This window comes from Stenotrophomonas sp. YJH_SMC_27 (genome assembly GCF_059369815.1).
This window is the reverse complement of record NZ_JCAFTA010000003.1, coordinates 339,273-395,916: the sequence shown is the minus strand read 5'-3', so window position 1 is coordinate 395,916 and position 56,644 is coordinate 339,273. Positions and strand designations below refer to the sequence as shown.

47 protein-coding genes (1 of these 47 running past the window's edge) are annotated in these 56,644 nt (G+C 68.0%); 22 read left to right on the top strand and 25 right to left on the bottom strand.

Annotation, left to right across the window (positions count from 1 at the left end; all coding sequences use genetic code 11):
• Positions 1-27: 27 nt before the first annotated feature.
• Positions 28-282 carry a hypothetical protein gene (locus AC5P7R_RS07740; protein WP_125437961.1) on the bottom strand — a complete coding sequence of 85 codons (255 nt, stop codon included), beginning with the start codon at positions 280-282 and terminating at the stop codon, positions 28-30.
• Between AC5P7R_RS07740 and AC5P7R_RS07735 the strand changes: the two genes are divergently transcribed.
• Positions 275-1,462, top strand: a complete 1,188-nt coding sequence (locus tag AC5P7R_RS07735; RefSeq protein ID WP_478405557.1) for a benzoate/H(+) symporter BenE family transporter — start codon at positions 275-277, stop codon at positions 1,460-1,462. The genes AC5P7R_RS07740 and AC5P7R_RS07735 overlap by 8 nt on opposite strands.
• 6 nt (positions 1,463-1,468) lie before the next feature.
• Here AC5P7R_RS07735 and AC5P7R_RS07730 read toward each other — a convergent pair whose 3' ends face one another.
• The 4 genes from AC5P7R_RS07730 to egtB form a co-directional block, all read right to left on the bottom strand.
• Positions 1,469-2,242, bottom strand: a complete 774-nt coding sequence (locus AC5P7R_RS07730; protein WP_478436114.1) for a DUF2628 domain-containing protein — start codon at positions 2,240-2,242, stop codon at positions 1,469-1,471.
• Positions 2,243-2,268: 26 nt separating this feature from the next.
• Positions 2,269-4,455: a lytic murein transglycosylase gene (locus AC5P7R_RS07725; protein WP_100477410.1), complete on the bottom strand. Its 2,187-nt coding sequence runs from the start codon at positions 4,453-4,455 to the stop codon at positions 2,269-2,271.
• Positions 4,456-4,538: 83 nt separating this feature from the next.
• Positions 4,539-5,513 (bottom strand): L-histidine N(alpha)-methyltransferase, encoded by a 975-nt coding sequence (gene egtD / locus AC5P7R_RS07720; RefSeq protein WP_134709587.1) that lies wholly within the window; start codon positions 5,511-5,513, stop codon positions 4,539-4,541.
• Positions 5,510-6,781 (bottom strand): ergothioneine biosynthesis protein EgtB, encoded by a 1,272-nt coding sequence (egtB, locus tag AC5P7R_RS07715; RefSeq protein WP_478436115.1) that lies wholly within the window; start codon positions 6,779-6,781, stop codon positions 5,510-5,512. Before egtB ends, egtD begins: the two co-directional genes overlap by 4 nt.
• A 150-nt stretch (positions 6,782-6,931) precedes the next feature.
• Between egtB and AC5P7R_RS07710 the strand changes: the two genes are divergently transcribed.
• A complete protein-coding gene (locus AC5P7R_RS07710; protein ID WP_031269293.1) occupies positions 6,932-8,215 on the top strand; it encodes a GGDEF domain-containing protein in 1,284 nt (427 codons plus the stop codon).
• On the opposite strand, the gene AC5P7R_RS07705 is transcribed toward AC5P7R_RS07710, so the two are convergent.
• Complete coding sequence (locus AC5P7R_RS07705; RefSeq protein WP_026346891.1) at positions 8,197-8,589, bottom strand: YchJ family protein; 393 nt, start codon at positions 8,587-8,589, stop codon at positions 8,197-8,199. The two genes, AC5P7R_RS07710 and AC5P7R_RS07705, sit on opposite strands and share 19 nt — an antisense overlap.
• 81 nt (positions 8,590-8,670) lie before the next feature.
• On the opposite strand from AC5P7R_RS07705, the gene AC5P7R_RS07700 reads away from it, so the two are divergent.
• Positions 8,671-9,450: a sulfite exporter TauE/SafE family protein gene (locus AC5P7R_RS07700; RefSeq protein WP_019658763.1), complete on the top strand. Its 780-nt coding sequence runs from the start codon at positions 8,671-8,673 to the stop codon at positions 9,448-9,450.
• Positions 9,451-9,555: 105 nt separating this feature from the next.
• Here AC5P7R_RS07700 and AC5P7R_RS07695 read toward each other — a convergent pair whose 3' ends face one another.
• The 4 genes from AC5P7R_RS07695 to folE form a co-directional block, all read right to left on the bottom strand.
• On the bottom strand, positions 9,556-12,936 hold the full coding sequence (locus tag AC5P7R_RS07695; RefSeq protein ID WP_134732511.1) for an ATP-binding protein: 3,381 nt from the start codon (positions 12,934-12,936) through the stop codon (positions 9,556-9,558).
• 16 nt (positions 12,937-12,952) lie between these two features.
• Positions 12,953-13,654, bottom strand: coding sequence for a DUF4194 domain-containing protein (locus tag AC5P7R_RS07690; protein WP_019658765.1), 702 nt, complete (start codon positions 13,652-13,654; stop codon positions 12,953-12,955).
• The gene (locus AC5P7R_RS07685; RefSeq protein WP_019658766.1) at positions 13,641-15,110 is read right to left on the bottom strand and encodes a DUF3375 domain-containing protein; all 1,470 of its coding nucleotides are present in this window, start codon (positions 15,108-15,110) and stop codon (positions 13,641-13,643) included. The genes AC5P7R_RS07690 and AC5P7R_RS07685 overlap by 14 nt, the downstream gene beginning before the upstream one ends.
• Before the next feature lie 112 nt (positions 15,111-15,222).
• A complete protein-coding gene (gene folE / locus AC5P7R_RS07680; protein ID WP_288042052.1) occupies positions 15,223-15,834 on the bottom strand; it encodes a GTP cyclohydrolase I FolE in 612 nt (203 codons plus the stop codon).
• 587 nt (positions 15,835-16,421) lie between these two features.
• Here folE and AC5P7R_RS07675 point away from each other — a divergent pair.
• From AC5P7R_RS07675 to AC5P7R_RS07650, 6 genes are all read left to right on the top strand, one after another.
• On the top strand, positions 16,422-16,877 hold the full coding sequence (locus tag AC5P7R_RS07675; RefSeq protein ID WP_012481667.1) for a MarR family winged helix-turn-helix transcriptional regulator: 456 nt from the start codon (positions 16,422-16,424) through the stop codon (positions 16,875-16,877).
• Positions 16,878-16,985: 108 nt separating this feature from the next.
• Positions 16,986-17,195 carry a DUF1656 domain-containing protein gene (locus tag AC5P7R_RS07670; RefSeq protein ID WP_010487502.1) on the top strand — a complete coding sequence of 70 codons (210 nt, stop codon included), beginning with the start codon at positions 16,986-16,988 and terminating at the stop codon, positions 17,193-17,195.
• A complete protein-coding gene (locus AC5P7R_RS07665; RefSeq protein WP_180833052.1) occupies positions 17,192-18,109 on the top strand; it encodes an efflux RND transporter periplasmic adaptor subunit in 918 nt (305 codons plus the stop codon). Before AC5P7R_RS07670 ends, AC5P7R_RS07665 begins: the two co-directional genes overlap by 4 nt.
• Positions 18,106-19,566 (top strand): efflux transporter outer membrane subunit, encoded by a 1,461-nt coding sequence (locus tag AC5P7R_RS07660; protein ID WP_495213818.1) that lies wholly within the window; start codon positions 18,106-18,108, stop codon positions 19,564-19,566. Before AC5P7R_RS07665 ends, AC5P7R_RS07660 begins: the two co-directional genes overlap by 4 nt.
• 3 nt (positions 19,567-19,569) lie before the next feature.
• Entirely contained in the window at positions 19,570-21,609 is a 2,040-nt protein-coding gene (locus tag AC5P7R_RS07655) for an FUSC family protein (protein ID WP_495213817.1), read from the top strand.
• A gap of 94 nt (positions 21,610-21,703) precedes the next feature.
• Positions 21,704-22,102, top strand: coding sequence for a hypothetical protein (locus AC5P7R_RS07650; protein WP_134735988.1), 399 nt, complete (start codon positions 21,704-21,706; stop codon positions 22,100-22,102).
• A 311-nt stretch (positions 22,103-22,413) separates the two neighbouring features.
• Here AC5P7R_RS07650 and recD read toward each other — a convergent pair whose 3' ends face one another.
• From recD to recC, 3 genes are read right to left on the bottom strand one after another with little or no spacing between them, the layout of a single operon-like run.
• Positions 22,414-24,297 carry an exodeoxyribonuclease V subunit alpha gene (gene recD / locus AC5P7R_RS07645; protein WP_495213816.1) on the bottom strand — a complete coding sequence of 628 codons (1,884 nt, stop codon included), beginning with the start codon at positions 24,295-24,297 and terminating at the stop codon, positions 22,414-22,416.
• A complete protein-coding gene (gene recB, locus AC5P7R_RS07640; RefSeq protein ID WP_495213815.1) occupies positions 24,294-27,974 on the bottom strand; it encodes an exodeoxyribonuclease V subunit beta in 3,681 nt (1,226 codons plus the stop codon). Before recB ends, recD begins: the two co-directional genes overlap by 4 nt.
• On the bottom strand, positions 27,971-31,318 hold the full coding sequence (gene recC / locus AC5P7R_RS07635) for an exodeoxyribonuclease V subunit gamma (RefSeq protein ID WP_478436122.1): 3,348 nt from the start codon (positions 31,316-31,318) through the stop codon (positions 27,971-27,973). Before recC ends, recB begins: the two co-directional genes overlap by 4 nt.
• A 189-nt stretch (positions 31,319-31,507) precedes the next feature.
• On the opposite strand from recC, the gene AC5P7R_RS07630 reads away from it, so the two are divergent.
• From AC5P7R_RS07630 to AC5P7R_RS07605, 6 genes are read left to right on the top strand one after another with little or no spacing between them, the layout of a single operon-like run.
• Positions 31,508-32,296: an ABC transporter ATP-binding protein gene (locus AC5P7R_RS07630; protein WP_014039019.1), complete on the top strand. Its 789-nt coding sequence runs from the start codon at positions 31,508-31,510 to the stop codon at positions 32,294-32,296.
• Complete coding sequence (locus AC5P7R_RS07625; RefSeq protein WP_005414955.1) at positions 32,296-33,045, top strand: MlaE family lipid ABC transporter permease subunit; 750 nt, start codon at positions 32,296-32,298, stop codon at positions 33,043-33,045. The genes AC5P7R_RS07630 and AC5P7R_RS07625 overlap by 1 nt, the downstream gene beginning before the upstream one ends.
• A 59-nt stretch (positions 33,046-33,104) precedes the next feature.
• Positions 33,105-33,629: an outer membrane lipid asymmetry maintenance protein MlaD gene (gene mlaD, locus AC5P7R_RS07620; protein WP_021203289.1), complete on the top strand. Its 525-nt coding sequence runs from the start codon at positions 33,105-33,107 to the stop codon at positions 33,627-33,629.
• A complete protein-coding gene (locus tag AC5P7R_RS07615) occupies positions 33,626-34,288 on the top strand; it encodes an MlaC/ttg2D family ABC transporter substrate-binding protein (RefSeq protein WP_021203288.1) in 663 nt (220 codons plus the stop codon). Before mlaD ends, AC5P7R_RS07615 begins: the two co-directional genes overlap by 4 nt.
• Positions 34,278-34,589, top strand: coding sequence for an STAS domain-containing protein (locus AC5P7R_RS07610; RefSeq protein ID WP_021203287.1), 312 nt, complete (start codon positions 34,278-34,280; stop codon positions 34,587-34,589). Before AC5P7R_RS07615 ends, AC5P7R_RS07610 begins: the two co-directional genes overlap by 11 nt.
• Position 34,590: 1 nt before the next feature.
• The gene (locus AC5P7R_RS07605; RefSeq protein ID WP_111104078.1) at positions 34,591-35,604 is read left to right on the top strand and encodes an MlaA family lipoprotein; all 1,014 of its coding nucleotides are present in this window, start codon (positions 34,591-34,593) and stop codon (positions 35,602-35,604) included.
• An 83-nt stretch (positions 35,605-35,687) separates the two neighbouring features.
• Here AC5P7R_RS07605 and AC5P7R_RS07600 read toward each other — a convergent pair whose 3' ends face one another.
• From AC5P7R_RS07600 to AC5P7R_RS07590, 3 genes are all read right to left on the bottom strand, one after another.
• Positions 35,688-36,233, bottom strand: coding sequence for a glutathione peroxidase (locus tag AC5P7R_RS07600; RefSeq protein ID WP_031270126.1), 546 nt, complete (start codon positions 36,231-36,233; stop codon positions 35,688-35,690).
• 125 nt (positions 36,234-36,358) lie between these two features.
• Positions 36,359-36,754, bottom strand: a complete 396-nt coding sequence (locus tag AC5P7R_RS07595; protein ID WP_021203284.1) for a hypothetical protein — start codon at positions 36,752-36,754, stop codon at positions 36,359-36,361.
• A gap of 71 nt (positions 36,755-36,825) precedes the next feature.
• Positions 36,826-38,382, bottom strand: coding sequence for a DNA recombination protein RmuC (locus tag AC5P7R_RS07590; protein ID WP_329847852.1), 1,557 nt, complete (start codon positions 38,380-38,382; stop codon positions 36,826-36,828).
• Between the two features lie 45 nt (positions 38,383-38,427).
• On the opposite strand from AC5P7R_RS07590, the gene AC5P7R_RS07585 reads away from it, so the two are divergent.
• Positions 38,428-39,033 carry a glutathione S-transferase family protein gene (locus AC5P7R_RS07585; protein ID WP_021203283.1) on the top strand — a complete coding sequence of 202 codons (606 nt, stop codon included), beginning with the start codon at positions 38,428-38,430 and terminating at the stop codon, positions 39,031-39,033.
• Positions 39,034-39,186: 153 nt separating this feature from the next.
• Here AC5P7R_RS07585 and AC5P7R_RS07580 read toward each other — a convergent pair whose 3' ends face one another.
• Positions 39,187-40,194 carry a zinc-binding alcohol dehydrogenase family protein gene (locus tag AC5P7R_RS07580; RefSeq protein ID WP_111099193.1) on the bottom strand — a complete coding sequence of 336 codons (1,008 nt, stop codon included), beginning with the start codon at positions 40,192-40,194 and terminating at the stop codon, positions 39,187-39,189.
• Between the two features lie 91 nt (positions 40,195-40,285).
• On the opposite strand from AC5P7R_RS07580, the gene AC5P7R_RS07575 reads away from it, so the two are divergent.
• The 3 genes from AC5P7R_RS07575 (at position 40,286) to AC5P7R_RS07565 (ending at position 43,533) form a co-directional block, all read left to right on the top strand.
• Positions 40,286-41,257: a LysR family transcriptional regulator gene (locus AC5P7R_RS07575; RefSeq protein WP_111099192.1), complete on the top strand. Its 972-nt coding sequence runs from the start codon at positions 40,286-40,288 to the stop codon at positions 41,255-41,257.
• Positions 41,258-41,271: 14 nt separating this feature from the next.
• The gene (gene leuE, locus AC5P7R_RS07570) at positions 41,272-41,901 is read left to right on the top strand and encodes a leucine efflux protein LeuE (RefSeq protein ID WP_005411716.1); all 630 of its coding nucleotides are present in this window, start codon (positions 41,272-41,274) and stop codon (positions 41,899-41,901) included.
• A 204-nt stretch (positions 41,902-42,105) separates the two neighbouring features.
• Positions 42,106-43,533, top strand: a complete 1,428-nt coding sequence (locus tag AC5P7R_RS07565; RefSeq protein WP_495213814.1) for an amino acid permease — start codon at positions 42,106-42,108, stop codon at positions 43,531-43,533.
• Between the two features lie 49 nt (positions 43,534-43,582).
• Here AC5P7R_RS07565 and AC5P7R_RS07560 read toward each other — a convergent pair whose 3' ends face one another.
• A complete protein-coding gene (locus tag AC5P7R_RS07560; RefSeq protein ID WP_019658788.1) occupies positions 43,583-44,824 on the bottom strand; it encodes a dipeptidase in 1,242 nt (413 codons plus the stop codon).
• A 135-nt stretch (positions 44,825-44,959) separates the two neighbouring features.
• Positions 44,960-46,129: a class I SAM-dependent rRNA methyltransferase gene (locus AC5P7R_RS07555; RefSeq protein ID WP_019658789.1), complete on the bottom strand. Its 1,170-nt coding sequence runs from the start codon at positions 46,127-46,129 to the stop codon at positions 44,960-44,962.
• A gap of 293 nt (positions 46,130-46,422) precedes the next feature.
• On the opposite strand from AC5P7R_RS07555, the gene AC5P7R_RS07550 reads away from it, so the two are divergent.
• Positions 46,423-47,385, top strand: coding sequence for a TerC family protein (locus AC5P7R_RS07550; RefSeq protein ID WP_019658790.1), 963 nt, complete (start codon positions 46,423-46,425; stop codon positions 47,383-47,385).
• A 93-nt stretch (positions 47,386-47,478) separates the two neighbouring features.
• The gene (locus AC5P7R_RS07545) at positions 47,479-48,249 is read left to right on the top strand and encodes a rhomboid family intramembrane serine protease (RefSeq protein ID WP_494539887.1); all 771 of its coding nucleotides are present in this window, start codon (positions 47,479-47,481) and stop codon (positions 48,247-48,249) included.
• Positions 48,250-48,333: 84 nt separating this feature from the next.
• Here the strand turns inward: AC5P7R_RS07545 and AC5P7R_RS07540 are convergent, their stop codons facing one another.
• The 6 genes from AC5P7R_RS07540 to rpmH form a co-directional block, all read right to left on the bottom strand.
• Complete coding sequence (locus AC5P7R_RS07540) at positions 48,334-49,440, bottom strand: glycerophosphodiester phosphodiesterase (RefSeq protein WP_155030389.1); 1,107 nt, start codon at positions 49,438-49,440, stop codon at positions 48,334-48,336.
• A gap of 137 nt (positions 49,441-49,577) precedes the next feature.
• On the bottom strand, positions 49,578-50,927 hold the full coding sequence (gene mnmE / locus AC5P7R_RS07535) for a tRNA uridine-5-carboxymethylaminomethyl(34) synthesis GTPase MnmE (RefSeq protein WP_155030390.1): 1,350 nt from the start codon (positions 50,925-50,927) through the stop codon (positions 49,578-49,580).
• A gap of 3 nt (positions 50,928-50,930) precedes the next feature.
• The gene (locus tag AC5P7R_RS07530; RefSeq protein WP_495213813.1) at positions 50,931-53,603 is read right to left on the bottom strand and encodes a polysaccharide deacetylase family protein; all 2,673 of its coding nucleotides are present in this window, start codon (positions 53,601-53,603) and stop codon (positions 50,931-50,933) included.
• Between the two features lie 177 nt (positions 53,604-53,780).
• On the bottom strand, positions 53,781-55,496 hold the full coding sequence (gene yidC / locus AC5P7R_RS07525; RefSeq protein WP_021203276.1) for a membrane protein insertase YidC: 1,716 nt from the start codon (positions 55,494-55,496) through the stop codon (positions 53,781-53,783).
• Entirely contained in the window at positions 55,496-55,990 is a 495-nt protein-coding gene (rnpA, locus tag AC5P7R_RS07520; RefSeq protein ID WP_021203275.1) for a ribonuclease P protein component, read from the bottom strand. The genes yidC and rnpA overlap by 1 nt, the downstream gene beginning before the upstream one ends.
• 5 nt (positions 55,991-55,995) lie before the next feature.
• Positions 55,996-56,136, bottom strand: coding sequence for a 50S ribosomal protein L34 (gene rpmH, locus AC5P7R_RS07515; protein ID WP_005411729.1), 141 nt, complete (start codon positions 56,134-56,136; stop codon positions 55,996-55,998).
• A gap of 255 nt (positions 56,137-56,391) precedes the next feature.
• Between rpmH and dnaA the strand changes: the two genes are divergently transcribed.
• On the top strand, positions 56,392-56,644 hold the 5' portion of the coding sequence (gene dnaA, locus AC5P7R_RS07510) for a chromosomal replication initiator protein DnaA (RefSeq protein WP_019658797.1). The gene runs 1,079 nt beyond the window's last position; 253 of the gene's 1,332 nt are visible here — the first part of the coding sequence; it begins with the start codon at positions 56,392-56,394; its stop codon lies beyond the right edge, outside the window.

Below are 56,644 nucleotides of genomic sequence, written 5' to 3'. Positions count from 1 at the left end.
TCCGAGTCCGTCAACACCTTCGTTCGATCAACTCGTTCGCCGGTGATGGCGTTGCTGATCGCGTGCCGTTTCCGAGGAAGCGATGCGTTGCAGCAAGGGGGCGAATTCTAGAGATCCTGCAGATTTCGTCAAGGCTTTTTTTTCATGGTGATGACAGAAGCGCCGCGACTTCAGGCATGACGTACGCTCGAAGATCACTGCGGCGTTGCCCGCGCGTTGCGCGGTCAACGCCGCAACGGCTATCAATGCACGGATGCAACAAGGAGAGACGGCAATGAACATGCAGGTGCGGCAAGCATGGTGGCGCGACCTTTCAGTGCCGGCCGTGGTCGCCGGCTTCATCACCGTGCTGGTCGGCTTCGCCAGTTCCGCAGTGATCGTGTTCCAGGCCGCCCAGGCTGTCGGTGCCGACCAGGCACAGATCGCCTCATGGATGTGGGCACTGGGACTGGGCATGGGTGTCACCTGCATCGGGCTGTCGCTGCGCTATCGCGTGCCGGTGGTGACCGCATGGTCGACACCGGGCGCGGCGATGCTGGTGGTCGGTGCTGGTGGCGACTCGCTCGCTGAAGCCACCGGCGCATTCCTGCTCGCTGCGGTGCTTGGCATGCTGGCAGGCTTCTCCGGGGTGTTCGCGCGATTGATGCAGCGGGTGCCGATGGCGCTGGCCGCCGGCATGCTGGCCGGCGTGCTGCTGCGCTTCGGTCTGGACGTGTTCGTGGCCATGAATTCCCAACTGGTACTGGCACTGGCAATGTTCGCCACCTGGCTGGCGGGACGCCGCTTGTTCCCGCGCTATGCGGTCATCGCCACACTACTGGTCGGCATCGCGGTCGCAGCCAGCCGTGACCTGCTGCACGCACAGCAGGTGCAGCTGCAGCTGGCGGTGCCGCAATGGGTGACCCCGTCCCTGTCCTGGACTGCGGTAGCCGGCATCGCCCTGCCCCTGTTCGTGGTCACCATGGCCTCGCAGAACATCCCCGGTGTGGCAGTGATGCGTGCCTCCGGCTATGACGCGTCGGTGTCGCCGCTGATCGGCTGGATCGGCGTGGTCAATACATTGCTGGCGCCGTTCGGTGCCTACGCACTGAACCTGGCCGCGATCACGGCCGCGATCTGCATGGGCCGTGATGCGCACGAGGATCCGGCACGGCGCTACACCGCCGCCATGGCCGCTGGGGCTTTCTATATTGTCATCGGGCTGTTCGGTGCCACCGTCGCCGCCCTGTTCGCGGCTTTCCCAAAGGAGCTGGTGGCCTGCGTGGCCGGTATCGCGTTGTTCGGCACCATCGCCAACAGCCTGGCCAGTGCGCTGGCAGTAGAGCAGGACCGCGAGGCGGCACTGGTCACCTTCCTGGTCACCGCCTCCGGCGTCTCACTGGCCGGCATCGGTTCGGCGTTCTGGGGCCTGGTGGCCGGTGCGCTGTGCCTGCTGGTGCTGCGGCCGCGTCAGGGCCGCTGACCTGTCCTACCCCGCCAGTGCGGCGCCGACGGTGCTCAACACCACCGAGATGACGATGGCGGCCAGTGTGGCGACCACGCTGGTGCCGCCGCGTGCGGTCAGTTCGCTGCGCAGCCGTGCGTCATCGCCGCCGCTGACGGCACGGGCCTGGGCGATCAGGCGCTGGCAGTGTGCCAGGTACCAGGTGTTGCCAAAGGTGCCGGTAGTGACGCTGAGCGCGATGGTGATGACCAGCGACACGCCTTCGGGCACATCCAGCAAGGTTTCCACCACGCTGATCAGCAGTAGCAGGCCGACCCACATTGCCGCCAGGCGGTACATCCTGCGGTACATCATCCAGATCGGGCCGAGCAGGAAGGCCGGCCAGTGCCAGGTGCCACTGGCCGTGGCAATGCCCTGATCCAGCCGCCAGCGCTGGCGATAGATCGGGAAGTTGCCGCCGACCACGCTGGCGTACAAGGCCATCTCGCCCTCCAGCCCCGCGGCGGCAGCGGTATCCGGTGCAGCGGCGGGCACTCGATACGGATCGGACGGATCGCCGACACTTGGCGCAACGACCTCAACCGGTGGGGCTGTGTCGATATCCGGAGCCGGCGCCATCTCGATGGGCGTTGAATCCTGTTCCAGCTCCGCCAATGGGCGCCACGAGGGCATGCCCTCGCGCCACAGCAGCGTGCGTGCCGTCACCGTGCCGTCCTGCTGCAGGCGACGCAGGGCGGCCAGGTCCACCGGTCCTTCGCTCTGCCTGCTGTTGGCGTACCACCACTGTGCTTCCTGCATGAAAACGTCCTTGCTGCGTTGATTCGTTACCGGGTGACCGGTGTCCACGGTGCCGCTGACAATGTCTGAGACAGCACATGGCTGCCACCCGGCGGCAGGGTCACCACGTCGGGCCCGGCGTTGGCCGCTTCCAGGCAGACGTAGTCGCGCCAGCCCTCACCCACATCTGCCATCTTCGCTGCAGCCTCGGCACCGGGATTCCACGCCACCAGCGAGCGGCTTCCTTCCGTACGGATGTCGATGCGGCGTTTCAGCACCGGATCGCGCAGGACATAGTGACCCTTGGCCTGCGTGTAGATGCGATCGCTGCGCCCGGGATCACGGGGATCGCGCAACGTCCAGGCGCCCTGCTGCCGACGCGGCGTCGCATAGTTCTCGAACTTGTCCAGATAGTCCAGCCCGTCCACGCCGTCCACCTCCACCGCGCTGGCATCACCCACGCGGAAATAGTTGTGCAGCGCCTGGGTGATGCTGGCATGGGAACTGCCGACGTTCTCGGTGATCAGTCGCTGGGTCAACTGGCGGCCTACGCGCACAGTCATCCGCAGCCGCAGGTCCAGGCTCTGCAGCACCGGGGGTGCCAGCGTGAGCTCGATGCTGCCGTCGTCCAGGCGACGGGCCTGTTGCAGTTCCCACGGCACGGTACGCACGAAACCGTGGGCGGGCACGTCGTTGCCCTGGCCCTGGCGGCCGAAGTACGGCCAGCAGACGGGGCTGCCTCCGCGGATCGGCGTGGGCAGTTCGGCGCGCCGGGGGGACAGCCACATCAGATCCGGCTGGCCCTTGGGCACGAAGGAAAGCAGCTGGCCGCCAAACACACTGACGGCCGCGCTGGCGTCGGCGGTTTCCACCAGCCAGGCATCGAGCCCTTGGTACTGCCCGCTGCGTACACCCTGGATCTGCTGCACGTGGGATCGACTCCGTATGGCCGGCGATTGCACGGCACTGTAGTTGCTGGGAAGCATGAAACGCGTGGGCACCGGCGCAGTGCGCGGCGCGTTCTGCAGAGTGCGAAGGATACGCTGTCCCGCGCGCCCATCTGCGTTGGCCCAGCCCAGGCGCTGCTGCTCGGCCTGGATCGCGCGGCGCGTGGCGGTACCGATCATGCCGTCGGCAGCACCGATGTCGTGGCCGCGGGCCAGCAGCAGGGTCTGCAGCTGGCGGCGCTCATCGCGGCCCAGGCCTGGATCGTCGGTCGGCCAGGCGGTAGCCAACCCGTTGCCGCCCCGCAACTCGTCGGCCAGCGTCGCGATCGCCAGCGCATAGCTTTCGGCAGCGTTGTAGCTGTAGATCGCGTCGTAGTTGCGGAACACCAGCAGCGCCGGGCCCTTGTTGCCGGCCGGCAGCAGCAGGGCGGCGCGCGCATCCGCCGGCAGGTTGGCCGGAGCCAACGCGCTGCCATCCAGCGCGGTCACGCCCTGCGCGCGCCAATCGGCCAGGGCGCGACGCTGGGTGCGGCCGGCCTGGCTGGCGTTGAAGCCGGCGGGCACACGCACCTCCATGCCCCATGGTTCACCACTGCGCCAACCGGCACGCTTGAGGTAGTTGGCGGTGGAGGCCAGTGCATCGGGAATGCTGCCGACCAGATCGCGGCGGCCATCGCCATCACCATCCACGGCGATGCGTGCATAGGTGCTGGGCATGAACTGGGTGTGCCCGAAGGCACCGGCCCAGGAGCCGGTGAGCCCCTGTGCCTGCAGGTCGCCGCGGTCGATCAGCTTGAGCAGCGCCAGCAGCTCACCGCGGAAGAAAGGTTGGCGGCGGCCGGCGCACGACAGCGTGGCCAATGACTGCAGCAGCGGGCGCTTGCCGAACACGCGGCCGTAGTCGCTCTCCACGCCCCAGACCGCGACGATTGTGGCCGGATCGACGCCATACTGGGCCGACACGCGATCGAGCAGGTCGCGGTGCTGCTGCAGCAGGGCGCGACCATCAGCCACACGCTGGCGATCAACCAGCGCGGCCAGATAGTCCCAGATCGGCGTGGTGAATTCGGGCTGTGCATCGAGCAGGCCGAGCACGCTGGGGTCCGGGGTGAGCCCGGCGGTGATCTCGTTGAAGCGGTCGGCGCCGATGCCCTGGGTCGCGGCGGTGGCCTGCAGGCCCGCCAAGCAGCGGCTGAACGCCGGATCGGTGCTGGTGGCGGAAGCCGCAGGCAGCGCCGGGGTCGACGCAAGGGCGGCCGCCAGGCCGAGCGTGGTCAGAACAGGCATGGCGTCCTCCGTGTTGCCGTTGCACGGCCATCTTAGGGGCAGCGGTGCCGCCGAACCTGAAGGGCCACCGGCTGGCCACCACCTCAGGCGCGGCGCAGCAAGCGCAGGCCATAGGCGGGGCTTTCGGCATCCCATCGCTGCGCCACCTGCAGGCCCGACTGCCGCAACAGCGCGTCGAAGCTGTCATCGGTGTACTTGTGGCTGTACTCGACGCGGATGGGTTCACCGGCGGCGAAGTGGAAAATGTGGCCATCCAGGTGGACGTCCTGTGCCCGCTGGCTGACCAGATCGGTCTCGATGCGCAACCGCGCAGTGCTGTAGCGTGCACGATGACGGAAGCCATCGAGATCGAAGTCGCTGCCGATCTCGCGGTTTAGGCGGGCCAGCAGGTTGAGGGTGAATGCGGCGGTGACGCCCTGCGCATCGTTGTAGGCCGCTTCGATCAACGCCGGGTCCTTGTGCAGGTCGATGCCGACCAGGGCCAGGCCATCATGCCCCATGGTCTGGCGCATCGCGCGCAGCAGCGCGACCGCGTCTTCTCCTTCAAAGTTGCCCAGCGTGGAACCAGGGAAGAACAGCAGCCGTCGCGCGGGTCCGCGTTCGGCCATGGGTACGGCGACGGGACGGGTAAAGTCGGCACAGACCGGCAGCATCTCCACCTCGGGCAGCGCCGGGGCCAGATGGTCGATGCTGGACAGCAGCGCGGCACGCGAGATTTCTATCGGCGTGTAGGCCACCGGCTCGTGCAGGGCGGTCAGCAGCAACGCGGTCTTGCGGCCACTGCCGCTGCCCAGTTCCACCACGTGCAGGTGCGGCCCGACGCTTCGGGCGATGTCCGGCAGTACCCGTGAAAGCAGGGCCAGCTCGGTGCGCGTGGGGTAGTACTCGGGAGTATGCGTGATCTGCTCGAACAGGCGCGAGCCGCGTGCATCGTAAAAGTACTTGGACGGCAGCTGGCGGGGCGTGCGCAACAACCCGGCCATCACGTCGGTAAGGATCTGCTGGCGGCCGGGAGTGAGATCGGTCAGCGCCTGCAGCGCGTCCTGCACCGTACTCATGCGAGATCCCTGGCCAGGCGCAGCCCGGAGAACTGCCAACGCGCCGGGGGCATGAAGAAGTTGCGGTAGCTGGCTCGCACGTGGCCACGCGGCGTGGCGCAGCTGCCACCGCGCAGCACCCATTGCCCGCACATGAACTTGCCGTTGTACTCACCGAGGTTGCCGGCGAAAGGGCGAAAGCCCGGATAGGCGCCATACGCGCTGTGGGTCCATTCCCATACATCGCCGAACAGCTGCCGCAGCCCACTGCCCTGCCCCGCCCGAGGGTGCAGCTGATCGTCGTCGGCAAAATGGCCACGCAGGGGCTGCGACGCAGCGGCGGCTTCCCACTCGAACTCGCTGGGCAGGCGCGCACCAGCCCAGCGGGCGCAGGCATCGGCCTCGTAATAGCTGAGGTGGCAGACCGGCGCATGCGGGTCCAGCTCTCGCCAACCGCCGAGGGTGTACTCGCGCTGCAGGGCATCGTCCCAGTACAGCGGGTGCTGCCAGCCCTCGGCTTCGCGCAACGCCCAGCCTTCGCTGAGCCACCAGCGCGGCTCGCGGTAGCCGCCAGCCTCGATGAAGGCGAGGTACTCGCCATTGCTGACGGGACGCTCTGCCAGTGCGTGTGCGGGGAGCAGCACGCGATGCGCCGGCGATTCGTTGTCGTAGGCGAAGGCGGCGTGCTGCGGCCAGGCTGCGGCGCCAATGGTGACGATGCGTTCGGGTGATTCGATCCAGCCCTGCGCACTGGCAGCGCTGGTGGCAGGCTGCAGGTCCTCACGGTAGGCCGGCTGCAATGGATTGCACCAGAACGCATGCTTGATGTCGGTCAACAGCAGTTCCTGGTGCTGCTGTTCGTGCTGCAGGCCCAACTGCAGGTGGTGCAGCGCCTGCGCGTCGAGGTCACCCGCCGCCAGCCGTGACTGCACCTGCATGTCGACCTGCTGGCGGTAGTCGCGCACCTGCTGCAGCGATGGCCGCGACAACTGACCGCGTTGCGGCCGCGCGTGCGCCGGACCGATACTTTTGTAGTAGCTGTTGAAAAGATAGTCCCAGGCTGGATCATGCGCCGGCGCGCTGGCGAATCCTGCCAGCACGAAGCGTTCGAAGAACCAGGTGGTGTGGGCCAGGTGCCACTTGCTGGGGCTGGCATCGGCCATGCTCTGCAGCATGGCGTCCTCGGCGCTGAGCGGGCCGGCCAGTTGCATGCTGCGCGCACGCACGCGTGCGAACTGGTGGGCGAGATCGTGCTGCGGGGCAGCGACGGCGGCGGGTACGCTGTCCATGCCGACAGCATCGGTGCCGGCGGGTGAGTGCGATGTCATGGTCCGGCGTCACTTCGTTCACATGGATGGGCCTGCCGCATTCAAGAAGCCGCCCCGAACGCCGCTAACGGCAATGCTGCGGCCGCGTCGTCACCGCGCTGGAATTCCTGATTGCCCCTGCATCCGCTCCGCCAGCCTGCGCACTACCTGTTCGTGCTGCCCGCCGTGCTGGTTGCCGTGGTGCTGTGGGCGGCGTTGGGCAACGAAGACGTGGCCAGTCCGGCCCAACGCGTTCTGCCCTGGCTGCTGGCCTGCCTCAGTGCCGGCCTGGCCCTTCTCTACCACCAGGTGCGTGCGCTCTGCCTGCTGTTGGTGGTGGCAGTCATGTTCGCGCTGCTGCACCAGGATGTCGGCGGCTACCTGCGCAGCGGCCATGTCAGCGCGCTGACACCGCTGCGCTTCCATGCCATCTCGGCGTGGCTGCCATTGCTGTTCGCCGGCCTGTCGTTGTGGCCGGAGCGTGGGCGGCGCAGGCACGACCTGCTGTTGCGCTCCGTCGCCAGCAGTACGGCATTGCTGATCTTCCTGCTGCTGGCCGCGCAGCAGCCGCGCGGCATGCATGATCTGCTGTCGAACCGTCATTGGGCGTGGATCCCGGCCGACTGGAACGCGCTGGCGCAGCTGCCGGCGCTGCTGTTCCTGCTGGCCACGGCGGCGCTGGGTTGGCAGGCATGGCGCCTTCCGCGGCCGCTGCACACGGCTATGTTGCTGGCGCTGCTGTGCCTGTGGTGGATGCTGCCGAGGGTCTTCCTGCAGCCGGTGCTGCTGCCTGCGCTGGCCAGTGCGGCCCTGCTGCTGATGCTGGGCGCGATGCTGCAGGAGTCGTTCCACATGGCGTTCCGCGACGAACTGACCGGCTTGCCGGGGCGCCGCGCCTTCAATGAGACCCTGCAACGGGCGCGCGGCACCTACAGCATCGCGATGGTGGACGTGGACCACTTCAAATCGTTCAACGACACCCACGGCCACGACACCGGCGACGACGTGCTGCGCCTGGTGGCCTCGCGGCTGGCGCGGGTGGGTGATGGTGGCCGTGCGTTCCGCTACGGCGGCGAGGAGTTCGCGGTGGTGTTCCTGGGCCAGCCGGCCGACGCCTGCATGGATGCCGTGGAAGCCTTGCGGCAGAGCATCGAGGACACCCGCATGCAGCTGCGCGACCGCAGCACCCGCAGCCGCGACGATGACGCCGGGCGTCAGCAACGCGGGCGCGGCGGCAGCGGCCCGGTGGTGCAGGTGACGGTGAGCATCGGCCTGGCCGACAGCCTTGTGGACCCGCGCCCGGCAGCGGTGGTCAAGGCCGCCGACCGGGCGCTGTACGCAGCCAAGGACGGCGGCCGCAACCAGATCCGGGCGAACGCCGGACAGCGGGCTGAGGCTCAGACTGCGTCGAGGTAGTACCAGCGACCGTCGATGCGCAGGAAGCGGCTGTGTTCGGTCATCTTCACCGCGCTGCCGCCGCCTACCCGGTAGCGGGCGGTGAACCTCACCTCGGCGCTGTCAGCGCCGGTGACGGTGTGCTCATGGACGGTCAGGCCCAGCCAGTGCGTACGCTGCCCGGGCGCGTCATCCAGCGACAACTCGACCGGACGCGTGTCCGGGTGCCAGCTCTGGCGCAGGTAGCCTGCCAGGCCCCGCACGTACGCGCTGTAGCGCGAACGCATGAGGCGTTCGGCGTCGGGGACGGTGTCGCCGGCATGGAAACGGCCACAGCAGGCGGCGTACTCCGCGGGTAGCCCGCAGGGACAGGGATCGGCAGGTTTTCGGCTCATGCGCGCATTGTCGCGCGGAGCGCCGCCAGCATCCATCGGCGAAGGGCGTATGCTGTCGCGCCCCCACCTTGATTGATCGCCGTGCTGGAACTGGTTCCCCCCGAGTTGTGGTGGCTGGTGGTGATCGCCTTCATCGCCGGTCTTGTGGATGCCGCCGTCGGTGGCGGTGGCCTGGTGCAGCTGCCGGGACTGTTCACGGTGCTGCCGCAGCAGACACCGGCGATGCTGTTCGGCACCAACAAGTTCAGTTCGATGTTCGGTACCGGTGCGGCTGCCTGGCGTTACGCGCGCAACGTGCGTTTCCCGTGGAAGCCGGTACTGTTCGCGGCCGGTACCGCCTTCATCTTCTCCTTCGCCGGGGCCACTGCGGTAAGCCTGCTGCCCAAGGACGCGGTGCGCCCGCTGGTGCTGGTCCTGCTGATCGCGATGCTGGCCTACACGCTGTGGAAGAAGGACTTCGGCGCGTTGCACCGGCCACAGGAGATCGGCCGCCGCGAGCTGGTGATCGCACTGGCGATCGGTGCGGCGATCGGCTTCTACGATGGATTCTTCGGGCCGGGTACCGGCAGCTTCCTGATCTTCCTGTTCGTACGCTTCTTCGGGCTGGATTTCCTGCGCGCGTCAGCGGCATCGAAGGTCGTGAACCTGGCGACCAACGTGGCAGCGATCTCGTTCTTCGTACCAACCGGCAACATCCTGTGGCTGTTCGCGCTGCCGATGGCCGCAGCCAACATCATCGGTTCGGTGGTGGGCACGCGCCTGGCGTTGAAGGGCGGCACGCCGTTCATCCGCAAGCTGTTCGTGGGGCTGGTGGTGGTGCTGATCGCGCGGATGGCGTGGGACACGTTCCGCGGTTCGTGAGGAACGTTATGAAATGGTAGGTGCCAACCTTGGTTGGCACGTTGTTTCAGGTCGCGAAGAGCAGCCGAGCATGGCTCGGCTCTACAGGTAGATGGACCGAGGCGCTCAGGCCTCGGCTTCTTCCGGTTCGTTGGCCTGCTGGCGACTGCGCTCGGGCAGCTTCAGGCGCTTGCCTTCTTCGTCGTACTCGATCAGCAACACCCCGGAGTCGTGTCGGCCGCTGATTTCGACGAAGCAGGCGCCGCCGATGAACGGTTCAAGCGTCATCACCGACTTCAGCGGGGTGGCGACCACCATCTGGAAGCCGAAGTTGTCGAAGATGTTCATCGCCAGCGCGGTGAACTCGTTGTCGGCCTTGTCGAAGGCCTCGTCGAGCACGACCGCCGCGTAGCTGGGCAGCTGGCTGTCGGCGCCGCCGAGCTGGTAGCGCAGCGCTGCCGCCAGGCAGGTGGTGGCCAGTTTCTGGCGCTGGCCACCGGACTTGCCCGCGCCACTACGGTAGATCTCGACCTGCTGGCGCGTTTCCGCATCCAGCTCGACGCCGATGAACTCCACGTGCATGCGCACGTCCAGCACCAGCTCGCGCCAGCGCTTGTCCTCGCCTTCCTGCGAGCCCAGTCGGTTGACCAGCTGGCGCAGCACGGTGAACTGCGATTCGGCCAGTTCACGCTGCTCGGTCTGTTGCTGCGACAGCACCTCGCGCAGCTGCAGGTGGAACTCGGCGACTTCCGGCAGGCGGCGGTCGCTCAGTTCGATGGTCAGCAGCGTGCCACGGTTGAACGGCACCTGCTCCAGGCTGGCATTCACTTCATCCAGGCGCTGTCCGATCGACTTCCGGGCTTCGGCGCTGTGGCGCTGCAGGGCCAGCAGGTTGTTCTTGCTCTGGTTCTGCAGCAGATCGAAGAAGCGCTCTTCGTGCTGCGGCAGGCCATCGCGTTCCAGGCGTTCGAGGCGGGCGAGGAAGTCCTCGGCCGAGGCCACCGAGACGGTGAAGTCACCCGACTCCTCCGGCCACTGCTGGATGAAGCGGCGGAAGCAGCCGGTCAGCTGGTTCTCGATGCGGTTGAGGTCCTGCTGCGAGGACGACAGCTGCTCGTTCAGCGCGTTGCTGACCTGGCGCATGTGCGCTTCGAGCGTTTCCAGGCTGAGCGGACCCTGCTCCTGCAGGCGCTCGGCAAGCCCGGCCTCCTGCTCCTGGGCCAGGGTCGGCAGCACCAGTGCACGGCTCTGCTGGCGGGCGCGATCGAGACGGTCGCGCTCCTTGACCAGCTGGCCGCGTTCGACGCGAACGTCCTCATAGGTGCGGCGTGCCTGTTCGATATCCGCACGCACGGCGTCGATCTGCTTGGCCAGCCTGGCGAGATCGGCGTTGCCTTCGCGCAGGTCGCGCAGGGTGGCTTCGATATCGCTCAGGCGCTGCTGCGGAGCGGCGATGTCGATCTCGTTCCAGCTGATGCTGACCAGCTCGTGGCAGGCCAGGCGGCGTTCGTTGTCGCGGTCACGTTGCCCGCGCAGGCGCGCGATGTCGGTCTCGCAGCTGGCGATGCGCTTGGCCAGTTCCTGGGCTTCGCGCTCGAAGGCACCGACCTTGTCGTGGTTGTTGAAGCCGAGGATCCAGCGGCGGCGGTCGCCCACTGCACTGCGGTCGTCCTTCTCGAAACGGTCACCTGGATGCTTGACCTGGCCTTCGCGGGTGATGCCGCGGTCGACGTTGCGCAGTTGCTTGGCATCCACGCATTCGTAGTCGAAGCGCTTGCCCAGCTCCCGGCGCAGCCAGCTTTCGAACACATGCTCGCGCAGTTCAAGCTTGTGCAGCAGCGATTTCGCCGAGGGTTCGCGCGCGAACGCATCATCGTTGCGGCGCACGCGGTAGTAGGTGAAGCGCATGCCCAGGTGAGTGCGGTTCACCCACTCGGCAACATCGTTGTAGTGCTTGTCGTCGACCAGCAGCGACAGCGCGAAACCGCCCAGCACGCGCTCGATGGCACCCTGCCAGCCCTGCTCTTCCGCGCGGACCTGGATCAGTTCACCTACGAACGGCAACGCTGCCTCGGCGATGCCGGTCTCTTCGGCCAGGCGCGCACGCAGCTTCTGCATCGGCGCCGGGATGTTGGACGGTGTGCGCTGCATCGCTTCGAGTTCGGCACGGACTTCGCCGAAACGGCGCTCGTCATCGCGCTTGCCACCGAGGCGATCACTGATCGCATCGTCCAGTGCCGAGGAGGCACGCTGGCGATCCTGCAGCTCGTTCTGCGCGCGCTCGACCAGTTCGGCGAAACCGTGCGCGTCGTCCGGCAGTTCGGCCCCCAGCTGCTGTGCCGCCTGGCGTGCCTGCTCGCGCTTGGCCTGGCGCCGGTCGCGCTCAGCTTCGGCACGACCCTGCTCGCGTTCCAGTTCCTCGATGCGCTCACCGCCCTGCTGGCGGCGCTGCAGCTCCAGTTCGGCCAGGCGCTCGGTGTGATTGTCCAGTGCAGCACGGCGCTGGGCTTCTTCGCCAAGCAGGCCGCGGTCACGCACGTCCATCTCGCGCAGGCGCGCTTCGATCAGCGCCTGGCGGCGGCTCTCGCGGAAGCTGTCGACGCCAAGTTTCAAGGCTTCGTCGTCACCGCGCCGGCGGTGCATTTCCTTCAGGTCGTTGTAGTAGGCGCGCGCCGGCAGCAGGGTTTCCACCTGGCGGCGGGCGGTGACCACCGCCTGGTGTGCGCCATCAAGCTCGGCGAAATCGCTGACCAGGCGCTCGGCGGCGTCGAAGGTCTTCGGCGTGTCGAGCATGAAGTCGCGCAGGAAGACGTTGAGGTCTCCCAGGTTCTTCGCCGACTGCGTCTTGTGCAGCAGGCGCAGCGCCATCTCGTTGTCGATGCCGAGCAGGTCGCGGAAGCGCTCGGCGTAGCCGGAGAAGGTGTCGAAGTGGTGCAGGTCGGACAGCTTCTGCTTGAGCTTGCGCAGGTCCAGGTCGAAGCCGCCGAGATCCTTGGCGATGTCGAACGGGCGCTCGGCGATCATGTAGTGCTTGCGCACATCGCCGGCCGAGGTGCCGTTGCCGGAGATCCAGAGCAGGCGCACCAGGCTGACCACGCGGCCATCGCCGGCGCGGTATTCCAGCACCAGTGCGGTCCAGGTGGCGCCTTTGCGCAGGTACTGGGTGGCGATTTCGCCGGTGCCGCTGTCCTGCTGGTCAGCCCACGCGCCACGCACGTAGGACACCAGGTTGCGGTCGCGGCCGCTGCGCTCGGCTTCACGCGCAGCGGCGTTGAAGTCGACGATGGCCGGCGGCGTCAGCAGCGCGGACATGGCATCGAGCAGGGTCGACTTGCCCGAGCCGGAGCGGCCGACAAACAGGAAGCCGCGCTCGGCGATCGGCACTTCGGTCAGGCCGTTGAAGGTGCCCCAGTTGTGCACCTGCAGGCGGCGCATGCGGAACTGCTGCAGGCGCGGGTCCGGCAGGCCTTCGTTGAACAGTGCGGGAGTGTGCTTGGAGATAGCCATGCGATGGTCGGGTCTCTCAGGCCTCGGCGGCCGGGGTTTCGCGCAGCTGGCGGTACACCGCCGAAAGCTGGGACACGTCTTCGGCGGAGAACAGCAGCTTCAGCGCCGGCGAGACTTCGTGGCGGTCATCCTGGCCGCTGAGGCGGGTCAGGATGTGGTTGTCCTTCATCTTCTGCACCGCCGAGGCAACGCGGCGGTTGAAGCCGGCGCGGTCGGTGGACAGGTTCTTTTCATAGATGGCCAGCGCTTCGGCCATCTCGGCGTCGGCGACCACCGCGCGGTTGCCGCGTGCATCGGCCTCGGCCAGCTGCTGGCGCAGGTACAGCAGCAGCACCGAGTCGATGAAGGTCAGCGGCGAGGTGCGCAGCAGCACCGGCGCATCAACGTCTTCGGTATCGGCCTGGCGGGTGAACGCCACGCCGCTGTCGCGGTCGAGCACCAGTTCCAGGAACAGGTCCGCCAGCGATGAGCGGATGGCCGCTTCGCTGCGGATCAGCGCGGGCCACAGCTTGGCGTGGCGCAGCTGGTCGATGCTGGGGCCGATCAGCAGCTGGCACAGCGCGCGGCGCGCATCCAGCGGCAGGCGCCCGGTGTCGCCGAGGTAGTACACGTCGTTGCCACGGCGGGGCTGCGCCATGGTCGCCGCCGGCTCGGCCTCGTAGGCGTCTTCCGCCACGTCGGCCTGCGGTGCTTCGATGGGATCTTCATGCCAGCTCATGGCGTCTCTCCTGGGTGAACCAAACCAGCGGGATGCGGGCGCGGCGGATCTGGCCGTCGCCACCGCGCCATTGCGCAAGCTCCTGCTCGCCGGCGACCACGTTGCCGAAACGCGTGCCCAGCGACAGGTAGCCGATGACGCTGCCGAGGCCCTGCGGCGCTTCGCGCTGCGACAGGGCCTGGGCGATGCTGAGCCGCGGCTGTGCATCGAGCAGGTCGTGCAGGTCGCGGCGCAGGGTGCGGAAGTCGATTTCGGACGAAGCGACCAGATCGCCGACGCTTTCCAGACTGATCGCGGCCGCGTCGTTGTACTCGACGTTGCCATCGACCTGGGCACTGCGCGGATCGTGCAGCTTCCATTGCGACCACGAACGCAGGCGGCTGGTGGTCAGCTGCAGGTCGCGGCCGATGCCGCGTTGTGCGGGGAACTCGTCACGCAGCGCCAGCGCTTCGGACTGCGCCTGCTTGAGCAGCTGGTTGAGGCGGCGCTGCTCCAGATAGCCACGGCTCTGTACGAAGCCGCGCAGGCTGCGCGCGAAGTGCTGCAGCACGTCGTGCACCTGGCCACCGCGCTCGAGCATGGTGCTGGTGAAGCCGCGCAGGAAGTTGCGCTCGTTGCGGTCCAGGCGCCGGGCAAAGCCACGCGCCAGCACCGCTTCCAGCGCGGCATCGAGCTGGGCGCTCTGCTCGGCGTCATTGAGCAGACGCCAGAAGGCCTGGAAGCTGCGCCCTGCATCACTCTCGCCGATCACGTCCACGCCTTCGAACAGCTGCGACAGCACGTCGCCGCGCTCGCCTTCATCGTCGATGATGCGTTCGCGGAACTCGCGGTTGAGCTGCTCGAAGTCATCGCGCACGCGCCGGAAATCCTCGGTCAGCTCGTCGGCCAGGCCGATGATCTGGCGCGCACGTTCCAGGGCGCGCTTGCCATCCAGCGCGGTGACGCGGCCGGCGCCGACGCGGGCGATCTCGGCGTCGATGCGGTCGCGCTCGTCGCGCAGCGCCGAGAGGCGGGCATCGGGGTCGGACTCGGTCTGCGCGGCCAGCTGCGAGAGCTGTTCGATGACCAGTGCCAGGCGGCTCTCGGTGGCGGCCACGCGAGCCTGCTCGAGGCCGTCGGCGAAGCGGATCGCCTGTAGCGCTGCGGTCGACAGCTCGTACTGTTCCTGGTCGGCGCCTTCGGGCAGGCGGCGCTCCAACCAGCCTTGGGCCAGCCAGTGCGCGATGTAGGCCTGCGCGGTCCGCGGCAGCTCGCGCGAGAGTTCATCGCCGGCCAGCTGGTCCAGCGCGCGCTGCAGGCGCTCGTTGAGCACCGACGAAGGCAACGTGCGCTCGCCGTCCATCAGCAGGCCCTGCAACAGGCCGATGATTTCCGGGGCATGGTCGGCGGCAAGCAGCTTCCACTGGGGCTGTTCGCGCAGGTGACGGTAACGGGCAATGCGTTCGCGATGCTTCATGCAGCGAAAAGAGTCATGAGGTCTGGTGGGGACAAGCAGCCACCCACGGCGGCTGCGTGGGCAGCCGTGGGCATGCCGGCCACCAGGGGCCGGCGCGGTGCGGGCAAGCGGCTCAGCGCTTGCCGCCCACTTCGATGAAGCGCAGGAACTCGGCGCGGGTGCGCGCGTCGTCGCGGAAACTGCCCAGCATCTTGGAGGTGACCATGCTGACGCCGCGCTTGTGGATGCCGCGGGTGGTCATGCACTCGTGGGCGCCTTCGACGACCACGCCGACGCCGATCGGCTGCAGCACGTCCTGGATGCACTGGGCGATCTGCGCGGTCATCTTCTCCTGCACCTGGAAACGGCGGGCGTAGGCTTCGACGACGCGGGCCAGCTTGCTGATGCCCACCACCTTGCCGGCCGGCAGGTAGCCGACATGCACGCGGCCGATGATCGGCGCCATGTGGTGTTCGCAGTGGCTTTCGTACTCGATGTCACGCAGGACGATCAGTTCGTCGTAGCCGGCCACTTCCTCGAAGGTCCGCTCCATGTAGGCGCGCGGGTCGTCGCGGTAACCGCTGAACCAGTCGCCATAGGCTTCGGCGACACGGCGGGGGGTATCCAGCAGGCCTTCACGGGACGGGTCCTCACCGGCCCAGCGCAGCAGGGTGCGCACGGCATCCTCGGCCTGGACCTGGGTCACGTCGCCCTGCGGGGCGGCCTTTTCGTTGTTCTTGCTCATTGCGTACAGCGTCCCGAACGGGGGGCGAGCATCGTACCCGACCGGGGGGTGGGTCGTCCTGTTGGGACGGTTCATCGGGGGTGACGCGCGGCGCCGGACTGCTATCGGTTTGGAGCGGGAAGGGCGGCAGGGCAGGACACGCCGTAAACCCGTCCCTGGGGGCTCGGTCGGCGCATCCATGCGCCTCACGGTCCTGCCCTGCCGCCCTTCCCGCTCCCTGACGGTTTCCTGCGGGCGCGGCCGGACCGCCCGAAAGCGGGGTCAAAAGCGGGGGTTCATGGCTTCGGAAGCGGTGTGCCGCCCTGGTGGGTGCGGACCTTGGTCCGCACTGCTTTTGCCCTTAGAGCCAACCCACCGCGCTCACGGGATGTGGGGTGGGTGGCGGAGGACCGGGCGGGGCAGGGCCGTGAGGCGCATGGATGCGCCGATCGAGCTTACATGGACGTACTTGCAGCGTGCCCTGCCCCGTCCGGCCCTCCGCCACCCCAACCGATAACCAGCAGGCGCAACGCTTTCCTCAATACACCCCGCCCATTCAGAAAAACCCATTGATAGGAATGAAATTAGTAGTATCCTATCTATCTCTTATGGACCGACCTCTCGACGAGCGCACCGTGCTGCAGATGCAGCTCAGCTCCGGCCTGCTGTACGCAGGGCGGCAGTGGCAGCGCCTGGCCGACAGTCGGCTCGGCAGCTACGGCATCTCCACCGCCTGCACCATGCCCCTGCTGATGATCGGCCGCTCCGGCGGTGGCATCCGCCAGGTGGCGCTGGCCCAGCAGCTGGGCATGGAGGGTCCTTCCCTGGTGCGCCTGCTGGACAAGCTGTGCGCCAGCGACCTGGTCCGCCGCGAGAGCGACGCCAGCGACCGCCGCGCCAACCTGCTGTGGCTGACCGACGCGGGCCATGCGCTGGTCAGCGAGCTGGAAGACCAGTTGATCGGCCTGCGCCAGGACGTGTTCGGCGAGCTTTCCATGGATGAACTGCACGCCGTGCTGAAGGCATGGCGCCTGCTGGCCGAGGCCGCCGACCGCATCACGTAAGAGCGCTGCCCCCGAACACCGCCGCTGCCGTGCACACGCCAGCGGCTTTTGCCCGTTGCCGTTGTTCTGTTGTCCCTCCCCTCCCCCACCTCGCCCCCGCCCCTTCCGATGCCCGGTGAATTCAGTCTCCATGGAGTGTTCGTCCCGACCCTGCTCGGGTTGATGTTGTTGGCCTACCTGGTCAACAGCGGCCTGCACGCGCTGCTGCAGCGTGCCGGCGCCTATCGCCATGTATGGCACCCGGCGCTGTTCAACCTGGCGCTGTACGGGATCGTGCTTGGCCTGCTGTTCCACCTCCTGCGTTGGATGCAATCGTGAACAAGATCGTGAAGAAGACCCTGCCCATACTGCTGACCAGCGCAGCCGTGATCGTCGCCCTGCTGGTGCTGCGCCAGCTGTGGGTCTATTACATGGATGAGCCGTGGACCCGCGACGCCCATGTCGGTGCCGACGTGGTGCAGGTGGCACCGGACGTGTCCGGGCTGGTGGAAACGGTGAACGTGGCCGACAACCAGGCGGTGAAGAAGGGCGACGTGCTGTTCGTGATCGACCGCGCGCGCTACCGCATCGCGCTGGAACAGGCCAAGGCCAGCTTGGCCGAGCGCCAGGCCTCGGTGGCGCAGCTGCGCCGCGAAATCGGCCGTGACCGCAGCCTGCAGGATCTGGTCGCCGCCGAGGACGCCGAAGTGCGCCGCGCCAAGCTGCAGGCTGCACAGGCTGCGCTGGGCACCGCACAGGCGGCGGTGGACCTGGCCGAGCTCAACCTGGGCCGCACCGAGGTGCGCGCACCGGCCGATGGCCGGGTCAACGACCGCACCATGCGCGTGGGCGACTACGTGGTGGCCGGCAAGCCGGTGCTGGCGCTGCTGGACACCGGCTCGTTCCGCATCGACGGCTACTTCGAGGAAACCCGCCTGCGCGGCGTGGCCCCGGGGCAGCGCGTGGACATCCGCCTGATGGGCGAATCGGCGCCGCTGCGTGGCCATGTGGAGAGCATTGCTGCCGGCATCGAGGATCGCTACCGCAGCAATGGCAGCTCTCTGCTGCCGAACGTGACCCCGGCCTTCGACTGGGTGCGCCTGGCCCAGCGCATTCCGGTGCGCATCGCCATCGACGAGGTGCCCAAGGGCGTGGAACTGATTGCCGGCCGCACCGCGACGGTGACCGTGGACACCGGCCGTCACCCGCACAACGACAAGGCCGGCACCGCGCCGACACAGGCGGGCCTGTGAACGCCGCCCTGCCCCGTCTCGGCCTGATCGTCGCGCTGGCCAGCCTGGCCGCGTGCAGGACCGTTGGCCCCGACTATGCACTGCCGGAAGGCTCGGCCTTCAAGCGCCCGGAGGCCAATGCGGCCTTCATCGATACGCAGAACCCGCAGATTGCCGCCAACCAGGCGCTGCCCGACCGCTGGTGGTCGCTGTACAACGACCCGGTGCTGGATGGCCTGATCACCCAGGCGCTGCGAGACAACGTCGAACTGAAGGCCGCCGATGCGCACCTGCGCCGTGCGGCGGCGGTATACGAACAGGCGCTGGACGCCGGCGGCTTCGAGTACGAGGCCGAGGCCGGCGTCAGCCGCGCGCAGCTGTCGGCCGAATCGTTCCTGCAGGAGCACGAGCTGCCGGTGATCAACCTGGCCGATGGCAAGTTCGCGGTCAGCTACCAGTTCGACCTGTTCGGCAAGCTCAAGCGCGGCGCCGAAGCGGCGCGTGCCGACGAGCAGTCGGTGGCGGCGGCACGCGATCTGGCCCAGGTCAGTGTGGTCGCCCAGGTGGCCGACAGCTACCTGGAAATCTGCCATGCCAACCACGAACTGCACGTGGCCGAGCATTCGCTGCAGCTGCAACAGCGCAGCCGCACCGTTACCGAGCGCCTGATCGCGGCTGGCCGTGGCACGCCGCCGGAGCTGGCCCGCGCCAATGCCCAGGTGGCGCTGCTGGAAGCCGCGCTGCCGCCGCTGCATGCGCAGCGCTCGGCGGCCGCCTATTCGCTGGCCGCCCTGCTCGGGCAGACCCCGGGCCAGCTGCCAGCTGGCGTGATCGACTGTGCACACGCCCCCGGCCTGGCGCAGCCCCTGCCGGTCGGTGATGGCCGTGCGCTGCTGCAGCGCCGCCCGGACGTGCGCCAGGCCGAACGCAAGCTGGCCTCGGCCACCGCGCGCATTGGCGTGGCCACCGCCGAACTGTATCCGGACATCCGCCTGGGTGCCTCGGTGGGTGCCGCCGGCCTGCTGGAAGACTTCGGCACGCCGATGACCCAGCAGTGGTCGATCGGCCCGCTGATCTCATGGACGCTGCCGTCGTCCGGCACGCACGCACGCATCCACGCTGCCGAAGCCGGTGCCGACGCGGCGCTGGCCGAGTTCGACCACACGGTCCTGCAGGCGCTGCGCGAGACCCAGACCGCGCTGGACCGCTATGCGCAGGACCTGCGCCGGCTGCAGTCGTTGCGCATCGCGCAGGAGCAGGCCGCGCTGGCTGCCGAGCAGAACCGCCGGCTGTACCAGGGCGGCCGCACGCCGTACCTGTCCAGCCTGGATGCCGACCGCAGCCTGGCCACCAGCGATGCCACGCTGGCGGCCGCCGAAGCGCAGGTCGCGCGCGACCAGATCCATCTGTTCCTGGTGCTGGGCGGTGGCTGGCAGGCAAGCGCCACCGCGCCCAACGCCTCGACCGCAGCGAAGTAAGCCATGAACGCGCTGACCGACCGCCAGGCCTGGCTGTTCTCGATCAAGACCTACCTGGCCGCAGTGGCCGCGCTGTACATCGCCATGGCCGGCAACCTGTCGCGCCCGTACTGGGCGATGGGCACGGTGTACATCGTCAGCCAGCCGCTGCTGGGCCCGACCCGGGCCAAGGGCGTGTACCGCATCGTCGGCACCCTGGTGGCCGGCCTGGCCACCCTGCTGGTGCTGCCGGCACTGGTGGAAACGCCGCTGGTCCTGAGCGCGGCCATGTCGATCTGGCTGGCCGGCTGCCTGTTCATGGCCCTGCTCAACCGCGGCCCGCGCGGCTACGCGTTCCTGCTGGCCGGCTACACCACCGCCTTCATCGGCTTCCCCGCAGTGACCTCGCCGGAAACCATCTTCGACACGGTGGTGGCGCGCAGCGAGGAGATCATCCTCGGCACGGTGGTGGCGGTGCTGTTCGCCTCGCTGCTGTTCCCGGCCTCGGTGCGGCCGATGCTGCGCGCCCGCATCGGCAACTGGATGGAGGACGCCGCGCAGTGGTGCCGGCAGATCCTTGAACGTGGCCGCGCGCATGCGCCGCGCAACCGGCTGGCCGCCGACCTGGTGCAGTTCGAGGCACTGATCGAGTTCCTGCGCCGCGACGACCCGCGCCACGCCGGGTCTGCGGTGTCGATGGAGCGCCTGCGTGAGCGCATGCTGCTGCTGTTGCCGGTGCTGTCCTCGATTGCCGATCGGTTGAGCGCGCTGCGCAGCGGCGGCCAGGCCCTGCCCGAAGGGCTGCCGGCGCTGGTCGACGATATCCACGACTGGCTGGATGGGCCGACCAACGCCAGCGAATACGCCCGCCTGCGCGCGCGCATCAGCGCGCTGAAGCCGCAGGTGGACCGCGACCTGCAGCACCTGCAGCTGGCCAGCCTGCTGCTGCGCCTGGAGGAGCTGGTGGACCTGTGGCAGGACTGCCGCACCCTGCAGCACGCGATCGATCAGGGCACCGCGCCGCTGGACCGCGCGCACTATCGCATCCGCACCGAACGGGTGGCCGCCGACAGGCACGTCGACTACGGCATGGCACTGTTCTCCGCGCTCAGTGCCGGCGTGGCACTGATGAGCTACTGCGTACTGTGGATCGCGCTCGGTTGGGAGGGCGGTGGCAACGGCGCGATGATGGCGGCGGTGACTGCCGCATTCTTCGCCGCACAGGACGATCCGGCCCCCAGCATGGTGCAGTTCCTGGTGTGGGCGATGGTCGCCTCGGTGGTGGCCGGCGTGTACCTGTTCGGCGTGTTCCCGGCCGTGCACGACTTCGGCCTGCTGGCGCTGGTGCTGGCGGTGGCGTTCCTGCCGCTGGGGCTGATGCTGCACCACCCCAAGAGCGCGTTGTTCGCGCTGCCGCTGACAGTGAACCTGGCCGCGCTGCTGAGCCTGCAGAACACCTACAGCGCCAACATCCAGACCTTCCTCAACTCGTCCATCGCAATGTTCATCGGCATTGGCTTTGCGGTGGTGATGACCCGCCTGTTCCGTTCGGTGGGTGCCGAATGGACCGCGCGCCGGCTGGTGCGGCAGGGCTGGACCACGCTGGCCGAAGCCGCCGAAGGACGCGGCCAGCAGGATCGGCAGCGCTTCGCCGCACGCATGCTCGACCTGCTGGGCCTGCTCGCCCCGCGCCTGGCGGCGACGCCCGAGGGCAGTGACATCGCCTCGGTGGACATGCTCAACGAGGCGCGCATCGGCCTGAACATCCTGCAGCTGCGCCGTGCACGGCTGGAACTGCCCGAGCGCAGCCGTGAGGCGGTCGAGCACATTCTTGAAGAGATCGCCGTGCACTACCGCCGGCAGATCGCTGCGCGCAAACCGATTGTGGCGGCCGACGCATTGCGCGAGCGGTTGGATACCTCGCTGGGCCGGGTCGGCAGCGTGGGCGCCTGCAAGGCCCGCGACGAGGCGCTGATGGGCCTGATCGGCCTGCGCTTCGCGCTGTTCCCGGAGGCGAAGGCGTTGGCGCCGGGATGGGAAGGCGCCGAATCGCCGTCCGTGTAATGCGATCCGCCAGGCGCGGCCCGGCGCTACCATCGTGGTTCGGTAGCGCCGGGCCATGCCCGGCGGCCACTCGCAATCCCCACAGGACGGTTCAATGAGTTACGACATGATGGTGTTCGAGGCCAGCGCGGCCCCGCGCGAAGCGGCGGCCTTCATCGCCTGGTTCGAGAAGCAGACGCAGTGGAACGAGCGCCACGAGTACGACGACCCGGCGGTTAGCAGCCCGGCGCTGCAAGCGTGGTTTGCGGAGATGGCGCAGGACTTCCCGCCGTTGAACGGACCACTGAGCAACGACGATGACGACCGCGCCGAGGTGACCGAGTACAGCATCGGCCGGCAGGTGATCTACGGCGCGTTCGCCTACTCGGTGGCCGAGCGCGCGCACGGGCGGGTGCAGGACCTGGCCGAGAAGCACGGCGTGGGCTTCTTCGACGTGAGTTCGGATGAAGCGGCGATCGTGTTCCCGGATGGGTTGGTGCTGATGCCGGAGTAGGTTTGGCGGCAGGGCTGCACCCTGCACCTGCCGAATCAACGGCCACGGCAACGTCAAATGCGCGCTATCCGTGGGTAGGCGGGGTGGGTCCGGTTGAGGGGGACGCTGCAAGTACGTCCATGTAAGCTCGGTCGCCGCATCCATGCGGCTCACGCCCCCTCAACCGGACCCACCCCGCCTTCGACAGTTTCCTGCGATCTGCCGGCACGGCGTTCTGCTCTGGTGGGTGTCGACCTTGGTCGACACGGTAGATCCACGCCATGCGTGGATGAAGGTGCGCGTTGTGATTGGAGGAATTGGAAGGACTGAGGTCAGAACAGCTGGCCCTGCACCGTCGGTTCTTCGATCAGTGTCGATGGTGCTTCGATCACGTCTTCCGCACCCAAGCGCCAGGCCAGGCCACCCAATCGACTGGCGTGGCGTTTCAATGCGGCCTGCAGCACCTCTGCGCTGCCCGCCACATGCAGCACCTGGCGGGCACGGGTCAGGCCGGTGTAGACCAGCTCGCGCGACAGCACGCGGCTGTCCTGGCGTGGCAGCTGCAGCCACACTTCATCGAACTCCGAGCCCTGTGCCTTGTGCACGGTCATCGCAAAGGCGCTTTCATGCGCGGGCAGTGCGGCCGGGTGGAAGGCGCGTGGCTGCTCGACGTTGTCGCCCGGGAACCAGGCCACCATCGCGCCGCTGTCGTCGCGCAGGCAGATACCGATGTCGCCGTTGAACAGGCGATGCCGGTAGCTGTTCTCGGTAACCAGCAGCAGGCGGCCCTGGAAGTAGCCCGGGGTGTTGCCAGCCAGCAGCTGTTCGATGCGGCTGTTGAGCCCGCGCGCACCCTGCGGGCCTTCGCGCAACGCGGTCAGCACGCGCAGGCGCCCGGCCTGCTGCAGGGCAAGCGCTGGATCGGCCGCGTCTGCCAGTGCACGCCAGTGGCCCAGCAGGTGCTCGCGCTGGCCGCGCAATGGATCGGCCTCGCCTTCGTGGAAATGCACGCCTGCCAGCGACCCACCGCGCAGCAGCTGCAATGCGGTGCTGCTGTCGCCTTCGCGCACGGCATGCGCCAGCGGTGCCAGATCCAGCGCATCGCTTTGCCGGTAACCGCGTTGCAGCTGCACGCGGCGGCCGGCGAAGGCGCGCGGCGCGGCCTGCGGCTGCAACGTGGCCGGCGCCAACAGACCCTGCAGTGCCTGCGCGTCATCGGCGCGGGTGCCGATGCCATCACCGCTGGCGCGCAGGATCGCGCTGAGTACGTCGCCGGCTTCCACCGACGGCAGCTGGTCCGGGTCGCCGAGCAGGATCAGCCGCGTGCCGCTGGCGATCGCGTCAACCAGCTTGGCCATCATCGGCAGATCGATCATCGACGCTTCGTCGACCACCACCACATCCACCGGCAGTGGATTATCAGCGTGGTGGCGGAAGCGCGGTGAATCGGGAATCACGCCGAGCAGGCGATGCAGGGTGGTGCCGGTACTGGGCAGTGCCGCGCACAGCGCCGGGTCCACGCCGTGCTCCTGCAGGCGCTGCACGGCCAGCCGCAGGCTCTCGGCCATGCGCTCGGCAGCGCGACCGGTCGGCGCGGCCAACGCCACCTCGGGCAGCGGCTGGCCGGCATGCCGGGCCTGCGCCGCCAGCAGCAGCAACAGGCGCGCGATGGTAGTGGTCTTGCCGGTGCCGGGGCCGCCGGTGACCAGTGCCAGCGGATGGCGCAGGGTCACGCCGGCTGCGCGTGCCTGGTGGTCCTCGCCGCCCAATGCCTGCGGGAACAGCTGCGCGAACAGCGGTGCCAGCGCGGCCATGTCCGGCGGCGGCAGCGGATGCCGGCCGATGCGCTGCAGCCCGGCCGCCAGCTGCCGCTCGTACTCGCGGTAGCGGCGCAGGTAGAGCAGGCCGTTTTCCAGCACCAGCGGCGCGTCCTCGGCGATGGCATCGGCCTGCTCCGGCGTCGCCACCCACGGCGATGCACGCAGCTGTGCCAGCCAGTCGTGCGCGGCAGGCCACTCGGGCACGCCGTCCAGCAACCGCTGCGGCTGAGCCGGATCAAACCCGGCGTGGCCCTGCGACACCGCCAGCGAGGCCAGCGCCGCCGCCAGCGCCACGCTCTCGGGCGTGTCGTCGCGCAGCCGCTGCAGGCTGGTCGCCAACGCGTGATCAAGGGTGCGCAGCTGGCCCTTCTGATGCAGTTCCTTCAGCAGGCTCATGCGCTGGCTCCACGGGCACGTGCGGCCAGTTCGGCCTGGGCCTGCTCGCCACCGGCAAACAACGCATCCAGTGCATCCACCAACGCCAGCGGGAAACGGTCCACATGCACGCCATTGCCGGTGCCATCCAGGCCGCGGCAGAACAGGTAGCGGATGCCGCCCATGTCGCGCTCGTAGTCGTAGGCCGCGCCCAGGCGGAAGCGCAGCCAGCGATGCAGGGCCACGGTGTAGATCAGCGCCTGCAGGTCGTATTCGCTGTGGCGCATGGCAATGGCCAGCAGGTCCGGGCTGTAGCCGGGCAGGCGGTTGGATTTGTAGTCGAGCACGTACCAGCGCCCGTCGCGCACGTAGGTCAGGTCGATCATGCCGGTCATCAGCCCTTCCAGGCGGCGGCGCTGGCCGAAGCCGCGCCGGCCACTGGAAATGCCGTGCGCATGCAGCACCTGCAGCAGGGCCGGCACCGTGGTTGGTTCGATGGCGAAATGGAAGTCGATTTCGGCGCGGCGCTCGCCTTCTCCCAGGCTGTGCAGCGCGCCGCCTTCGGGCAGCGGCACGGTCAGGGTGTGGCCAACCAGCGGCACCAGCACCGCCACGCCGTCGTCCAGGTCGACGTCGGCATAGCCTTCGTCGTGCAGCGCCTTGCGCAGTACCTCGGCCTGCCCCTCGGGCGCTTCCAGGCCCGGCTGCCAGTCAGCCCATGCAGCAAAGTCGACGTTCTCCATTGCCTCATGCAGCACGTTGCCGAAGCGACTGCCCATGAAGCGCGGATCGAGCGGGGCGTTGTCCTCGGCGGCCGCGGTGGGTTCAGGCAGCGCCGGTTCCAATGGCAGTTCCGGGCCGGCCGGTTCGTCGGCGGCCGGTGCCGGCAGCTCGGTGGCGGCCGCTTCGATATCGCTGCCAACGCCTGCATCTGCGTGGGCCAGCTGGGTAAAGCTGTACACCCACCAGTCGTGCGGCACGCGCCGGGTCAGTGCACGCACGGCTGGAAGCTCACCTTCCACTTCGGCCGCCAGCTGCGGCAGCGTGGCCGGTGCATCACTGTCATCGATGTGCACATCGGCGAGCGCGCGCAGCGCCTGCAGGTCACCCAGCAGCGGCGCCAGGCGCGTCTTGCCGAGCCCGGCCAGATCACCCACGGCGATCCACAGCGCATGCTCGGCGCGGGTCAGTCCCACATACAGCAGGCGCGCATCCTCGGCGCGCTGCTCGCGTTCGCGCTGCGCGGTGGCCGCTTCCCAGGCCTCGTCCTTGTCCAGCTTCCAGTGCAGCTGGCGCTGGCCGCCCACATGCACCGTGCAGTGCGAGGCCGTGTTCGGTGCGCCGCCGTCGATGCCGACGAAGGGCAGGAACACCAGCGGATACTCCAGGCCCTTGCTCTTGTGCAGGGTGATGATCTGCACGCGGCGCGCATCCGATTCCAGGCGCAGCAGCTGCTGCTCGTCATCCTGGTCGGCGCTGGCCATCTGCCCCTGCAGCCAGTCCAGCAGGCCATGCATGCCCAGCGCCTGCGCCGAGGCCTCCTGCAGCAGTTCACCCAGCTGCAGGTAATTGGTCAGGCGGCGCTCGCCATCGATCAGCGCCAGCAGGCGCTCGCCCTGCGCGGCACAGACATCGGCGATCACCGCGAACGGCCCGCCGCGCTGCCAGCGCTCTCGCCAGTGCAGCAGCTGCGCCTGGAACCCGCGTTGCAGGTCGCCGTCGCGTTCCATCGCCGCAATCGCACTGGCGCGCTGGCCGAGCAGTACCGTGGCCAGCGCTGCGCGCAGGCGGCCCTCGTCGGCCGGTTGCAGCAGTGCCAGCAGCAGCGCACGCAGATCACGCGCTTCAGGCGTGGAAAACAGGCTCTGTTTGCCGGCTGCCACTGCCGGAATGCCGACCGCGGCCAGTGCGCGCTGCACCAGGGTGGCCTCGCGATGCGAGCGCACCAGCACCGCGATGTCACCGGGCTGCACCGGGCGCCCACGCAACACGGCATTGCCCGCACGCGCCTCGACCAGGATCTGGTGAATCGCGGCCACGCAGGCCTGGGTCGCCGCATCGCGCGAGGCATCGGCGCTCATCGCCTTGTCACCGCCACTGCGCAGCACGCGCAGGGTGAGCGCCGCGGCGGCATGGCCGTCGCGCTGGTAGTCCGCATCGCTGCGCACGCCACCGGGCCGCACCGGCTCGAACTGGATGTCGCGTTCGAGGAAGGCGTCTTCGCCAGCGTTGTCGTACAGCGCCTGCAGCGCGCGCAGCACAGCGGGTCGCGAGCGGAAGTTCTGGTCCAGTACCGGCGCCTGCTGCGCCACCTGCTTGGCCTTCAGGTAAGTGTGGATATCACCGCCGCGGAAACCGTAGATCGCCTGCTTGGGGTCGCCGATCAGGAACAACGCCGGTGCCAGGTCCAGCTCGCGCACCTCCGGCGAATCACCGAACACGGTGTGGAAGATGCCCCACTGGCGATCATCGGTATCCTGGAACTCATCAACCAGCGCGATGCGGTACTGCGCGCGCAGCTGCCTGACCAGCGTCAGTCGCTGCGGGCCTTCCAGGGCGAGCGCTACGCCATCGATCAGATCGTCGTAGGTCTGCACCCGGCGGATGCGCTTCAGTGCCTGCAGCCGCTGCGTGGCGTCGGCGCGAAGCGCGTGCAGGAAATTCAATGCGGTGGCACGCAACCAGGCATCGCGTTCGGCCAGCAGCACGACATAGCGCGCCAACGGTGCCTGCAATGGCGACGACGGCGTGCGCTCGGCGAATTTCTTGTTGGTCTTGGCGGCCAACGCCTCCGGCAGCAGCGCCGGCAGGCGTTCGCTGATCAGCAGCTCGCGCGGGTCGGCGCGCTCGGCCCAGGCCAGCAGCTGCCGGCCCAGCGGATGCAGCCAGCCCAGCTTGTAGGACACGCCGTTGAGCCACTTGTTGTCGACGGCATCGCACAGGTCGATGAAGAACTGCTCGCCATGCTCGCGCAACGCCTGCTGCAGTTCGGCGGCGGTGGCCTGCAATGCTGGGTGTGGATCGGCCAGCGCCACCGGCCGTGGCAACGGGTGCAGAGGCGGCGTAGCCAGCAACGCGCGCAGATCGGCCGCCAGCGCATCCGGGTTGGACCACAGCCAGGTCAGCGGCTCCAGCGTGGCCGGGTCGTTGGCATGCACGCGCCACAGATCGGCCGCGAGCTCCTCCAGCAGCTCACGGTCGCTGGCCAGCAGTTCCGGCGGATCAAAGGTGTGGCCGCTTTCCAGCGCATGCTCGCGCAGCACGCGGGTGCAGAAGCCGTGGATGGTGAAGATGGACGCCAGGTCGATCTCGTCTGCGGCCACCTGCAGGCGGCGTTTCAGTGCGGCGGCGCTCTCGGTGCCGCCCTGCAGATGGCGCTGCAGCACGTCGCGGGTCAATCGCACCTCCGGTGCTTCACCGTCGGCCGCTTCCAGGTCGACCAGGCGCGCGGCCAGCGCCAGGCGCTCGCGGATGCGCTTGCGCAGTTCCTGGGTGGCGGCATCGGTGAAGGTCACTGCCAGGATCTGGCCGATGCGCAGGCCCTGCTCCACCACCAGGCGGGTGAACAGCGTGGCCAGGGTGAAGGTCTTACCGGTGCCGGCGCTGGCTTCGATGAGGCGGATGCCGTCCAGCGGCAGGGCCAGGTAGGGATCACGGCTGAGGGATTCGATGCCGTCTTCGGCGATGGCGGTGTTCATGCGTTGCCCTCCTGGCGTGCTTCGGCGCCGAGAGCGCGGCCTTCGCGCACCGCGCTGAAGACCACCTGGCTGTTGCGCAGCAGGTCGGCATAGCCGGCGTCGGTGGCAAATGGATCGGCACCCCGCAGCAGCAGCTGCCAGGCGTCGCTGCTGGATTCACCCCAGCTGCGGTCGCTGCCGTGCCACTGCTTCCAACCTTCGCTGCGCTGCTTTTCTGCCGGCGCGTTGTACAGCACCCAGCCGGTGTACGGGGCAAAGCGCAGCGGCTCGCGCAGGCCACGCTGGCGCAGCTGCAGCAGCGCACGCAGCGCCGCACGTGCAGCGGGAACGCTCAGTGCCGGCAGTACATGCGGGCCGGGACCGGCGTCGCCACCATCATGGAACTGCACAAGCGGCAGCGCATCGCCCGCCGCGTTCGCCAGCAGCCAGTCCAGGCCGTGGCGGATCACTGCATTGCCATTGAGTGTGCCGGCACGCAGGCGCACCAGCCCTTCGGGATGCCGATCGGCCACGCGGCCATGCAGGCGCACGCCATCGACGTCCACTTCGTAGCGACGGCTTTCCAGTGGTTCGCCCTGCATCCAGCCCAGCAGCGCACTGGCATACGGGCGTGTCTTCAACTGCTCTACCTCGAACTGGCGCTCGCCCAATGGACCCGACGGCAGCAGGCCACGCGCGCGCAGCCGCGGGTACAACGGCTCGGCATCGCCGCTGAGCGTGGCGCGTACCACCGCCGCCTGCACGCTGCGCTTTTCCGGCCCGCGCGCGGACAGCACCAGCGGTTCCAGGTCATCCACCTCCTCCACCTCGTCGGCCAGGCGCAGGCCCAGCGACTGAGCGAGGAACTGCCCGGCCGGGTCGCACAGGAAACGACGCAGGGTATCGAGTGCGACCTCGTCTTCCACCGCATCGTCGAGCGGCGGCGGCAACGGTGCATCGAACCACGGCTGCAGGTCGCCCCGCTGGCCGCTGAGGCGCCCGGCAGCCGGATGCCACTGGCGGCGATAGCTGAAGCGACGTGGATCGCCATCGCCGAAAGCAGCCGGTGAGAACGGCTGCAGTGCGTGGCGCACGGTGAAATCGCGGACCGCCGCCGGCGGATCGAGGTGATACGCGGCGGCGGCATCGATCAGTTCACTGACCAGCACCGACGGCTCACGTACGCTGCCATCGCGCGGATCGGCGCCGAGATAGCTGAGATAGAACACCTCCTGCGCGGCGGCGAACAGCTGCAGGAACAGGAAGCGGTCATCCTCGCGGGTGGAGCGGTCGCCAGGACGGCGGCGCGGCGTATCCAGCTCGGCGGTGAGCTGGTTGAGGCCCGCGGCCGGGTCCCGGCGCGGGAAATCGCCATCGTTGAGGCCGAGCACGCAGATCACCCGGAACGGCAGCAGCCGCATCGGCACCATGCGGCCGAAGCTGATGCCACCGGTCAGCAGCGGTGCGCGCGTATCGGCCTCCCCCAGTACGCCGGCGAAGTGCGAACGCACCACCTCCGGCGGCACGCCGTCTTCGAAACCGGCCTTGGCGGCATCGTCGGCGAACTGGTTGAGCAGCTTGCGCAGGCGCTCCAGCGCGCGCTGGCTGTTGGGTGAACCGGGCGCGGTGGGCAGCAGTGCATCCAGCAGCGACAGCAGGCGTTGCCGCCACTGCGCCGGTGTCAGCAGCTCGCCGAGGCGTCGCTGGTAGACCGCCAGCACGCGCAGCAGGCGCAGCAACCGGTCCAGCGCGTCCAGCGCGCCGCCTTCCAGTTCGATCCACGGCGCCACGCCGGCCACGTCGGCCTCGCTGCCGGTGGCATGGCCGAGTACCAGGCGATCCAGCGCGAACTGCCAGGTGTAGGCGTCGTCGGCCGGTGCCTGGTGCTGGTTGCGGTGTCTTGCGTCCAGGCCCCAGCGTGCGCCGGCCTGCTGCAGCCAGCCATGCAGGCGGTCGAAGTCCACCGCTTCCAGCCCGGCCGCTTCGGCCAGCGGCGCGCTGGCCAGCAGGTCCAGCACTTCGTTCAGGCCAAAGCGCGAGACCGGCAGGCCCAGCAGATGCACGAACACATCGGCCAGCGGCTCGCCCGCCAGCGGACTGCTGTCGGCCAGGGCATACGGAATGTGTTCCTCCTCGCCGCCGCGACCGCCGAACACCGCTTCCAGGTACGGCACATAGGGATCGATGTCCGGCGCCAGCACCGCGATCTCGCGCGCCTGCAGCGGCGGGTCGAAGCGCGGGTCCTGCAGCAGGCTGCGCAGCTGGTCGTGCAGTACCTGCAACTCACGCAGGCGGGTGTGGCAGGCGTGTACCTGCAGGCTGGGGTCGTCGCTGCGCAGGCCGTCGCGCAGTTCACCCGAGGGCAGCGCGCGACGGTGGAACAGGTCACGCTGCAGGCGATGCAGCAGGCTGTCGGACAGGCCACCTTCGTCCAGGCTTGGCCCGGTGTCCTCCTCCGGATCGGAATAGGCGGCGATTTCGCCGGCCGGATGCACCACCTCGTAACTGCCCAGCACCGCCATGAAGTCGCGCCCGGCCGCACCCCACGCTTCCAGCAGCCGGTTCTCGCCGGCCGCTTCACCGAAGGGATCCGGTGCGCCACTGCGCAGGCGCTCGGCCAGCGTCTGCAGATCTCCCCAGTACGACTGCACCGGGGTGGGCATGTAGAAGTGCAGCTCGCCCACCCGGGCCTGGGTGGCCATCACCCGCAGCACGTCGGGCGAGATGTTGAGCGTCGCGAACGCGGACATGCGCGGCGGCAGGCCTTGCGGCAGCGGCTGGCCGGCGCCTTCGAAGCGGTCCAGGTACTCCTGGATGCGGCGGGCGCGGTAGTCGTGGCCCCGGGTGATGGTGCGCCACAGGATTGCCTGCGGATCGGCCGGATCGGCCCCCGCCGCCCAGCGCAGCAGCCAGTCACGCCGCCAGGCCTGGTACTTCTCGAACACCGAGGCCAGCTCGCCGGCCAGCGCCCACGGCTTCAGAGCATCATCGCCGGCAAGATACGACTGCAGCGCGCGCATCGGTGGCTGCGCCAGCAGCGACGGATCGCGCAGCGCCTGGTACAGCTTCCAGTGCAGGCCGGCGGCGTCCAGATCGTCCTGCTCACCGCTGACGTTGGCCTTCAGCGCGCGCGCCACGAACTCGCCGGGGGTCAGGAACTCGAGGTTGGCGGCGACGCCGAATTCCGCGGCCAGTGTCGCCTGCAGCCAGCGCCGCATCGCCACCTGCGGGATCAGCACCACTTCCGGCGCCAGCAGCGGCTGGCCCTGCACCGGCACACGCACGTTGCGCGCCAGCAGCGCGGCCAGCACGTCCAGGGAATTGGAATGGTAGAGGCGGAAATCGCTGCCCGGGTCACTCATCATGCACAGTGTGCAGCACGGCAGGCAGTATTCAATGGTTGGCCCGCCAGCGGTACGGATTGTTCCGGCTCGCCGGCCGATTGTCCCGGCCTACGCGAGGCCTTGCCGTGCAACAATACTGGACCGTCCAGTCTGCTTATGTTCAGCCGACGGGCCCGATCCTTCGATGTCTAAAAAACGTTAATGGTGCCCATGTCGGCTTCCACCTCCAGTCTGGTGCAGTTATCCAACGTCCGCATCGACCGGAGCGGGCGCACGATCCTGCGCGACGTGTCGCTGCAGGTGCCCAAGGGCAGCATCACTGCCGTGCTCGGTCCGTCCGGCAGCGGCAAGTCGACCCTGCTGGCGGCACTGACCGGCGAACTGCGCCCGGTCGCCGGCGAGGTCACCCTGTTCGGCAAGCCGATCCCGCATGACAGCGGCGCACTGCTGGAAATGCGCAAGAGCGTGGGCGTGCTGCTGCAGGGCAATGGCCTGCTGACCGACCTCACTGTGGCCGAAAACGTCGCCCTGCCGCTGCGCACGCACACCCGCCTGCCGACCGCCGTGCTGCGCCGCCTGGTGGAAATGAAGCTGCATGCGGTGGGCCTGCTGGCCGCCGCCGATGCCTGGCCGCGCGAGCTGTCCGGCGGCATGGCGCGCCGTGTGGCGCTGGCCCGTGCGCTGGCGCTGGACCCGCCGCTGATGATCTACGACGAGCCGCTGACCGGGCTGGATCCAATCGCCTCCGGGGTGATCATGAGCCTGATCCAGCGTCTCAACCACAGCCTGGGCCTGACCAGCATCATCGTCAGCCACCACGTGCACGAGACCCTGCCGATCTGCGACCAGGTGATCGCGATTGCCAATGGCGGCATCGTGTTCCAGGGCACGCCCGAGGCGCTGCAGTCCAGCCAGGACCCGCTGCTGCGGCAGTTCCTGCATGGCCAGCCCGATGGCCCCATCCCGTTCGATGCCGCGCCGCGCGCGAGGGTCGCCTGATGCCGTTCGTCCAAGCCACCCGTTCGCTTGGCCGCGCCGGCCTGTTCTCGCTGACCGTTTTGCGCGGTTCGCTGCCCACGCGTGATTTCCTTGCCGAGCTGACCCGCGAGATCTACAAGATCGGCGCGCGCTCGCTGCCCATCATCGCCGTCGGCGGTGCCTTTGTCGGCCTGGTGCTGACGCTGCAGGGCTACCGCACGCTGACCACCTTCGGTGCGGCCGACGCGCTGTCGACCCTGCTCGGCCTGTCGCTGTACCGCGAGCTGGCACCGGTGCTGACCGCGCTGCTGTTCATCGGCCGCGCCGGCAGCTCGATCGCGGCCGAACTGGGCCTGATGCGTGCCACCGACCAGATCAAGGCGCTGGAGCTGATGGCGATCGACCCGGTGGCCAAGGCGGTAGCGCCGCGCTTCTGGGCGGCGGTGCTGACCGTGCCGTTGCTGACCGGCATCTTCTGTTCGCTGGCGATCAGCGCCAGCTACTTCGAAGCCGTGCACGTGCTGGGCCTGGACAACGGCGTGTTCTGGTCGGCGCTGCGCAACAGCGTGGATTTCTGGGACGACTTCGGCGTGGCGATGCTGAAGTCGGCGATCTTCGGCGGCACTGCCGCGCTGGTGGCCGCCTATGTTGGTTTCCACGCCGAGCCGACCATTGAAGGCACTTCGGTGGCGACCACCCGTGCGGTGGTCAACGCCTCGCTGCTGGTGCTGATGTTCAACTTCGTGCTGTCGGCAATGTTGTTCACCTAACCCCTCCACCGGCGGTGCGCAGGCGCGCGCGGCCACCACGACTCGATCAGGTAATCCACATGGCCATCCGCGGTCCCAGACTTGAATTCTCTGTCGGCGCCTTCCTGCTGCTGGCTCTGGCCTCGTTGCTGGTGCTGGCCGTGGCCTCGACCAACCAGCGCTGGAGCTGGGGCAGTGAGGGCTATGACCTGAAGGCGCGCTTCTCCCAGGTCGGCCAGCTGCGCAAGCAGGCGCCGGTGAAGATCGGCGGCGTGACCGTCGGCCAGGTCGCTTCGATCGACCTGGACCCGGTGAAGTTCGAATCCATCGTGACGCTGCGCATGGACAGCAAGGTCAAGGACCTGCCGGCGGACACCTCGGCCGGCATCTTCACCAGTGGTTTGCTCGGCGAGAGCTATATCGGTCTGCAGCCGGGCGGTGACCCGGACGTGCTGAAGGCCGGCGACGAGATCGTCTTCACCCAGCCGGCCGTGGACCTGATCCAGCTGGTCGGCAAGTACATGTTCAGTGGCGGCGCCGGTGGCGGCACTGCTCAGAAGCCCAACGATGGCGCGCAGGCGCCTGCAACGGAACCGCAACCATGAAAATGAAACTGATCCCGGCCCTGCTCGCCTCGGCGCTGCTGGCAGCCACCCCGTTCCTGGCCCAGGCCCAGGCCGCCGCACCTGCCGCTGCCGCAACGCAGAGCCAGGCCGGCAAGGTGGTGATCGATGCCAGCAGCCGCATCCTGTCCACGCTGCAGCAGCGCAAGAGCGAGTTCACCAGCAACCCGGCCAGCCTGCGCAGCTACATCGACAGCGAACTGACCCGCACCTTCGACCGCGACTACGCCGCGCGTCTGGTGCTGGGCCCGCACGCCCGCGGCGCTTCCGACGCCGACATCAAGCTGTTCGCCGATGCGATGGCCGACAGCCTGATGCAGCGCTACGGCTCGACCCTGCTCAACATCCAGGGCAAGCCAAGCTTCCGCCTGAAGGGTGAAAGCCCGCTGCCGGGCAATCGTGGCGTGCGTGTCAGCACCGAACTGGTGCGCGCCGGCAACGAGCCGACTCCGGTCGAGTACTGGATGCGCAACGTGAACGGCCAGTGGAAGATCTTCGACGTCAACATTGAAGGCATTTCCTACGTGCAGACCTTCCGCAACCAGTTCGATACCCCGCTGCGCCAGAAGGGCATCAAGCAGGTGGCCAGCGAACTGCACAGCGGCAGCATGCAGGCCGGGCCCGCGGGCAATGGCAAGTAACGCACTGGCACTGCTGGAAGGCGACACCCTGCGCCTGCGCGGGGTGCTCGACCGTGCCGCGGTGATCTCGCTGTGGCCGCAGCTGCAGGCCCTGCCGGCAAAGCTGTCACGGCTGGAGCTGGGCGAGGTGGACCGCGTGGACAGCGCCGGCCTGGCGCTGCTGGCCGAGCTGGCGGCACGCGCGCGCAGGAGCGGTCACCCACTGGTCGTCTCCGGCGCGCCGGCCGGCTACAACGAGCTGAGCGCAGCCTACCGGCTGTCGCCCGATCTGGATTTCAACGCTACTTCTGCTGCGAGCTGACATGAACGTCGTACGCACTCTCCCCTTGATCGTCCTGGCCGCCGCGCTGACCGCCTGCGCCGGCAAGCCCGCACGCAGCGATGCACCGGCAGCCAGTACCGTGGTCCCGGCCAGCACCGTCGCCGAGGCCTCCGCCCCCACCGCCGATACCGCTACGATTGATGCCGCGCCGGCCGCAGCCGTGGTTGCCGCCCCTGCACCGGCCACGCCACCCTCCGTACCGGCCCGCGGCGCCGACACCGATGCGGCCAGGGCCGCAGCGGCGACCGCCCCCGGTGGTGATGACGACTTCGATGCCCTCTATGGCGGCAGCGGCAACACCGGCAGTGCGGCAGCCTACGACCCATGGGAACCGTTCAACCGCAAGGTGCACAAGTTCAACAACGCGGTCGACCGCGGCATTGCCCGTCCGCTGGCCACGGCCTATACCCACGTAGTGCCGCGCTTCGCCCGCACCGGCGTCAGCAACTTCTTCAGCAACCTGCGGGCACCGGTGACCATCACCAACCAGCTGCTGCAGGGCCGCGGTGCCGATGCCTGGGACAGCCTCGGCCGCTTTCTGATGAACAGCACGCTGGGCATCGGTGGCCTGTTCGATCCGGCCAGCAAGGCGATGGTGCCGCGCCGCAATGAAGACTTCGGCCAGACCCTGGGTGCGTGGGGCTGGCGGCGTTCGCGCTACGTGGAACTGCCGTTCTTCGGCCCGCGCACCGTACGCGATGTATTCGGCCTGGCCGGTGACATTCCGCTGTCGCCGATCCGCCGCATCGAGGAGGACAAGGTCCGCATCGGCCTGCAGGGCCTGCAGCTGGTGGATACCCGCGCGCAGCTGCTGGCGGTCGATGACCTGCGTGACACCGCCGTGGACGAGTACTCGCTGGTCCGCGATGCGTGGATGCAGCGCCGCAACTACCAGATCGAGAACGATCTGCGCAGCAAGCGCGACCGTGGCCACGACGATGCCAATTCGCCGATCCCGGTCGATGCGATGCCGATGCCGCAGTGGACGCACTGAGTCCAGCCTGCAGCGCATGAAAAACCCCGCTTCGGCGGGGTTTTTCTTTCCGGCAGATGCCAACCTCGGTTGGCACGCTTTCCTCAAGCCGCCAGCGCGGCCTCGATGGCGTCGCGCAGGCGCGCGTCATCGGCAGCCACGTCCGGGGCGAAGCGGGCGATGACCTCGCCGTCGCGGCCAACCAGGAACTTCTCGAAGTTCCACAGCACTGCCGGCGCTGCGTGGATCGGAATCTCCTTGCTCGCCAGGCGCTCACGCAGCGGACCCTCGCCGATCGACTGCGGCTGGGCGGCGGTCAGCTGCTGGTACAGCGGGTGGGTGTCGTCACCGGCCACGCTGATCTTGGAGAACATCGGGAAGCTGACGTCGTAGGTAAGCTGGCAGAACTGCTGGATTTCCGCCTCGCTGCCCGGCTCCTGGCCGAGGAAGTTGTTGGCGGGGAAGCCCAGCACTTCCAGGCCCTGCGCGTGCTTTTCCGAATACAGCGCCTGCAGGCCTTCGTACTGCGGGGTCAGGCCGCACTTGGAGGCGACGTTGACCAGCAGCAGCACCTTGCCCTGGTAGTCGGCAAGTGAGGACGGCTGGCCGTCGATGGTGGTGAGGGAAATGTCCTGGATCGGGGTGCTCACGTGGGGCTCCGGCAACAGCGGGAAATGGCCCACCAGCATAGCGCTGTGCGCGCGGTTGTAGAGCCGAGCCTACGCTCGGCTGCTGTGGCATCAGCCGAGCGTGGGCTCGGCTCTACAGGCAGGATTCAATCCACGCAGATCGTGCCCTGCGCCTTGCCGTCGTCAATGCGCTGGCGGCAACCGAAGTTCTGGCGCACGTCGCGCTGGCAGGTACCGGTGACGGCACTGCCGGCGGCCACGTCGCCCGTGGCCAGGCACTGGCCGCTGCAGTCGCTCTTGCGGCTGCAGGCCTTGCCGGCGTCGGCATAGGGAATCACGCACTGCTCGCGCTGCAGCCGGCCGAGCCGCTGCAGGGTGCCACCGGCGGCCTGGCAGTCCACGTCGCGCGCTTCGCGGTACGCCTCGTCCGCTTCGGGGGTGCTGGAGGCGGCCTGCGTGGTCGTGTCCACGGTCGTTGGCGTGCTGCTGCAGGCGGCGAGCAGCGCGGTCAGGACAAGGCTGGTGAAGCGGGACAGGCGCATGGCGGTACCTGGTCGAAGCGGACAGGCCGCCAGCATACCCATCGGCGATGCAGGCGGCGTGTCAGTGTGGCTCAGGCTTCGTCGCCCTCGCCGTCACTGCCTTCCTCCTCGGCCACCGCATCACCCTCGGCCAGGTCGCCGAGCAGCGACTGCGCCTGTTCGGACGCCAGCGACTCCACGCCACGCAGGCGGCGTTCGATGGTACGGGTCTTGCGGCTGGCCTCCCCGATGCTGCGGCCAACGGTAGTGATCTGCTTCTCGGCCTTTTCCAGGATGCCGGCGAACTTCCCGAACTCGCTCTTGACCGCACCCAGCAGGCCCCACACTTCGCTGGATCGCTTTTCAATGGCCAGGGTGCGGAAGCCCATCTGCAGGCTGTTGAGCAACGCGGTGACCGTGGTCGGTCCGGCCACCACCACACGGTGCTCGCGCTGCAGCAGGTCGACCAGGCCCGGGCGCCGGATCACCTCGGCATACAGGCCTTCGGTGGGCAGGAACATCACCGCGAAGTCCGTGGTGTGCGGTGGCACGATGTACTTGTCGCAGATCGACTTGGCCTGCACGCGCACCGCGCGCTCCAGCTGGATGCCCTGCAGGCGCACGCCCTCGGCATCGCCCTGTTCCTGTGCGTCCAGCAGGCGCTCGTAATCCTCGCGCGGGAACTTGGAGTCGATCGGCAGCCACACCGGCGTGTCGTCGCTGCTGCGGCCCGGCAGGCGCACGGCGATATCGACCATCTCGCCACTATCCGGGCGCACCCTCACCGCACGCGCGTACTGCTCCTGGGTGAGTGTCTGCTCGAGGATGTTCTCCAGCTGCACTTCGCCCCAGCTGCCGCGGTTCTTGACGTTGGTCAGCACGCGCTTGAGGTCGCCCACGCCGGTGGCCAGCTGCTGCATCTCGCCGAGGCCACGCTGCACCTGTTCCAGGCGCTCGGAGACCAGCTTGAAGGAGTTGCCCAGCCGCGTTTCCAGCGTCGACTGCAGCTTCTCGTCCACGGTGTGGCGCATCTGCTCCAGCTTCTGGGCGTTGTCGTTCTGCAGCGCGCGCAGCTGTTCCTCCAGCGTGGCACGCATCTCGGCGATGCGGTGCTCGTTGCGCTGGGTCAGTTCCTGCAGGCGCAGGCCCAGACTGTCGGTCAGGCGCTGCTGCGACTGCGCGCCCTCCTCGCGGCCCTTGCGTGCATCGTCCACCAGGGTCTGGCGCAGCGCCCCGAGCTGGGTATCGGTACGCGCAGTGAGCTCCTGCAGCTGCTGGCCAAACGCATGGATGCGTGCCTCCTGCTGCTGGCCGAAGGTCTCCAGCTGGCCGCGCAGTTCCTGCAGCCGCTGCCCCATCAACGCTGCGCCGCGCTGCTGGCTGTCGGCCACTTCAGCGCGGGCTTTGCGGGCATCTTCGCCCAGCGCTTCGCGCAGCAGGTCCAGGCGCTGGTCGGTGCGGGTGGACAGATCGGTCAGCGCGCGGGCGAAGCCATCGAGCTGTTCGCGCAGTTCGCTGCGCCCGGCGCGGGCCTCCTCGCGCACGGCCTGTTCCAGGCGGTCATGCGGCGGACGGCGCAGCAGGGCGACCAGTTGCAGGATGAGCACGGCCAATAGAAGGCCGGCAATGAGCAGGTATTCGGTTTGCATGGGGCAAGTGTAGGCTGGCCGAGTCTCAGCTGCTGCGTCAGGACCATGCCCGCTCTATACGGAAAGCCCACTTCCATCAACGTGCGCAAGGTACTGTGGCTGTGCGCGGGGCTGGATCTGCCCCTGCATCACGAGCCGGTCCCCCCACCTGATCTGCTGGCCACGCTGAACCCCAACCGGCAGGTGCCGGTGCTGCGCGATGGCGACTTCGTACTGTGGGAATCCAACAGCATCTGCCGCTACCTTGCCGCGCGCGCCGGACGCGAGGATCTGCTGCCACGTGCGGCGCAGGCCCGTGCGCGGGTGGAGCAGTGGATGGACTGGCAGGCCAGCGATCTCAACAGTGCCTGGCGCCACGTGTTCATGGCGCGCGTGCGCCAGCATCCGGACTATCCGGACGATGCCCGCGCCGAGGCCAGCCTGGCGCAGTGGAACCGGCTGATGGGTGTGCTTGAAGCCCAGCTGGCCGCCACCGATGCCTATGTGGCGGGCAGCACCTTCACCCTTGCAGATATCGTGCTGGGGCTGTCGACCCAACGCTGGCGCAGCACGCCGGGCAGCAAGCCCGCGCTGCCCCACCTCGTCGCATGGTTCGAGCGCCTGCGAGAGCAGCCCGGTTTCGCCGAACACGTCGACAACGGCGTGGCGTGAGCCGTGGTTCCCGCAGCTGTTGGTAGGTGTCGACCCTGGTCGACACGGCTGATCCACGCCATGTGTGGATGAAGCTCCGTAGAGCCGAGCCTATGCTCGGCTGACGCCCACGCGCGAACGGCAGCCGAGCGTGGGCTCGGCTCTACAGGAGCCTTACCAGCCTTCCAGCACGATCTTGCCCTTGGCGCGATGGCTCTCCAGCAGCGCATGGGCACGGCGCAGGTTGGCTGCGTCGATGCGTCCGAAATGCTCGCCCAGGGTGGTCCGCAGCACGCCGGTGTCGACCAGCTCGGCCACCCGGTTCAACAGGTCGTGCTGGCGCTGCATGTCCGCCGTCCGGTACAGCGGGCGGGTGAACATCGATTCCCAGTGCAGTGACAACGCCTTGCGCTTGAGCGCCATCACATCCACCTGGCCCGGGTCATCGATCAGGCCGAACTGCCCTTGCGGCGCCAGCAGCTCCACGATCTGCGCGTAGTGCTGGTCGGAATGGGTCAGGCTGGCCACGTGCTGCACCTCGCCGATGCCCAGCCGCGCCAGGCCCTCGGCCAGTGGCAGGCGGTGGTCGATCACATGGTGGGCGCCCATCGCATACACCCAGTCCTGGGTCTCCGGGCGCGAGGCGGTGCCGATCACGGTCAGCCTGGTGAGCTTCCGCGCCAACTGCACCAGGATCGAGCCGACACCACCGGCAGCGCCGATCACCAGCAGGGTCTGGCCTTCGCCCCCGTCCTCGGGAATGCGCAGGCGGTCGAACAGCAGCTCCCAGGCGGTGATCGCGGTCAGCGGCAGTGCGGCGGCAGCGGCGTCATCGAGGCTGGCCGGCTTGCGGCCGACGCTGCGTTCGTCCACCAACTGGTACTGGGCATTGCTGCCCGGGCGATCAATGACGCCAGCGTAGTAGACCGCATCGCCGGGCTGGAACAGGGTCACCTCGCTGCCCACCGCATCGACGATGCCGACCGCATCCCAGCCCAGCACGCGCGGGCCGTCGGTGGCCACGCCTCGGCGGACCTTGGTGTCGACGGGGTTCACCGCCACCGCGCGCACCGCCACGCGCAGGTCGCGCGGGCCGGGCTGCGGCAACTCCAGTTCGAGGTCGATCAGGGCCTGGGGATCATCGATCGGCAGGCCGGCTTGGGTGTAGGCAATGGCGCGCATGGCAGCGGTCCAGTGGGGGAGGAGGCGACAGGTTGCGCCGCACGCGGTCTCGCAGAAAGGCGCAGAATCGGGCAGCACTTTCACTCTGGCGATGAAGATGATCCGCTTCGACGATCTGCAGCTGTTCGTCCGCACTGCTGCGCTGGGCAGCTTTTCGCAAGCGGCCCGCGAGGCCGACCTGCTGCCGGGGCAGGTCGCCGCGGCAGTGGCGCGGCTGGAACGCGAGCTGGACCTGCGCCTGTTCGTGCGCACCACCCGCAGCCTGCGCCTGACCGGCGAGGGCGCGCTGTACCTGCCCTACGCACAGGACGTGCTGGCCACCCTGCGCGAGGGCCAGGCGCGCGTGCAGGCCGAGGACGCCGAACTGCACGGCACCCTGCAGCTGTCGGCGCCGTCGGACTTGGGCCGCAACCTGCTGCTGCCCTGGCTGAGCGCGTTCCGCGCGTCCCATCCCCGGCTGCGCCTGCACCTGCGCCTGTCCGATGAAGTGGCCGATGTGTTCCGCGACCCGGTCGACGTGGCCATCCGCATCGGCCACTTCGACGACGCCAACTACGTCGCCCTGCCCCTGCTGGAAGGCAATCGGCGCGTACTGGCGGCCTCGCCCGATTACCTGCAGCGGCGTGGCACGCCCACGCGCCTGGAAGATCTGCGTGAGCACGATTGCCTGGTCTACCAGCTCAGCGGTCGTGCCTACGATCGCTGGTCATTCGACGTCGACGGCCGCCGGGCGGTGATACCGGTGCGCGGCCCGCTGGTCTGCGATGACGCCGATGTGGTGCGGCGCTGGGCCGTGGCCGGCGAAGGCATCACCTACAAATCCTGGCTGGACCTGCGCGAAGACGTGCTGGCCGGGCGCCTGCAGCTGCTGCTCGACGGCGTCGGCAGCCACATTCCACTGCATCTCGTGTGCCCGCACCGCAAGCAGTTCTCACCCGCGGTGCGGCAGCTGCACGCGCAGCTGCGCCAGCACCTGCAACCGCTGCTGTCTGGCATGCCGGTTGGCCCCACCGGCCCCCTGTCCTCCGCCGTGGTGCTGGCCGACAATGGCGGCCCCGCGTAAGAGAGAACACCGCCATGCCGTGGATGGGCATCCAGGACCTGTGGACGTTTCTGGTCGCCGTGCTGGTGTTTCTCGCCCTGCCCGGCCCCGGCACCTTCACCCTGCTGACCGCCACCGGCCGTGGCGGCGTGCGTGGCGGCTACACTGCATTGGCCGGCCTGCTGGTCGGCGACCAGATCCTGATGTGGCTGGCGCTGGCCGGCGTGGCCGCACTGCTCAAGGCCAACCCGCTGGTGTTCCACGCCGTGCAGTACCTGGGTGCGGCCTACCTGGTGTGGGTGGGCATCAGCCTGCTGCGCACGCCCAAGCACGAGGGTGGCGACGCTGGCCCGATCCGCATGCAGCCCGGCCGCTATTTCCAGCAGGCGATCCTGGTCAGCCTGCTCAATCCGAAGGCGATCCTGTTCTACATGGCCTTCCTGCCGTTGTTCATCGATCCGAAGGCACACCAGGGCATCGCCACCTTCGCCGCGCTGGCCGGCATCATCCTGGTGGTCAGTATCGCCTACTGCTCGATGCTGATCGGCGTGGGCAACCTGGCCCGTCGCCGGTTGATCCAGCACCCGCGGATCAGCGATGCGCTGCGCCGCGTGGCCGGCCTGTTCCTGGTGGGGTTCGGCATCCGGCTCGGGTTGAACGGGTGAACGGGCGGCTGCCGCTGCTCGGCCTGGCCCTGCTGTTCGCCGGCACCGCCTCTGGCGACCCGGCCTGCTTTATGCCGATTCCGGCAGTCTGGTCGCGGTGCAGCGCGCGCGCCGGCAATCATGACCCCCGTCAGTGGTAATGCTGCGCTGCGTTCGGTCACACTCGGGAACTTGTCGTTCTAAGTCACCCCTTCCGAGGCCTGCATGTCCCTGTTCCGGCGCAAGTCCCTAGATTCCGTCACCGTCCACGAAGCCGGCAGGCGCCTGATCCCGACGCTCAGCTGGCCGCACCTGATCGCGCTGGGCATCGGCGCCATCGTCGGTACCGGCATCTACACGCTGATCGGCGTCGGTGCCAACCTGGCTGGCCCGGCCGTGCTGATCTCCTTCGCCATCGCCGGTGCGGTCTGTGCCTGCGCGGCGCTGTCCTACGCCGAGCTGTCGACGATGATGCCCGCCGCCGGCAGTGCCTACACCTACAGCTACAGTGCGCTGGGCGAGGTGTTCGCCTGGGTGGTGGGCTGGAGCCTGATCCTGGAGTACTCGCTGGTGGTGAGTACGGTGGCGGTGGGCTGGTCCGGCTACTTCGTCGGCTTCCTCGAATGGGTCCACACCCAGTTCGGCTGGAACGTGCACCTGCCGGCCTGGCTGGCGGGCGGCCCGCACGTGGAAGGCGGCATGATCAACCTGCCGGCGATCATCATCACCTGGCTGGTGGCCGGCATGCTGATGGCCGGCACCAAGGAAAGCGCCACGCTCAACGCCATCCTGGTGGTGTTCAAGCTGATCGCGCTGGCCATCTTCGTGGCGGTGGCCCTGCCCGCGTTCGACAGCGCCAACCTGCAGCCGTTCATGCCGTACGGCTTCGCCAAGTCGATGGGCCCCGACGGCGTCGAGCACGGCGTGATGGCGGCAGCGGCGATCATCTTCTTCGCCTTCTACGGCTTCGATGCGATCTCCACCGCCGCCGAGGAAACCAAGAACCCGGGCCGCGACCTGTCGATCGGCATCATCGGTTCGATGATCGGCTGCACCATCGTCTACGTGCTGGTGGCGCTGGCCGCCGTGGGTGCGATGAGCTACGCGGTATTCGGCCACAGCGCCGAGCCGCTGGCCCTTATCATGCGCCAGCTGGGCCATCCGACCGCGGCGATGGTGATCGGCGTGATCGCGATCATCGCCCTGCCGACCGTGCTGTTGGCCTTCCTGTACGGCCAGAGCCGCATCTTCTTCGTGATGAGCCGCGACGGCCTGCTGCCGCGTCGCCTGTCCAAGGTGAACGCACGTACCGGCACGCCGGTGGCAACCACGCTGTTCACTGCGGTCGTGGTTTCCGCGCTGGCCGGCGTGGCGCGCCTGGACGAGATTGCCGCACTGGCCAACGCCGGTACCCTGGCCGCGTTCACTGCGGTAGGCATCTGCCTGGTGGTGCTGCGGCTGCGCGAGCCGGACCGCGCGCGCACGTTCCGCACGCCGCTGGCCTTCGTGGTTGGCCCGCTGGCCGCGCTGGGTTGCATCTACCTGTTCATCAGCCTGCCGCACACCACCCAGCTGTACTTCCTGTTGTGGAACGTGGCCGGCCTGGTGCTGTACCTGCTGTACAGCCGACGCCATGCGCTGATCGCGAAATAGACCGATCACCGGTAGTGCCGGCCGCTGGCCGGCACCACCGCAGGGCGTTTCAACCGCCCTGCTTTGCGGCGTAGTCCTGCGCCTGGCGCATCACCCGCAGCAGGTTGCCGCCCCAGATGCCGGCGATCTGCTTCTCGGTATAGCCCTTGCGCAGCAGCCACGCGGTGATCTTCGGCAGCTGGCTGACATCGGGCAGGTCACTCAGTCCGCCACCACCATCCCAGTCCAGGCCGATGCCCGCGTGCTCAGGGCCGACCACCGTGAGGATGTGGTCGAAGTGGGCGAAGAAGTCGTCCAGGCTGGCGTGCCGCACCGGGTGCTCGTGGTCCAGTGCCTGTTCGGCCTTCAGCAGGGCAACGCCTTGTTCGATGCCCATGCCTTCCCAGCCGCCCAGCTGCTTGCTCAGCGCTTCCTCGGCCTGTTTGCGCTCGGGCGTCTTCGCGGTGTCGATCAGGTAGCCGCCATAGGCGTTCACCTGGATCACGCCGCCGGCTTTGGCCAGCTTGCGCAGGCGCGCGTCGTCGAGGTTGCGCGGGTGGTCGTAGACCGCCTTGGCCGAGCTGTGCGACAGCACGAATGGTACCGGCATCATTGCCAGCAGATCGTCGAACACCGCATCCGATGCATGTGACTGGTCGATCACGATGCCCAGCTTCACCGCCTGCCGCACCAGCTCCTTGCCGGCCGGGCTAAGTCCTTTCCATTCCGCACCCTTGGGATCGGTGGCCGAATCGGCGAACTCGTTGTTGGCAAAGTGCACGGTGCTGAGCAGGCGCAGGCCGGCGCGGTGGTAGAACGAGAGCAGGCTGGGATCGGCCACCAGCGGGCTGGCGTTTTCCATGCTGATGTAGACCACACGCTTGCCGGCCGCCTTGATCCGCGCCGCGTCATCGGCGGTCAGTGCCAGCGCGAACCGCTCGGGGTTGGCGGCCAGCATCTCGCGTATTTCCAGCAACCGCTGCAACCCGTGGTCACGTTCGGCCAGGTGAGCGGCGGGGCTGCGGTCGCCCTGGTCGGTGTAGATCGCCCAGAACCCGCCGTCCAGCGCGCCTTCGACCATGCGCGGGTAGTCCACCTGCGAGAGTGCGTTGCGGTCGTGGCGCTGTTCGATGTCGAAGCCGGTGCGGCCGAAATTGGCCGGCGTATCCAGATGGCTGTCGAGGGTGACCAGGCGCTGCTGCAGGGCCTTGGCGCGGGCCAGCTCCTGCGTGCTGAACTCGATGGCGTGGGCGGACAGTGGCGCGCACAGCGCCACGGCAAGCACGAAGGACAGGTGGCGCAACGATGGCATGGGCTCTCACCGGTGTTGGGAAGAGCCCGACCATAGCGCTGCGGCCCGCCGTTTTGTAGCGCCGGGCATGGGCTCGGCTGCCAGACAGATCAGCCGAGCGTGGGCTCGGCTCTACAGAGATCGGCAGTCACGCGGTCAATCCACCACGCGGCAGAACACGGCCTTGAGGTAACGCGATTCCTGCACGTGGGCCATGAACGGATGGTCCGGGCCGGCGCCGGCGACCTTCAGGATCTGGATCGTGCGGCCGGAGAAATAGGCCGCGCGGCGCAGCATGTCGAGGAACTGGTCCTCGGCCACCAGGCCGGTGCAGGAAAACGTGGCGAACAGGCCGCCCGGCTTCACCACGCCAAGCGCCAGCTTGTTCATGTCCAGGTACTTCTTCAGTGCGGTGATGACCTGGTCGCGGTCGCGGGTCATCTTCGCCGGGTCCAGGATCACCACGTCATACTGCTCACCGCGGTTGGCGGCGTCGCGCAGCCACGGGAAGATATCGGACTGGATGAACTTCGGGCGCACGTTGTTCAGGCGCGAATTGCCCTTGGCGATCTGGATGACGTCCTCATCAATGTCGATGCCGACCACTTCCGAGGCGCCACGCGCTGCTGCGTACACGGCGAAGCCACCGGTGTTGCAGCACAGGTCCAGAACGCTCTTGCCTTCCACCTGCTGGCTCAGCCACTCGCGGTTCTCGCGCTGGTCGGCGAAGAAGCCGGTCTTGTGTGCACCGGCCGGGTCGGCGCGGAACTTGATGCCGTACTCGGTGATCACCGCCGCTTCGGTGGTGGTGTTGCCGTGGAAGTCGAAGCTCTCCTGCTTCTGCACGTGTTCGTCGGCGAAGCTGTGGAAACGGCAGCCCGGGAACTGCTCGCGCAGGGCGTCGTAGATCCATTCGCGGTGGCGGAACATGCCGGCGGCGAAGAACTCGACCACCACCAGGTCGCCGTAGCGATCCACCACCAGGCCGGACAGGCCGTCGCCTTCGCTGTGCACCACGCGCCAGGCGTCGGAGACCGCGTCGAGCTTCAGCACCTCACGGCGCAGCGACACCGCCTGGGCGATCTTGCGCGAGAACCAGCCGGCATCGACCGGCACGTTCTGGTCGGTCTCAAGGATGCGCACGGCAATGCGCGAGTGCCCGTTGTAGAACCCGCGGCCAATGAACTCGCCATCGATGCCGACCACGTCGACGATGGAACCGGGCTTGGGCCGGACGGTCGGCTTCTCGACCAGTTTCTGGAAGATCCACGGGTGGCTGGAACGCCACGCATTCTTGAGGCGGACAATCGGAAGGGGGGTATTCATCCGGTCATTGTAGCCGGGGGGCACCGGGGGCCGGAAATCCAGGGCCCGGCGCGGCATTTGACGGCGGCCCGGCCAGGCCGCAGAATCGGCAGCAGAAGGGGAGTAGCTCCCAGACGTTGTCGCCGTCATTTCGAGCCCGCAGGCTCCGGTGCAACGGCAGTTCCAGCCGACTGGAACTGCGAGCGAGACCTTCGCCGTACTGGCGAAGCTCTGTCCCTGGATCCCCCTCCCGATCCTCCGTTGCAGATCCTCGCCGTCCGGCCTGGCATTCATCTTTCCAACGGACATTCCCAATGCAGACGATCGGTAACGTGTGGTTGTGGGGCGGCTTCGCAGCGGTGGTGGTCATCGCCCTGCTGGTCGACCTCGTGTTGATGCGCCATGGTGGACCGCACAAGGTCACCTTCAAGGAGGCCCTGTGGTGGTCCATCGGCTGGGTCGCGCTGGCCCTGCTGTTCAATGCCGGCCTCTGGTACTACCTGAATGAGACCGCCGGCCAGGTGGTAGCGAACAAAGTCGGCCTCGAATTCCTGACCGGCTACCTGGTCGAGAAGGCGCTGGCGGTCGACAACATCTTCGTGTTCCTGATGATCATGAGCTACTTCGCGGTGCCGGATGAGCAGCGCCAGAAGGTGCTGATCATCGGCATTCTGGGTGCGATCGTGCTGCGTACGATCATGATCTTCGCCGGCAGCGTGCTGATCAGCCAGTTCCATTGGCTGCTCTACGTATTCGGTGCTTTCCTGCTCTTCACCGGTTGGAAAATGTGGTTTGCCGCCGGCCAGGAGCCGGACCTGGAGACCAACCCGGCCCTGCGCTGGATGCGCAAGCACCTGCGCCTGCTGCCGGACTACGCCGGCAACGCGCTGAGCGTGAAGCGCGACGGCGTGCGCTGGTTCACCCCGCTGTTCGCGGTGCTGATCCTGATCGCGGTCACCGACGTGATCTTCGCGGTGGACAGCATCCCGGCGATCTTCGCGATCACCACCGACCCGTTCATCGTGCTCACCTCCAACGTGTTCGCGGTGCTGGGCCTGCGCGCGATGTTCTTCCTGCTGGCCGGCATGGCCGACCGCTTCCACCTGCTGCCGTATGGCCTGGCGCTGGTGCTGGGCTTCATCGGCATCAAGATGATGATCATCGACCTGTTCAAGATCCCGACCCCGGTGTCGCTGGGCGTGGTCGCGGTCATCATCGCCGCCACCGTGGTACTGAGCCTGAAGTACCCGCCGAAGGAAGGCTCCGGCCACGCCTGATCATGGCCGGCCGGCGGGATTGTCCCGCCGGCCGCACCCACTCTCCCGCAGCGGTGGCCTTGGTTTCGCGCCAGTCACCGCCATTGCTGAGGTATGGACAACAACGCGCCCCTGCCCGCCGGCGACGTGCCGGCCCCTCGCGATGACCGCTCGCGCATCCTGCGGGCGTTCAATCTCAGCCTTGCCGCTGTGCTGGTGCTGGTGGCCGTGTTCGCCCTGCAGGGCACCTTCGACTGGCGGCCGTGGGCGGTCGCACCGCTGGAAGCCAAGGGCCTGCTTGGCCTGATCGGTGGACCGATGCTGCATGCCTCGGTCGAGCACATCGCCGCCAACAGCATCGCGATCCTGATCCTGGGCACGCTGGCTGGCAGTGTCTACCCGAAAGCAACCTTACGCGCCCTGCCCCTGCTGTGGCTGGGCTCGGGCATCGGCGCGTGGATGCTGGGCAATCCGGGCAGCGTGCACCTGGGCGCCAGCGGCGTGACCCACGGCCTGATGTTCCTGCTGGCCAGCCTGGGCCTGCTGCGCCGCGACCGCACCGCCATCGCCACCGGCCTGATCGGCATGCTGTTCTACGGCGGCATGCTGATGACCATCCTGCCACACGCCGATGGCGTGTCCTGGCAGTCGCACATGGGCGGCGCCTTCGCCGGCATCATCGCCGCGCTGCTGTTCCGCAACGCCGACCCGCTGCCGCCGCGCCCGCGCTACAGCTGGGAAGACGAAGAAGACGAGGCAGAACCGCTGGCCGACGACGAGCTGGAGCCGCCGTCGCCACAGCGCGTGCCGGTGCTGTGGCAGCCGCGCGAGGGCCAGGACTACGTGGTGATTCCGTTCCGCCGGCCGGACGAACCGCGCGGTTGAAGCGAGGGGCCGCCGGGCATGGCCCGGCGCTACCGTGCGGACGCCCTGGGTAGCGCCGGGCCATGCCCGGCGGCCAGGGGTCGATCAGTTCCCCGCCGCGCCCATGCCATCCACCGCCTGCCGGCCCAGCGCCGGATCATCGGTGAAGAACGCATCGATGCCGGTCGCCAGATAGGCGTGCATCTCGGCAATCGAACCTTCGGGATTGCGCGCGGTGTCGGCGCCCTTGCGCAGGTTGCTGGCCTGGAAGTGGTTCTCCGGACGGAAGGTGTACGGAATCACCATCAGCCCCACTGCATGTGCGTCCTGTACCAGCGTGGTCGGAGTGCTCAGCGCGCCCTTGGCATCCAGCGGAATGATCGAGCGCAGTTCCGGGCCGATGCCGTCGGCGTAGCTGGCGATGTCCTTCAGTCCGGCCGGGGTCATCATCTGCGCGTAGGTCAGCGTGCCACCGGCCTTGGCGATGTCGGCCGGCTGGGTGCCGCCCTTCCACAGCAGTTGCAGCAGGCGGATGTTGCTGCCGCGCGGGATCTTGCCGCGCAGGTAGCGCAGGTTGGCGGTCTCGAACGACTGGATGGTGACCGGGCCGACGTTGGTATAGGCGTTGCCGCGCAGCGCGGCCAGCAGCTTGTCTTCCATCGGCAGGCCGATCGACTGGAAGTAGGTCGGGTGCTTGATCTCCGGTACCAGGCCGATGCCACGGTTGGCACGCCCGGCCTGCTGCACCAGGAAGGCCAGGATCTCGTCCAGGCTGGCGATGCGGAACTGGCCGTCATAGGCGGTGCTGCGCAGTTCCGGCAGGCGCTCGCGCGCGTACAGGGTCTTCAGCTCGGCCAGGGTGAAGTCTTCGGTGAACCAGCCGTCGACCTTCTGCCCGTCGATGACCTTGCTGGTGCGGCGGCTGGCGAACTCCGGATGCGAGGCCACATCAGTGGTGCCGCTGATCTCGTTCTCGTGGCGGGCCACCATCATTCCGTCCCTGGTCATCACCAGGTCCGGCTCGATGTAGTCGGCGCCATCGGCGATCGCCTGCGCATAGGCGGCCAGGGTGTGCTCGGGTAGCAACGCGCTCGCCCCGCGATGGCCATAGACCGACACCTTGTGCGCGGCCGAGGTGGAGGATTCAGCACTCATGGCCACCGATGGTGCCACGGCCAGCGACAACAGCAACGCACAACCCCACGACTTCACTGCGACTTCCCCAAGCGGTATGTGATGGCCGTCAGTATGCGGCGGCAATGTGACAGGTGGGGGAAGCCCGCACCTGTAGAGCCGAGCCCATGCTCGGCTGACGGGTAGAGCAGCCGAGCATGGGCTCGGCTCTACAGTTACTTGCCGATGCAGAAACTGGAGAAGATCCTTCCCAGCAGATCATCCGCACTCATCTGCCCGGTGATCTCGCCCAGCGCGTCATGCGCCAGCCGCAGTTCCTCGGCGGCCAGCTCCAGGTGCTCGTGCGCCAGCTCGCCGTCGGCGCGCTGCGCGTGCTCCTGCGCACGCTCGATTGCATCCACATGCCGCGTGCGCGCGGAGAACTCGCCATCCGCCTGCTCCCCTGCCCCGGCCGAAGCGATCAAACGCAGGCGCGCGTGCAGATCCTCCAGGCCGGCACCGGTCGCAGCCGAGACGAACACACGGTCCGGGTCGTCCAGCATCGGCAGCGCATCCAGCAGGTCCGACTTGTTGTGGATGTAGACCTTGTGCGGCACCGCTGCCACGGCCTCGCCCAGCGCCGCTTCGCCGGTCGCCGGATCGCGCGCATCCAGCACGATCAGCGCCAGGTCGGTGCGCTCGATTTCCACATGGGCGCGGCGCATGCCTTCGCGTTCGATGGCGTCGCCGCCGTCGCGCAGGCCAGCGGTATCGACCAGGGTCAGTTCCAGCCCGTCCAGGCGGATCGTCTCGCGAAGCGTGTCGCGGGTGGTGCCGGCGATGTCGGTGACGATGGCGCGTTCACTGCCGGCCAGCGCATTGAGCAATGAGCTCTTTCCGGCATTGGGCGGACCGACCAGCACCGCATGCAGGCCATCGCGCAGGCGGCGACCGCGTTCGGCATCGCGGCGCAGCAGGGCCAAGTCGCTGCGCGCCTGTTCCAGCCCGCGCCGCACCTGTGCGCCACCAAGCGTATCCAGCGGTTCGTCGGCAAAGTCGATGGCCGCTTCCACGTGGATGCGCAGCAGCACCAGCTGATCGACCACGGCCTCGATGCGGCGCGAGAACACGCCATCCAGCGAGCGTCGTGCAGCGCGTGCGGCACGGTTGTCGCCGGCGGCGATCAGGTCAGCGATGGCCTCAGCCTGGGCCAGGTCGAGCTTGCCGTTGAGGAACGCGCGTTCGCTGAACTCGCCAGGCCGCGCCTGGCGCGCGCCGAGCGCGATGCAGCGCGCGACCAGTTGCTGCAGCAGCACCGGACTGCCGTGGCCCTGCAGTTCCACCACCTCTTCGCCGGTGAAGCTGTTCGGTGCCGGGAACCACAGCACGATGCCATCGTCGATGACCTCGCCGTCGGCATCACGCAGGCGCGCGTAGTGCGCGTGGCGCGGCCGCAGCGCGGGCGCCCCCAGCGCATTGGCAATCGCCGCAGCGCGCGGACCGGACAGGCGCAACAGGCCGACACCACCCGCGCCGGGGGCACTGGCGATGGCCACAATGGTGTCGGTGCGGATCGCGTCGTTCATGGCTCAGAGCTTCTCCAGCTGCGTGCGTGCCTGCGCGGCACCGCTGCCCTGCGGCTGCAGCGCCAGGTAGGTGGTGTAGGCCTGCTTCGCCTTGGCCTTGTCGCCGGCGTTGAAGTAGGCATCACCCAGGTTGAGATAGGCCACGGCGCGCGATGGGTCGATCTTCAGCGTGTTCTCCAGCCAGCGCGCCGCTTCGGCATAGCGCTGCTGGCGGTAGTAGACGAAACCGAGGTTGTTGGCGGCCTGGGCAAAGTCCGGACGCAGCTTCAGTGCTTCGGTGAACTGCGCGACTGCCTCGTCGTACTGCTTCTCGCGGTACAGCTGAAGGCCACGGTCGTTGGCCTGCTGCGCGCGCTGGCGGTCGGACGCCGGGCCGGCGGAGGGCACTACCAGCTTGGCCTTGCCGCCCTGCAGGTCAGCCACCGTCACCGGCGCCTGGCTGCCCTTGGCCTCGCTGGCGGCATCCACCTTGTTGTTCAGTGCGATTGCATCGGCGGTCAGCTGGCGCGTATCGGCATTGAGGAATTCCTGGCTGTCCGGCACCTGGAACACGAACTCGCCGCCCTGCGAACCGGGCAGGCTGCCGAAGGCCGGGGTCTGGTGCGAGACCGCCGATACGGCCGGCGCCACGTAGGCGGCCAGCTCGGTACCGGTGATCAGGCCGTCGCCGTTGAGGTCACCCTTGCCGGCCAGCGCCTGCAGCAGCACCCAGGTGAACACCGAGTGGCCGTTGGGGCCGGCATCGGCCACCTGCTGGTCGGCGCCACCGGCGGTCAGCATCTGCCGCGCGCTGCGACGCGCGTTCTCGCGCAGGAACGACGACGACGACGGGCCGCCACGGGTCAGGCCCAGGCCGCTGTAGCAGGCATCCATCACGAACATCACGTGCTTGGCCTGCATGCTCTCGGCGATGTTCTGGATATCGGTCATCGCGATGGCATCGGTAGCGAATTCCTTCGGGTCCGAATCAACCGGAATGATGTAGCCGAGGTCGCGCCCTGAGGCGAGCTGGCGGGTCGCGCCGTGGCCGGCGAAGAACACGAACACGCGGTCGTTCCTGCCAGTGCGGTCATCGGCCAGGCGGTCGTGGAAGGCGGCCAGGATGTTGTTTCGGGTGGCCTGCTCGTTCTTCAGCACGATCACCTGCGAGGACGGGAAGCCGAACTGCCCGGTCAGGGTATCGGCCACCGCCTGCGCGTCGTGGCTGGCGTATTCCAGCTTCGGCCACTTGGCGTAGTTGTCGATGCCGACCACGATCGCCCACGACTTCTCGTAGCCGGTGGTGACGGTCGCGGCACCGGTATCGCCCTTGCGCGCACGGGCGACGGTGAAGTCGCGGCCGTTCCAGCCGGCGAACTGGTAGCCATCGGCGATCAGCCGGTCGAGGATCTGCGGCAGTGCCTTTACCGCACGATCGTGGATGTCGTGGAACAGGATGATGCCGCGCTGTTCCTTGTTCACCTGGTCCAGCACGCGCTGCACGATCGATTCCGGCACCGGGTCGGCCCAGTCCATCGAATCGATGTTCCACATGATCGACTTCAGTCCGGCCTCGTTGAGCAGCTGCAGGCCTTCGGCGTTGCGCGCGCCATAGGGGAAGCGGAACAGCGGCGCGCGCTTGCTGTCGACATCCTTCAGCAGCGTGTCGGTGTCGAGCACCTGCTGGCGCAGCGCGTCACCGGTGGTGCGCGACAGTTGGGCGTGGGTCAGGCTGTGGTTGCCGACCGCATAGCCTTCTTCCATCAGGTTGCGGCTGATCTTCGCCATCGGGCCGAGGCTGACCTTGCCGTCGGCCTCGACCTTGCCCAGGTTGCGGCCCACTTCGAAGAAGACACCCGGCACGTCATAGCGCTTGAGGATGGCCACCACTTCATCGGTATAGGCCTTGTGCGGACCGTCGTCGAAAGTCAGCACCACGGTCTTGGCCGGCAGGTCGCGGCCGAAGATCTCGCGGTCGCTGTCCTTCATCGACATCGGATACGGCTCGATCACGCCGTAGTCGCGCAGGATCGCTTCGCGGCTGTAGTCCGTGTGCAGGTGGGCGATGTAGTCCTCCCACTTCTCGCGCTTCAGCGCGATGGCGCGGGTGCGCTCGAAGCGGCTGAAGATGCGGGTCAGTTCCTGGTTGTAGTTGCGCTCGATCTCGTCCAGCGCCTCCAGGTCTTCGCCGATGCGCTGGTGCAGCTTCACTGCCGGCAGCGACGAATCGGCGCCGACGCGCTCATGCAGATCGCGCAGCACTTCTCGGAAGGCCAAGCGGTCGGCGTCGAACAGCTCCGGCGCCGATTCGATGTAGTCCAGCACGGTGCCGAGGGTGGCGAAGCGCTGCGGGCTGGAGCCGCGCAGCAGGGTGTCGAACTGCGCGGCGATCGCCGTGCGCTGTTCCAGGCCATCGTGGAACAGCTGCTGTCCCACACGCGTGGAGGTGCCGCGGTCGGCGGCCGACTGCTGTTGCTCGTCTGCCAGCAGCACGATGATCCGGCGGTAACCGTCGAGCTGTTTCTGCAGGGCCACCAGCATCGGTGCGGCCGCGGGATCGGCGGCGGCCGCGGCCTGCGCGCTCGCCTGGGTGACGGTGGTCGCCGGCGCCTTCGCATCCTTGTCGCCACAACCGGCAACGACCAGGGTCAACAACAGCGAGGGCAGGAACAGGCGGAACGACGACGCACGCGGCATGGCGGACTCGAGGGCGGGAGGGACGATGTGCCGGCGATTCTACCGCCGCATGCGAAAAGCCCGCCTTGCGGCGGGCTTTTCGCGTCGATCGGGGCGGTAGAGTCGACTGTGGGTCGACTGCTCATCCGCCAGTCGACTAACAGTCGACTCTACAAAGCAGGTGACCTGCGGTCGGGATTACTTCTTCTTGACCGGGGCCGGAGCGGTGGTGGCCGGGACCGGCTCGCCGCCATGGCGCTTGGTCATCCACCACTGCTGCAGCAGGCCCAGGCCGCCGTTGACCACCCAGTACAGGACCAGGCCGGACGGCATGAAGGCCATCATGACGCCGAACACCAGCGGCATGAACTGCATCATCTTCTGCTGCATCGGGTCCATGCCCGGTGCCGGGGTCAGCTTCTGGGTGAACCACATCACCGCCACGTTGATGACCGGCAGGATGAAGTACGGGTCGCGTGCGGTCAGGTCCTGGATCCAGCCGAACCAGGGCGCCTGGCGAAGTTCGACCGATTCCACCAGCACCCAGTACAGGGCGAAGAAGATCGGCATCTGGATGAGGATCGGCAGGCAGCCGCCCATCGGATTGATCTTTTCCTTCTTGTACAGCTCCATCATCGCGGTCTGGAACTTCTGGCGGTCATCGCCATAGCGTTCCTTCAGCTGCGCGATGCGCGGCTGGAAACGACGCATCTTGGCGCCGCTCTTGTACTGGGTTGCCGACAGCGGGTACAGCACCAGCTTCAGCAGCACCACCAGCCCGACGATCGCCCAGCCCCAGTTGCCGACCAGCTTGTGCACCTGGTTGAGCACCCAGAACAGGCCCTGGCCGATCACCGCCATCATCGAGAAGCGGCTGTAGTCGACCACGCGGTCCAGGCCCGGCACATCTTCCTTGGCGATCAGGTTGACCAGCTTCGGGCCGACCCACAGGCGGGCTTCGGTGCTGGTCGACTGGCCCGGCGCCACGGTGAAGGCCGGGCCACGCGCTTCGATCAGGTCACGACCGGCCACCTGCGAGAGCACGTAGTGTGCGGTCTGGTCCTTCTGCGGGATCCAGGCGGTGAAGAAGTGGTGCTGCAGCATCGCCAGCCAGCCGCCGGTGATGTTCTGGTTCAGCGTGCCGTCTTCCAGGTAGTCCTTGAACGCACGACGCTGGTACTTCTTGTCATTGTCGTACCAGGTGGCACCGTTGAAGCTGAAGGAATCCGGGTTGGTCATGCTCCGCGACAGGATGGTCGGGGTGCGGTCCAGGGTGCGGTAGACGTAGCCGTTCCACGGGGCGGTGCCGGCGTTGCTGACTTCGTCCTTGAAGCGCACGGCGTACTCGTTGCGCGAGACGGTCAGGGTGCGCTTGATGGTCACGCCGTTGTCGGCGGTCCACACGAACGGGATCTGCAGTTCGTTCTGGCCCTTGGCCAGCACGAAGTCGGTGGTGTCACCCACCAGCTTGAAGCCGTCGGCGCCGGGAACCGGGGTGTTCTTGTCTTCGCTGGCCCAGCCACTGATCGCGCTGTACGGGTGGGCGGGGTCTTCGGTCAGCAGGCGGACCGGCGGACTGCCTTCGTCCTTGGTCTGCGGGAACTGCAGCAGCTCGGCGTCGAGCACGCGGCCGCCGTCGAGCACCAGGCGCAGCACGTCGGTGGTGACCGTCACGCGCTGGCTGGCCGGGGTAGCGCTGGCCTGGGCCTGTGCGGCGGCCTGGCCGGGGGCGCCCGGCACCTGGGCGCTGGGGATGGCGCCGGGGTTCGCGCCCGGAACACTCTGTGCGGCGGCCGGGGCCGACGTGGTGGTTGGTGCCGGGGTCGGAGCAGCCTTTTCACGGCTCCACTCCATCCACAGCAGCACGGCCACCATCAGCCAGGCAAAAATGAGGAATACGCGGGTCTGGTTCATCAGCGGACAGGCTCGGCGGGGCCGGGACGCGATGCCGGCTCGGTCAAAGAAGGAGTTGCGATGCCATCAGGCGGCGGCATTGTGCCGTCCACGCCCGGCGTGGGCAATGCACGCAGGCGACGCAGCAGGCGCAGGAAGGCCTGGCGGATCTCGTCGTTGCTGGCGGAACGCGCAGCACTACGAGCCACGACGACAAAGTCGCCTGGCTGGATGTCGGTACGTGTCTGACGCAGGATGTCGCGCAGGACGCGCTTGATCCGGTTACGCCCGACGGCGTTCGGATCGACCTTGCGGGAAACTGCCAGACCCAGCCTGGCCGGCCGGTCAGCCGGCAGCCAGTGCAGGGTCATCAGCGGATCGGACACACGGCGGGCGCCGTTGAAGACCGTTGAGTATTCGGCACGCGTGCGAACCCGCGCAGAGCGAGGGAATCGCTTGCGCGGGTCTGCAGTATTCACTGTCGAAGGGATTGCGTCTGCCGCGATGTGCGGCATGGCAATCAGGCGCTCAGGACTTTGCGGCCCTTGGCGCGGCGACGCGACAGGATCTTGCGGCCGTCAGCGGTCTTCATACGGGCACGGAAGCCGTGGTCGCGCTTACGCTTGAGGTTGCTGGGCTGGTAGGTGCGCTTCGTGGCCATTGGGGGCCTCTCGTATGAATGGGACGGAAAGAACCGGAAATTCTAGAGAGGTCTCCCCCCTCACGTCAACCCCTGGGGACTACGCGAATTCACCGGGCTGTGCAATAGCTGTGGATGTTTTTGTGAATAAGTAGGGGACAAGCATTCCGAAGGCGGGCGCTCGGTGGTAGTCTGAGCCATCCATTTCCCCCCTTTCCGGCCTGTGTCTGGGCGCCTTGTCGCGTCCATGCACCGGCCACCGGACGATTATTGCTGATGGATGCCTGGTCCCGTAGTCTCGAGCGCCTCGAAGCGGAGTTCCCGCCGGAAGACGTTCATACCTGGTTGAAGCCGCTGCAGGCCGATCTGCGCGTGGACAGCCTGGTGCTGTATGCACCAAATGCCTTCATCGTCGACCAGGTCCGCGAGCTGTACCTGGCCCGGATCCGCGAACTGCTGGCTCACTTCGCCGGTTTCAGCGACGTTTTTCTTGAAATCGGCTCGCGCCCGCGCCCTGTGGAGACGCAGA

Excerpts from the sequence above, each read along its gene's own strand:
- AC5P7R_RS07615 (WP_021203288.1), top strand. The coding sequence starts at position 33,626 with ATGAAAATGAAACTGATCCCGGCCCTGCTCGCCTCGGCGCTGCTGGCA.
- AC5P7R_RS07550 (WP_019658790.1), top strand. The coding sequence starts at position 46,423 with ATGCAGACGATCGGTAACGTGTGGTTGTGGGGCGGCTTCGCAGCGGTG.
- AC5P7R_RS07655 (WP_495213817.1), top strand. The coding sequence starts at position 19,570 with ATGAACGCGCTGACCGACCGCCAGGCCTGGCTGTTCTCGATCAAGACC.
- AC5P7R_RS07610 (WP_021203287.1), top strand. The coding sequence starts at position 34,278 with ATGGCAAGTAACGCACTGGCACTGCTGGAAGGCGACACCCTGCGCCTG.
- AC5P7R_RS07605 (WP_111104078.1), top strand. The coding sequence starts at position 34,591 with ATGAACGTCGTACGCACTCTCCCCTTGATCGTCCTGGCCGCCGCGCTG.
- yidC (WP_021203276.1), bottom strand. The coding sequence starts at position 55,496 with ATGAACCAGACCCGCGTATTCCTCATTTTTGCCTGGCTGATGGTGGCC.
- AC5P7R_RS07685 (WP_019658766.1), bottom strand. The coding sequence starts at position 15,110 with ATGAAGCATCGCGAACGCATTGCCCGTTACCGTCACCTGCGCGAACAG.
- AC5P7R_RS07675 (WP_012481667.1), top strand. The coding sequence starts at position 16,422 with ATGGACCGACCTCTCGACGAGCGCACCGTGCTGCAGATGCAGCTCAGC.
- mnmE (WP_155030390.1), bottom strand. The coding sequence starts at position 50,927 with ATGAACGACGCGATCCGCACCGACACCATTGTGGCCATCGCCAGTGCC.
- AC5P7R_RS07730 (WP_478436114.1), bottom strand. The coding sequence starts at position 2,242 with ATGCAGGAAGCACAGTGGTGGTACGCCAACAGCAGGCAGAGCGAAGGA.
- recC (WP_478436122.1), bottom strand. The coding sequence starts at position 31,318 with ATGATGAGTGACCCGGGCAGCGATTTCCGCCTCTACCATTCCAATTCC.
- AC5P7R_RS07725 (WP_100477410.1), bottom strand. The coding sequence starts at position 4,455 with ATGCCTGTTCTGACCACGCTCGGCCTGGCGGCCGCCCTTGCGTCGACC.
- AC5P7R_RS07565 (WP_495213814.1), top strand. The coding sequence starts at position 42,106 with ATGTCCCTGTTCCGGCGCAAGTCCCTAGATTCCGTCACCGTCCACGAA.
- egtB (WP_478436115.1), bottom strand. The coding sequence starts at position 6,781 with ATGGACAGCGTACCCGCCGCCGTCGCTGCCCCGCAGCACGATCTCGCC.
- rnpA (WP_021203275.1), bottom strand. The coding sequence starts at position 55,990 with ATGCCGCACATCGCGGCAGACGCAATCCCTTCGACAGTGAATACTGCA.
- AC5P7R_RS07650 (WP_134735988.1), top strand. The coding sequence starts at position 21,704 with ATGAGTTACGACATGATGGTGTTCGAGGCCAGCGCGGCCCCGCGCGAA.
- AC5P7R_RS07560 (WP_019658788.1), bottom strand. The coding sequence starts at position 44,824 with ATGCCATCGTTGCGCCACCTGTCCTTCGTGCTTGCCGTGGCGCTGTGC.
- AC5P7R_RS07690 (WP_019658765.1), bottom strand. The coding sequence starts at position 13,654 with ATGAGCTGGCATGAAGATCCCATCGAAGCACCGCAGGCCGACGTGGCG.
- rpmH (WP_005411729.1), bottom strand. The coding sequence starts at position 56,136 with ATGGCCACGAAGCGCACCTACCAGCCCAGCAACCTCAAGCGTAAGCGC.
- AC5P7R_RS07735 (WP_478405557.1), top strand. The coding sequence starts at position 275 with ATGAACATGCAGGTGCGGCAAGCATGGTGGCGCGACCTTTCAGTGCCG.
- AC5P7R_RS07530 (WP_495213813.1), bottom strand. The coding sequence starts at position 53,603 with ATGCCGCGTGCGTCGTCGTTCCGCCTGTTCCTGCCCTCGCTGTTGTTG.
- recB (WP_495213815.1), bottom strand. The coding sequence starts at position 27,974 with ATGAACACCGCCATCGCCGAAGACGGCATCGAATCCCTCAGCCGTGAT.
- leuE (WP_005411716.1), top strand. The coding sequence starts at position 41,272 with ATGCCGTGGATGGGCATCCAGGACCTGTGGACGTTTCTGGTCGCCGTG.
- AC5P7R_RS07625 (WP_005414955.1), top strand. The coding sequence starts at position 32,296 with ATGCCGTTCGTCCAAGCCACCCGTTCGCTTGGCCGCGCCGGCCTGTTC.
- AC5P7R_RS07555 (WP_019658789.1), bottom strand. The coding sequence starts at position 46,129 with ATGAATACCCCCCTTCCGATTGTCCGCCTCAAGAATGCGTGGCGTTCC.
- AC5P7R_RS07595 (WP_021203284.1), bottom strand. The coding sequence starts at position 36,754 with ATGCGCCTGTCCCGCTTCACCAGCCTTGTCCTGACCGCGCTGCTCGCC.
- AC5P7R_RS07740 (WP_125437961.1), bottom strand. The coding sequence starts at position 282 with ATGTTCATTGCCGTCTCTCCTTGTTGCATCCGTGCATTGATAGCCGTT.
- AC5P7R_RS07585 (WP_021203283.1), top strand. The coding sequence starts at position 38,428 with ATGCCCGCTCTATACGGAAAGCCCACTTCCATCAACGTGCGCAAGGTA.
- AC5P7R_RS07670 (WP_010487502.1), top strand. The coding sequence starts at position 16,986 with ATGCCCGGTGAATTCAGTCTCCATGGAGTGTTCGTCCCGACCCTGCTC.
- AC5P7R_RS07545 (WP_494539887.1), top strand. The coding sequence starts at position 47,479 with ATGGACAACAACGCGCCCCTGCCCGCCGGCGACGTGCCGGCCCCTCGC.
- AC5P7R_RS07590 (WP_329847852.1), bottom strand. The coding sequence starts at position 38,382 with ATGCAAACCGAATACCTGCTCATTGCCGGCCTTCTATTGGCCGTGCTC.
- egtD (WP_134709587.1), bottom strand. The coding sequence starts at position 5,513 with ATGAGTACGGTGCAGGACGCGCTGCAGGCGCTGACCGATCTCACTCCC.
- AC5P7R_RS07705 (WP_026346891.1), bottom strand. The coding sequence starts at position 8,589 with ATGAGCCGAAAACCTGCCGATCCCTGTCCCTGCGGGCTACCCGCGGAG.
- folE (WP_288042052.1), bottom strand. The coding sequence starts at position 15,834 with ATGAGCAAGAACAACGAAAAGGCCGCCCCGCAGGGCGACGTGACCCAG.
- AC5P7R_RS07630 (WP_014039019.1), top strand. The coding sequence starts at position 31,508 with ATGTCGGCTTCCACCTCCAGTCTGGTGCAGTTATCCAACGTCCGCATC.
- recD (WP_495213816.1), bottom strand. The coding sequence starts at position 24,297 with ATGAGCCTGCTGAAGGAACTGCATCAGAAGGGCCAGCTGCGCACCCTT.
- AC5P7R_RS07575 (WP_111099192.1), top strand. The coding sequence starts at position 40,286 with ATGAAGATGATCCGCTTCGACGATCTGCAGCTGTTCGTCCGCACTGCT.
- mlaD (WP_021203289.1), top strand. The coding sequence starts at position 33,105 with ATGGCCATCCGCGGTCCCAGACTTGAATTCTCTGTCGGCGCCTTCCTG.
- AC5P7R_RS07580 (WP_111099193.1), bottom strand. The coding sequence starts at position 40,194 with ATGCGCGCCATTGCCTACACCCAAGCCGGCCTGCCGATCGATGATCCC.
- AC5P7R_RS07695 (WP_134732511.1), bottom strand. The coding sequence starts at position 12,936 with ATGGCTATCTCCAAGCACACTCCCGCACTGTTCAACGAAGGCCTGCCG.